The organism is Ferruginibacter lapsinanis (genome assembly GCF_020783315.1).
Lineage (GTDB): Bacteria > Bacteroidota > Bacteroidia > Chitinophagales > Chitinophagaceae > Ferruginibacter > Ferruginibacter lapsinanis.
This window is the reverse complement of record NZ_CP086063.1, coordinates 2,123,871-2,181,541: the sequence shown is the minus strand read 5'-3', so window position 1 is coordinate 2,181,541 and position 57,671 is coordinate 2,123,871. Positions and strand designations below refer to the sequence as shown.

The 57,671-nt window shown below is 38.4% G+C and carries 41 protein-coding genes, 1 tRNA gene and 1 pseudogene (2 of these 43 cut by a window edge); 18 read left to right on the top strand and 25 right to left on the bottom strand.

What is annotated here, in order from left to right:
• The 4 genes in view from nuoL to LK994_RS09315 are tightly spaced (at most 17 nt apart) and all read left to right on the top strand, a layout consistent with a single transcriptional unit that may run on beyond the window.
• Window positions 1-408: the 3' portion of an NADH-quinone oxidoreductase subunit L gene (gene nuoL / locus LK994_RS09330; RefSeq protein ID WP_229759810.1), read on the top strand. It extends 1,527 nt beyond the left edge of the window; only the last 408 of its 1,935 coding nucleotides appear in the window; the start codon falls outside the window, past its left edge; the stop codon is at window positions 406-408.
• Between the two features lie 17 nt (window positions 409-425).
• Window positions 426-1,907, top strand: coding sequence for a complex I subunit 4 family protein (locus LK994_RS09325; protein WP_229759809.1), 1,482 nt, complete (start codon window positions 426-428; stop codon window positions 1,905-1,907).
• Between the two features lie 7 nt (window positions 1,908-1,914).
• Window positions 1,915-3,315 (top strand): NADH-quinone oxidoreductase subunit N, encoded by a 1,401-nt coding sequence (locus LK994_RS09320; RefSeq protein ID WP_229759808.1) that lies wholly within the window; start codon window positions 1,915-1,917, stop codon window positions 3,313-3,315.
• A gap of 2 nt (window positions 3,316-3,317) precedes the next feature.
• Window positions 3,318-3,698, top strand: a complete 381-nt coding sequence (locus LK994_RS09315; protein WP_229759807.1) for a hypothetical protein — start codon at window positions 3,318-3,320, stop codon at window positions 3,696-3,698.
• A gap of 116 nt (window positions 3,699-3,814) precedes the next feature.
• Here LK994_RS09315 and LK994_RS09310 read toward each other — a convergent pair whose 3' ends face one another.
• On the bottom strand, window positions 3,815-5,440 hold the full coding sequence (locus LK994_RS09310; RefSeq protein WP_229759806.1) for an NAD(P)-binding protein: 1,626 nt from the start codon (window positions 5,438-5,440) through the stop codon (window positions 3,815-3,817).
• A 248-nt stretch (window positions 5,441-5,688) separates the two neighbouring features.
• Entirely contained in the window at window positions 5,689-8,481 is a 2,793-nt protein-coding gene (locus tag LK994_RS09305; protein ID WP_229759805.1) for a right-handed parallel beta-helix repeat-containing protein, read from the bottom strand.
• 219 nt (window positions 8,482-8,700) lie between these two features.
• Between LK994_RS09305 and LK994_RS09300 the strand changes: the two genes are divergently transcribed.
• Window positions 8,701-9,000, top strand: coding sequence for a hypothetical protein (locus tag LK994_RS09300; RefSeq protein ID WP_229759804.1), 300 nt, complete (start codon window positions 8,701-8,703; stop codon window positions 8,998-9,000).
• A 59-nt stretch (window positions 9,001-9,059) separates the two neighbouring features.
• Here the strand turns inward: LK994_RS09300 and LK994_RS09295 are convergent, their stop codons facing one another.
• Window positions 9,060-10,259 carry an MFS transporter gene (locus tag LK994_RS09295; protein ID WP_229759803.1) on the bottom strand — a complete coding sequence of 400 codons (1,200 nt, stop codon included), beginning with the start codon at window positions 10,257-10,259 and terminating at the stop codon, window positions 9,060-9,062.
• Window positions 10,260-10,527: 268 nt separating this feature from the next.
• On the opposite strand from LK994_RS09295, the gene LK994_RS09290 reads away from it, so the two are divergent.
• On the top strand, window positions 10,528-13,821 hold the full coding sequence (locus LK994_RS09290; protein WP_229759802.1) for a lamin tail domain-containing protein: 3,294 nt from the start codon (window positions 10,528-10,530) through the stop codon (window positions 13,819-13,821).
• 105 nt (window positions 13,822-13,926) lie between these two features.
• Here LK994_RS09290 and LK994_RS09285 read toward each other — a convergent pair whose 3' ends face one another.
• From LK994_RS09285 to LK994_RS09255, 7 genes are all read right to left on the bottom strand, one after another.
• Window positions 13,927-15,372 carry an MFS transporter gene (locus LK994_RS09285; RefSeq protein ID WP_229759801.1) on the bottom strand — a complete coding sequence of 482 codons (1,446 nt, stop codon included), beginning with the start codon at window positions 15,370-15,372 and terminating at the stop codon, window positions 13,927-13,929.
• Between the two features lie 62 nt (window positions 15,373-15,434).
• Entirely contained in the window at window positions 15,435-17,720 is a 2,286-nt protein-coding gene (gene bglX / locus LK994_RS09280) for a beta-glucosidase BglX (RefSeq protein ID WP_229759800.1), read from the bottom strand.
• A gap of 22 nt (window positions 17,721-17,742) precedes the next feature.
• Entirely contained in the window at window positions 17,743-18,756 is a 1,014-nt protein-coding gene (locus LK994_RS09275) for a family 16 glycosylhydrolase (protein WP_229759799.1), read from the bottom strand.
• Window positions 18,757-18,840: 84 nt separating this feature from the next.
• Window positions 18,841-19,737, bottom strand: coding sequence for a PKD domain-containing protein (locus tag LK994_RS09270; protein WP_229759798.1), 897 nt, complete (start codon window positions 19,735-19,737; stop codon window positions 18,841-18,843).
• Between the two features lie 17 nt (window positions 19,738-19,754).
• Window positions 19,755-21,827, bottom strand: coding sequence for a hypothetical protein (locus LK994_RS09265; RefSeq protein WP_229759797.1), 2,073 nt, complete (start codon window positions 21,825-21,827; stop codon window positions 19,755-19,757).
• Between the two features lie 25 nt (window positions 21,828-21,852).
• Window positions 21,853-23,379 (bottom strand): RagB/SusD family nutrient uptake outer membrane protein, encoded by a 1,527-nt coding sequence (locus LK994_RS09260; protein WP_229759796.1) that lies wholly within the window; start codon window positions 23,377-23,379, stop codon window positions 21,853-21,855.
• Window positions 23,380-23,403: 24 nt separating this feature from the next.
• Window positions 23,404-26,505: a SusC/RagA family TonB-linked outer membrane protein gene (locus LK994_RS09255; RefSeq protein WP_229759795.1), complete on the bottom strand. Its 3,102-nt coding sequence runs from the start codon at window positions 26,503-26,505 to the stop codon at window positions 23,404-23,406.
• A gap of 218 nt (window positions 26,506-26,723) precedes the next feature.
• Between LK994_RS09255 and LK994_RS09250 the strand changes: the two genes are divergently transcribed.
• Window positions 26,724-29,627: a triple tyrosine motif-containing protein gene (locus LK994_RS09250; protein WP_229759794.1), complete on the top strand. Its 2,904-nt coding sequence runs from the start codon at window positions 26,724-26,726 to the stop codon at window positions 29,625-29,627.
• A gap of 72 nt (window positions 29,628-29,699) precedes the next feature.
• Here LK994_RS09250 and LK994_RS09245 read toward each other — a convergent pair whose 3' ends face one another.
• From LK994_RS09245 to LK994_RS09235, 4 genes and pseudogenes are all read right to left on the bottom strand, one after another.
• Window positions 29,700-29,948, bottom strand: a complete 249-nt coding sequence (locus LK994_RS09245) for a hypothetical protein (RefSeq protein ID WP_229759793.1) — start codon at window positions 29,946-29,948, stop codon at window positions 29,700-29,702.
• 977 nt (window positions 29,949-30,925) lie between these two features.
• Window positions 30,926-32,713 (bottom strand): autotransporter outer membrane beta-barrel domain-containing protein, encoded by a 1,788-nt coding sequence (locus LK994_RS09240; protein WP_229759792.1) that lies wholly within the window; start codon window positions 32,711-32,713, stop codon window positions 30,926-30,928.
• Window positions 32,714-32,924: 211 nt separating this feature from the next.
• A pseudogene (locus tag LK994_RS14600) lies at window positions 32,925-33,077 on the bottom strand (hypothetical protein); the annotation flags it as partial.
• A gap of 137 nt (window positions 33,078-33,214) precedes the next feature.
• Window positions 33,215-33,288, bottom strand: a tRNA-Asp gene (locus LK994_RS09235).
• Window positions 33,289-33,481: 193 nt separating this feature from the next.
• Between LK994_RS09235 and LK994_RS09230 the strand changes: the two genes are divergently transcribed.
• From LK994_RS09230 to LK994_RS09210, 5 genes are all read left to right on the top strand, one after another.
• Window positions 33,482-34,462, top strand: a complete 981-nt coding sequence (locus LK994_RS09230; RefSeq protein WP_229759791.1) for an acetyl-CoA carboxylase carboxyltransferase subunit alpha — start codon at window positions 33,482-33,484, stop codon at window positions 34,460-34,462.
• Between the two features lie 171 nt (window positions 34,463-34,633).
• Window positions 34,634-35,626 (top strand): Gfo/Idh/MocA family protein, encoded by a 993-nt coding sequence (locus LK994_RS09225; RefSeq protein ID WP_229759790.1) that lies wholly within the window; start codon window positions 34,634-34,636, stop codon window positions 35,624-35,626.
• 30 nt (window positions 35,627-35,656) lie between these two features.
• Window positions 35,657-37,054 carry a sugar transferase gene (locus LK994_RS09220; protein WP_229759789.1) on the top strand — a complete coding sequence of 466 codons (1,398 nt, stop codon included), beginning with the start codon at window positions 35,657-35,659 and terminating at the stop codon, window positions 37,052-37,054.
• A gap of 80 nt (window positions 37,055-37,134) precedes the next feature.
• Window positions 37,135-39,885, top strand: coding sequence for a M1 family metallopeptidase (locus tag LK994_RS09215; protein WP_229759788.1), 2,751 nt, complete (start codon window positions 37,135-37,137; stop codon window positions 39,883-39,885).
• Window positions 39,886-39,914: 29 nt separating this feature from the next.
• Window positions 39,915-40,826: a hypothetical protein gene (locus LK994_RS09210; protein ID WP_229759787.1), complete on the top strand. Its 912-nt coding sequence runs from the start codon at window positions 39,915-39,917 to the stop codon at window positions 40,824-40,826.
• On the opposite strand, the gene LK994_RS09205 is transcribed toward LK994_RS09210, so the two are convergent.
• From LK994_RS09205 to LK994_RS09175, 7 genes are all read right to left on the bottom strand, one after another.
• Window positions 40,827-41,282, bottom strand: coding sequence for a CBS domain-containing protein (locus LK994_RS09205; protein ID WP_229759786.1), 456 nt, complete (start codon window positions 41,280-41,282; stop codon window positions 40,827-40,829). It lies immediately after the preceding gene.
• 65 nt (window positions 41,283-41,347) lie between these two features.
• Entirely contained in the window at window positions 41,348-42,016 is a 669-nt protein-coding gene (locus LK994_RS09200) for a 2-C-methyl-D-erythritol 4-phosphate cytidylyltransferase (RefSeq protein WP_229759785.1), read from the bottom strand.
• 61 nt (window positions 42,017-42,077) lie between these two features.
• Window positions 42,078-43,076 carry a glycosyltransferase family 9 protein gene (locus LK994_RS09195; RefSeq protein WP_229759784.1) on the bottom strand — a complete coding sequence of 333 codons (999 nt, stop codon included), beginning with the start codon at window positions 43,074-43,076 and terminating at the stop codon, window positions 42,078-42,080.
• Window positions 43,077-43,080: 4 nt separating this feature from the next.
• Window positions 43,081-44,073: an ADP-glyceromanno-heptose 6-epimerase gene (gene rfaD / locus LK994_RS09190; RefSeq protein ID WP_229759783.1), complete on the bottom strand. Its 993-nt coding sequence runs from the start codon at window positions 44,071-44,073 to the stop codon at window positions 43,081-43,083.
• A 26-nt stretch (window positions 44,074-44,099) separates the two neighbouring features.
• Window positions 44,100-44,864, bottom strand: a complete 765-nt coding sequence (locus tag LK994_RS09185; protein WP_229759782.1) for a bifunctional heptose 7-phosphate kinase/heptose 1-phosphate adenyltransferase — start codon at window positions 44,862-44,864, stop codon at window positions 44,100-44,102.
• A gap of 10 nt (window positions 44,865-44,874) precedes the next feature.
• Window positions 44,875-46,305, bottom strand: a complete 1,431-nt coding sequence (locus LK994_RS09180; protein ID WP_229759781.1) for an APC family permease — start codon at window positions 46,303-46,305, stop codon at window positions 44,875-44,877.
• A gap of 78 nt (window positions 46,306-46,383) precedes the next feature.
• A complete protein-coding gene (locus LK994_RS09175) occupies window positions 46,384-46,998 on the bottom strand; it encodes an OmpH family outer membrane protein (RefSeq protein WP_229759780.1) in 615 nt (204 codons plus the stop codon).
• Between the two features lie 222 nt (window positions 46,999-47,220).
• Here LK994_RS09175 and LK994_RS09170 point away from each other — a divergent pair, with 222 nt between their 5' ends.
• Window positions 47,221-47,667, top strand: a complete 447-nt coding sequence (locus LK994_RS09170; RefSeq protein WP_229759779.1) for a DUF805 domain-containing protein — start codon at window positions 47,221-47,223, stop codon at window positions 47,665-47,667.
• Between the two features lie 56 nt (window positions 47,668-47,723).
• Here LK994_RS09170 and yiaA read toward each other — a convergent pair whose 3' ends face one another.
• The 3 genes from yiaA to LK994_RS09155 form a co-directional block, all read right to left on the bottom strand.
• A complete protein-coding gene (yiaA, locus tag LK994_RS09165) occupies window positions 47,724-48,131 on the bottom strand; it encodes an inner membrane protein YiaA (protein WP_229759778.1) in 408 nt (135 codons plus the stop codon).
• A 420-nt stretch (window positions 48,132-48,551) separates the two neighbouring features.
• On the bottom strand, window positions 48,552-50,189 hold the full coding sequence (groL, locus tag LK994_RS09160; protein ID WP_229759777.1) for a chaperonin GroEL: 1,638 nt from the start codon (window positions 50,187-50,189) through the stop codon (window positions 48,552-48,554).
• Window positions 50,190-50,317: 128 nt separating this feature from the next.
• Window positions 50,318-50,599 (bottom strand): co-chaperone GroES, encoded by a 282-nt coding sequence (locus tag LK994_RS09155; RefSeq protein ID WP_229759776.1) that lies wholly within the window; start codon window positions 50,597-50,599, stop codon window positions 50,318-50,320.
• A 367-nt stretch (window positions 50,600-50,966) separates the two neighbouring features.
• On the opposite strand from LK994_RS09155, the gene nusB reads away from it, so the two are divergent.
• The 4 genes from nusB to coaE all read left to right on the top strand — a co-directional run bounded on the left by nusB (window position 50,967) and on the right by coaE (window position 53,490).
• Window positions 50,967-51,899 (top strand): transcription antitermination factor NusB, encoded by a 933-nt coding sequence (nusB, locus tag LK994_RS09150; protein ID WP_229759775.1) that lies wholly within the window; start codon window positions 50,967-50,969, stop codon window positions 51,897-51,899.
• Window positions 51,900-51,947: 48 nt separating this feature from the next.
• Window positions 51,948-52,382, top strand: a complete 435-nt coding sequence (locus LK994_RS09145) for a DUF1573 domain-containing protein (protein ID WP_229759774.1) — start codon at window positions 51,948-51,950, stop codon at window positions 52,380-52,382.
• 33 nt (window positions 52,383-52,415) lie between these two features.
• Window positions 52,416-52,751, top strand: a complete 336-nt coding sequence (yajC, locus tag LK994_RS09140) for a preprotein translocase subunit YajC (RefSeq protein ID WP_229759773.1) — start codon at window positions 52,416-52,418, stop codon at window positions 52,749-52,751.
• A 145-nt stretch (window positions 52,752-52,896) separates the two neighbouring features.
• On the top strand, window positions 52,897-53,490 hold the full coding sequence (gene coaE / locus LK994_RS09135; protein ID WP_229759772.1) for a dephospho-CoA kinase: 594 nt from the start codon (window positions 52,897-52,899) through the stop codon (window positions 53,488-53,490).
• Between the two features lie 87 nt (window positions 53,491-53,577).
• Here the strand turns inward: coaE and LK994_RS09130 are convergent, their stop codons facing one another.
• Window positions 53,578-54,780, bottom strand: coding sequence for a pyridoxal phosphate-dependent aminotransferase (locus LK994_RS09130; protein WP_229759771.1), 1,203 nt, complete (start codon window positions 54,778-54,780; stop codon window positions 53,578-53,580).
• 248 nt (window positions 54,781-55,028) lie between these two features.
• On the opposite strand from LK994_RS09130, the gene secDF reads away from it, so the two are divergent.
• On the top strand, window positions 55,029-57,671 hold the 5' portion of the coding sequence (secDF, locus tag LK994_RS09125; protein WP_229759770.1) for a protein translocase subunit SecDF. 318 nt of this gene lie beyond the right edge of the window; the window shows 2,643 of its 2,961 coding nt (coding positions 1-2,643); its start codon is at window positions 55,029-55,031; its stop codon lies beyond the right edge, outside the window.

Sequence of the window (57,671 nt, the reverse complement as noted above, 5' to 3'; positions counted from 1 at the left end):
GGCAAAACATTGGAAAGTAAATTCCATTTGGAGTTTTCTATTGCTCCCGTTGCAATAGGATTAGCTGGTATTTTAATAGCAATGGTTTTATATAAAAAACAAAATAACAAGCCGGAAAAAATTGCTGCTGCTTTGAGTGGTGTATACAAAGCAGCTTATCATAAATTTTATATAGACGAATTGTATCTGTTCATTACAAAAAAGATCTTGTTCAATTTAATTGGCAGACCCGCTGCATGGATCGATAAAAATATTGTAGACGGCGGAGTGAATAAAATAGCAAATACTACATTAACCATATCAGAAAAAATAAAAGGAATACAATCAGGAAAAGTACAGCAATATGCGATCTACTTTTTAGTAGCCACCATAACAATTGCAGCAGTATTTATTTATTGGTTGAAATAAAAATAATTTAAACCGGGATGAACTTATTATTACTCATATTAATTCCATTGTTCACTGCAGTTGCTGTGTTATTAACACGTAACAACCAACAGGTAAAATGGATATCGCTGACTGGCGCAAGCATACAATTGATTGCTGCAATTGTTTTATTTATTGCTTACAGAGCCGAAGTTGCAGCAGGTAATACAGCGCAGATGTTATTCCAACAACAATACAATTGGTTTCCATCATGGCATATAAGTTTACATTTAGGTGTTGATGGTATCTCTGTGGCAATGATATTGTTAACTGCATTTGTTGTTATCGCAGGTGTATTAGTATCGTGGAATGTAGAGAAGATGACAAAAGAATTTTATTTCCTGCTCATCTTACTAAGCCTCGGTGCTTATGGATTCTTTATTTCACTGGATCTTTTTGTATTATTCTTCTTTTTAGAAATTGCCGTTATACCGAAATATTTATTGATCGGAATTTGGGGAAGTGGCAAGAAAGAATACAGTGCTAATAAATTAGCATTGATGTTAATGGGTGGTTCTGCATTGGTATTAGTTGGATTAATGGCAGTTTATTTTAGCATGCCTGAAAGAACTTTTGATCTGTTACAACTATCTCAATTACATATACCAATTGCAACACAAAAAATATTTTTTCCATTATTGTTTGTAGGATTCGGCGTATTCACTGCACTATTCCCATTTCATACCTGGGTGCCCGATGGTCACTCCTCTGCTCCCACAGCAGGGTCAATGTTCCTTGCAGGTATTTCCATGAAATTGGGTGGTTACGGGTGTTTACGGGTAGCTACTTATATTATGCCTGATGGCGCAAAAGAATATGCCAATATCATTATCATCCTATCAACCATTGCGATCCTGTATGGCGCCTTCGCTACAATGATGCAGAAGGATCTTAAATATATCAACGCTTATTCGTCTGTAAGTCATTGCGGATTTGTGCTGCTTGGTATTGGCATGCTGACAAAAGTATCTATAACAGGTGCGGTAATGCAAATGGTAAGTCATGGTTTGATGACAGCTCTTTTCTTCGCTGTTATTGGCATGATCTACGAACGTACACACACTCGTCAGGTAGATGAAATGGGTGGTTTACTGAAAGTAATGCCGTTCACCATATCTGTATTATTCATAGTAGGATTGTGTTCGCTGGGCTTACCAGGACTGAGTGGCTTTGTAGCAGAAATGACCGTATTCATGGGTTCATGGGAACATACAGATAGCTTTCACCGCATTGCAACAATATTAGCGTGTATGAGTATTGTAGTAACGGCAGTGTATATACTAAGAGCAGTCAGCAAAACCGCCATGGGGCCCATTAAAGCGAGTTATAGCAATTTAACCGATGCTACATGGAATGAAAAAGCAGCGGCCATCATTTTATTGGCAGGCATCATTGCGATTGGTGTTGCTCCTTCATGGTTAACAGATTTAATAAAACCTGCAGCAGAAATAATCATACAAAAAATAGTTGCAGTAAAATAAGATCAGTATGAACGATTATTTAATATTAATGAAATCTGAACTGATAATAACCATTATCATCTTTCTGCTGCTGGGTATAAAACTTAGCAACAAACTGAAGAATGATGCATTATTATTGTTCATTCAAATAATATTGCTGCTGAATTTGATCGCCGGATTTTTTTTCAACAAAGACGGAAGTTTATTTGATGGCATGTTTCATACAACCGCTTTAATAGCACTGCAGAAAAGTATTTTAAATGCCGGTGTATATCTGATCTCATTACTATTTGCAGGTTGGTATAAAAAGACAGAGCATTTATCCGAATTTTTTATTTTAATACTATCCGCTTTATTAGGCATGGATCTCCTGATCTCCAGCGGCAATTTTTTAATGTTCTTCTTATCACTTGAATTGGCAACAATCCCAATAGCAGCATTGACAAATTTTGACCTGGAGAAAAAGATATCTTCGGAAGCGGCCATGAAAATGATCTTGTCATCAGCTTTCTCATCCGGAATATTATTGTTTGGCATTTCCCTGATCTATGGAGCAACCGGCTCCATCAACTTTGAAGCTTTGCCTGCATTACTGAATGGTAGCCCCATACAAATAATGGCATTTGTATTTCTATTTACAGCTTTTGCTTTTAAATTATCTATCGTTCCATTTCATTTATGGACAGCGGATGTATATGAAGGTGCACCCATTGCTGTTACTTCTTTCTTATCGGTGATCTCAAAAGCTGCTATTGCATTTGTTTTCATTTCAACTTTATACAAAGTATTCTTACCTCTTGAACATATCTGGTATATAATGATAATGGGATTATCGGTTGCCACCATGATACTTGGAAATCTGTTTGCATTAAGACAACAAAACATCAAGCGTTTTCTGGCTTTTTCTTCTATCGCCCAGGTAGGTTTTATTTTAGTGGGTATCAGCAGTAATTCAGGTGCAGGGATATCCTCTGTGGTATATTTCACCATAGTGTATATGATCTCTAACCTTGCCGCCTTTGGCGTAGCAGCAGCTATTTCATCACAAACAGGCAAAGAAAAAATTGACGAGTATAAAGGACTGTATAAAACAAATCCTTTACTCAGCTGGATATTAGCACTGGCGCTATTTTCATTAGCCGGCATACCACCTACAGCAGGTTTCTTTGGAAAATTATTTTTACTAACGGCCGGCGCAGCAAAAGGCAACTATGTTTTTATATTGATAGCAGCATTGAACATGATCGTTTCGTTGTACTACTATTTAAGAGTGGTAAGATCAGTATTCATCGAAAAAAATGAACAACCTATCGAAAAAATAGAGCTGCTACCTTCTGTAAAATTTGCTTTGATCTTATGTGCTGCAGGTATAGTGTTAGTGGGATTGTTGAGCTGGATCTATGATTATATTCAAATTTTAAGTCAGTAATTATGGCAATCAATAAAAATCACGAGTTTGAAGAACTGGATGGCATCAAATGCGGCATCGTTGAAAAAAATGTGTCGCCTGACAGAGTACAGTTCTTAAAAAAATTATTAGAATACAATGGTTTTACAGTGATCGTAGTGCCCTCACCGCCGCCAAAAGCAGCTGCACCTGTTGCCAAAGCAGAAGGCGCAACAGATATCGCACCAACCCCTGCTCTGCCAGAAACATTTACAGTAGGTGTTACAGATTACACGTTCAATTCGATCAATGCTATCTTTGGAAGACTATTAAAAACTCCCGACGGACATGTGGTAACCCTTGCTTATTGGCAACAAAAGGAATCGGTTAGTCATGATGAGATCCCTTACTACGAGCACAAGTAACATGCTATTTCCAACCCTTTTATAAATAGCCATTCTGCAAATAAAAAATCTGCACTGTATACCAATGCAGACCTATGGGTTAATCAACGAATATTTTTACGAATAACATTTATTACCTAAGCTGGCTCCGGAATCATTTCAATTGCATGACAAGGGCATTGCTCATAACATACAGCACAACCGGTGCAGGCATCCAGATTAAACTTATAACGGTTACCCTTACCCAGTTTTATGATCGCATCTTCAGGGCAGGCACCAAAACAACCATCACACTCAAAACAATTTCCGCAGCTCAGACATCGTTGTGCTTCAAATCTTGCTTCAGCTTCATGCAACCCGGCAATCACTTCATCAAAATTCTTAACCGCTACATCGGGAGCAAGTTTGTCTTGTATCTGTTGTGGCGCTTCTGTTTTATACCACATATGCAATTTTCTATACCCGGCTGTAGGATGTTTCTCTGGTTTTTGATAAATATCCTTTTGTAAATAAGCATTCATATAACGGGCTGCTTTTTTACCATGCCCGATAGCTATGGTAGAACTTCTGTTCTCGCCTGGCAACATATCGCCTCCGGCAAATACACCATCGTGGCCCGTCATTCTTTGAGCATCAATACTAACAGTACCATCGCTATTGATTTCAATTCCGTTGATAGTATTTAAGAATGCAGAATCAGACTCCTGGCGGTTTGCCAATACCAGTACATTGGCTTCAACAGATTCAAATTCTCCTGTGCCGATCACTTTCCCTTTCTCTACTTTTATTTTTTCCAATACAATGTGCCCTTTCTCTATTTTGCGAATGATCTTTAACAATTGTACATCCACTCCTTCTGCCAATGCATCATCTGTTTCATAATCATAGGCAGGCATCATTTTTTTATCGCCGGGAAAAAATACAGACACTTCTGAATCATATCTCTTAATGATCCGTGAAAGATATAAAGCCAATTTCCCTCCGCCATATACCACTACCTTGTTTTGTAAATAGGCAGATGGATTAAATATGATCTCTTTAAAAAAAGTAAACGCATCAGCGATGTAAACAGAATTATCGTCTTCAAATTCTTCTTGCTTGATCTTTTGTGCACCAATAGCCAGGTACACCGCATCAAAATTACCAGCTGCTTTTTCTTTCAACACATCCGTTACTGTATAATTCACACGGATCTTCACTCCCATTTTTATAAGCCTGTCTATTTCTGCATCCAATAACTCTTTAGGCAGCCGATATTCAGGTATACCGCTCCACAACAATCCTCCGGGGTGGTCACCTGCTTCAAATACTTCTACCATATGTCCCATCCTTGTCAGATGATATGCCATTGACAAGCCGCTTGGGCCTGCACCAACAACCAGTATTTTTTTCCCCGTAGGTACAGCTTTATAACGTACATCCCATTTTTGAGCAATGGCTTCATCACCGATATATCTTTCTACCGCATGAATATTTACTGTAGTATCAATATGATTCCTGTTACAGCCGGTTTCGCAGGGCTTAACGCAAACTCTTCCCATCACTGCAGGAAAAGGATTGTCTTCCATGATGGTTTGAAAAGCTTCGTAATAATCGCCAGCCTGTGCATGTGCCATCCATGCCTGGATATTTTCTCCTGCCGGGCAAGCACTATTACAGGGCGGCATAAAATCTACATAAACAGGTTGTCGGGATCTTTTAGGACCGGTACCTTCCGCATGTGTGGAAAGATCTACAGGTTTGGTGATGTCGGTTATAGACATAGATTTTATTTTGAAAATGAGCTATCGCAATTCGGTATTAAAAAGGCAAGCAATCACAGGCAAATTAGAAGCTATTACCAAAATAAAAAATAACGACTCTCAATAAGGCACATGATTTTAATCATGCCGATCAAAATCTCTTTATCAAATCTAGGTAAATAATTTCAGCGGAGTAATTGTTAGGGTAAAACAAAACCCTTGTTTAACAAGGGTTTTATAATACATATAAATAATTAATTAGAGATAACTTATCTGATAATAACCGACTTCGTATACGTTTGTCCGTTTGCTACAATCACTCTCAAATTATAAATGCCCGGAGAGCAGGAAGCTGGCACCTGTATCGATCTCACTGAATTACCTCCGTTAGCATCAAAGCTGGTACTCAATACATTTTGAAGTGTGCTATTGTAGAGATCAACAACAACTTTTCCTTTAACAATATTATTCAATTGAAGATTGATCTTTTTATTGGCAACCGGGTTAGGTGCAATAACTATTGTGGCATTTTTCGACAGTCTGTTTAATGAAACGATCTTACTCAATAATTCTCTGCCACTTATTTCTTTTGCGATAATTCTGTAAAAACTTTTCCCGGATAATGCAGAATTATCTGTCCATGTATATTCGTTGCTGCCATTTGACTGTACAGTAGCGATCGTAGTAAAATCAACACCGTTCGATGAACGTTGAACATTATATTGATTGATATTAATCTCAATACCCACCTTCCATGATACTGCTGCATCACCATTATTTTCACTGATATTAACACTATAAAAATCAACAGGCACTATACCACCCGGCACATCTAACCCTAAAAGATAATACACCGTATTTTCAATTAACTGAGTAGCGGTTGTTGTTAAATTAGCCATCGAAAATTCACTCACCCCAATCATTACAAATCGCTGTGTTGTGATCGTTCCGTTCATATTGGTACCAACCGGAACTTCTACCACACTATTAGTTGTAGCAGATCCCAATGCATTCCCTATAACAGTAACAGGAGGTGAAGCGATCCATGTTGTGTTAGTTACCCCGGTAACGGCATTGGTAGTAACGGTTGAAAATAATTGCAATTCATTTTCATCAACTCCTGTAAAAGTTAATCCTGTAAAGATCGGGTGTGTTTTATCAAATATCGTTACAGTAGATTGTGGCGTGTTGATGGCAGATGAAACATTTATCCAATTCCATACAGTAGTTCTAAGTACAAACGGTTTCAATAATAATTTAGGCTTATTCACTGCTTCCAATGCAGGAAAGCCGGCTGAAGTGGATGCCGGGGTTGGACTGATCACTATCACATCAAACCCGCTGTAGTCAATTGTTGTAGAAGTAGCATCTACAGGTATCACTAAAAAATCCGGATTGGCACTTAGTTTATTGTAGATCACCAGGTCTGCGGCAGACATCGGAAGTATCGTAAAAAAAGCTACGTTTTTTGTAGAAGAGGATGTAACATAAATACTGCCGTTGATAACGATTGGCATATCTGCTCCACCAATACTCGTAACGGTGTATTCATTATTTCCGATTATAGTTGGAGTCCCTTGTAAGGTCAGTGTTTTATTGATATTGTCGAATGTGGCAGTAACTCCTGCTGGTATATTAGCAGTATCCAATCCTGTTGCTCCGCCACCCCACGAAAATGTTACAGTAACGATCGGATTTCCGAAAAGAACAGTTTGCGTTGTATTCTTACTCGTTACAATCGGAGGAAATTTATCAATCGTTCCTGATTCATAATATCCAAGGTCAGGAAAATTACCGGCATACTCAATACCCACATAAATACCGGCATCGATCATATCACTACCCGAAACCAAATTCATAAAAGGGGTAGCCAAACTTCCATCTGCATTTCTCGGGCTAAGTATCAGCGATGTATCTAAGCTGTTAAAATCACTACTGTTTACCGTTACACTTGGTTTGTTCCAACTGTTATTAACGTTAGTAACTGTTCTGCTGTTAAAAGCGTTGGCATTGGTTGAATTTAAAGAAACGCAGTTCTTAATGATCAGTGTTCCGCCGCTTGAATTTCCAAATCCATAATTATAGCCATTTTGATATGCTGATCCATTCAAAATAGTCATCGTACCATAATTGTTATTCTGATCAAACCCACGCACCCTGTTGCCCACGGCTAAACAACGGATGACTGTAACATTGTGAGCTGTAAAATCTCCACCCAGTTTAAATCCATTACCATTTCCGTAGTTAGTATAGGTAGCCAATGAAGCAAACTGATCGAACCACGCTTTATCTGTGAGGTAGCGGGGATGATTGGTCATATCAAAAGTAACAGGACCATTTTTATAACAGATGCTATTCTTAATGATGCTGCTACCTATTTTTTGAAAAAAGTCCCAGCCATCATCCGAGTTATTCCAGGAACGACAACCATCGTATGTATTTGGATTTACATTGGAGTATTGTTTATCTGCAAACCCATCTGCATTTCCACCAAAATCGGGAGTAGCTATTCCTCCACTCTCATAATCAAAATTGTCGTGAGAGTCACAGTTCAGAATTAAATTATTTCCTCCTGTTTTATGTTGTAACCCTGTATCACAGTTACCATAGAATTCGCAATTCTCAATAATGATATTACTACCGTTATTGATCATCCCATTGTCTCCTGCATAACGTATAACCAATCCTTTAATATGTAAATAGGCAGATGTATTGTTGATCGAAATACCCGGATTAGAACTCCCGTAAGGTTCAGCACTAAAATCCAATATCGGCTTTTCATTTTCGTAGGCCATTACAGCAATTCTGGAAGATGCAGTACCGATCTTATTAATATTGATTTTAGTACTTTGATAATAGATACCACCTCTTAAGTAAAGCGTATCGCCAGCCCCGGTCAGTTTAGTCAATCCGGTAACAAAACTACAGGGAGACGCAAAAGTGCCCGTCCCCACACCACTTGGAGATGCATAATAAACTGTTGCATAAACTGTATGATGAACGAAAGAAGTCAGAATGATCACTAAAAAGGCTAAAACAATACGTTTAAATGAGTATTTCATCGGAGTTGAGGAGGTTATTGATGATAATTTTATGCAAAAGTACTACTCGTTTGGCGTTGTGTCAAAAAAGAATAGATATGATATGAGGCAAGCTACGCTCAGAACTGAAGAGATCACTCAGTTCAGGTAGTTTACCGCATAAGAATGAGTACTTTTTCAATACTATTCAATTGTTTAAAGCGTTATTATTAAGGGTAAGAACATGATTACCCAGTGGAAATGACAAGTAAACTAACAGTGATAGCATTTATAACGATAGCACTGCTTTCCGGCAGTTGCAGTAATAAGTATGTTCCTGTGAGAGTGGCTAAATTGGCTACCACTAAAAAATCAGTAAAAGTAAAAAAGCTAACTCCTCCCGAAATAATAACAGTAAGTGACCGCATCGCTTCCAAAGCTGCTGACGGAAGATATTATTACGATTTTCAAGGGCATCGTTATTGGCGAAATTTTGATGATGGAAAATATTATCTGATCACTGTAGCAACATATTCGAATCCTGCATTTAAGCCGCATTAAATAAATTCATGCCTCTTATTGCCATCTGTAATTTCTATTAACGACGAAAAGACTCACGATCAGTATAACTGTTCATCATACGGCATAGCTGTTTCCATCTTTTTATTATCAACTAAAAAACGATTTCTCCATGCTACCAGAGCTGCACATAAAGTAAACAGGATCAACAGTGATAACCCTGCCGAAAGATTGACCTGTTCAGAGATCAGCCCTATTAAAGAAGGCCCCGTTAAAAAGCCAAGCAACCCTCCTGTCGTAACCATCGCAAAACCTTCTACTTTGCTTACACCTGGTATGTTTGCCGATGCACTGAATAATACCGGCACAATACAAGAGCATCCAAATCCTATACATATATACCCTGCTACTGCAACGGGTAAAACAGTAGCCGTAACCACAAGCACAAACCCCATAGAAGCAAGGATGCTTCCGGCTATTACGATCTTTTTTCCACCTATCTTTTTGATGAGTTGATCGCCATTGAATCGTCCGATGGTCATTGCAACAGCAAATCCCGTATAGCCGATACTCACCAATGCTTTCGGCACATGTAAAGATTCTTTAAAATACAAAGCACTCCAATCTGCTACACAGCCTTCTGCCATAAAAACGACCATGCATATAAACGATATCCCTAAAATGGTTGGCGAAGGAAATTTTAATCCAGAGCCTGAATGAATGATATCTTTATGCAACAACAAATGGTGTCTGTTATTTAAAAGAATAAGAATGATGATAAACGCTACGACAATGATCTGCAATCCTGATTGAATGCCTGCAGAGAAAAAAAGAATAGCAAGACCTGTACTAACGCCACCGCCTAAACTATATAATCCATGACAGGTACTCATCATATTACGATCATATTTTTTCTCAAGGATATTTACAGTTGCATTGGCAGATACACCATTTAAAAAACTGACCAGCCCAAAAAAATATAAAGAACACCAAAGCATTAATCTGTTCATTGCATTGATCTCCATGACCATAATTAGGCAGATCATGCAATAACCAACCAACATCCATTTCCCTACAGCAATTTTTTTAAATACTTTGGTAGATAAAGCCACGCCGGTCAAAGCACCCAATGGAGATAATAACAGAGAAAGTCCCAGGCTGCCATCGCTAAAACCCAACCGTTGTTTAATAGATGGTATAGCAGCTACCCAAATGCCAAATATCAGGCTAGATACACAAAAAAGAAACCCTACCGCTAAAGCGGGTTTCAGTTTAATAAAAGTGGACAGATTTTTAAACATGATTGATTATATGCAAAATAATTAAATAGCTCAACAAAAAACATCTAACCCTTTTCGTAGATAATACATATCTCCGAAAAACAATTTTGTTGCGAACTTATCAACAAATACTGTTTTTTGTTAATAAGCCGCCTATTATCTGCATTTTTTTTATTCAACACTTCATTTTACTAAAAATTATTGTTATCTTGATTTGGTTATTCCTTATCCCAACCTTATAGAGAACGCAGTATCAATTTTATAACTGTTACTTAAACCTATTAAATCTATGAGGAAAATTAACCTATTCCCACTGTACAGTATTTTAATTGCATTCATCTTCTCTCTTCCATTTTCAACCAAAGCACAAATTGTGATCTCCCAATATTATGAGGGTACAGGCACAAATAAATGGATAGAACTAACCAACCTCGGCAATAGTGCTGTGAACACGGCATCACCACAATTAAAGCTAGGCCTGTGGGCTGTATCAGGCTCTACAGGTAATATAACTTTTACCGGAGCTGCAACAAATACTTATAACCTAACGGTAACTATACCCGCAAAAGGATCCGTATTAATTGGTAACACAGGAAATGGTACAGAAGTGACTTATCTTACTGCCGGCAGTGCAAACGAAACCTCCAACTCGGTTATAAATTTTAATGGCAATGATGGGGTTGCATTGCTGGATGCATCAGGCACTATCATTGATAAATTCGGCGAAGGCATCAATGCGGCAGATATCAGTTATGTACGCAGTACTTCTATCACTGCTGCCAATGCAACTTATACACCATCGGAATGGACAAGCACTTCGCTGGCAACTGTACAAGGTGCAGCAACAGGTACGCCGCAAAGATTGGGCTATCAATTAGCACCACTTTGTATTGCCCCAACTGCACAGGCAACCGCATTATCTTTTTCAAGTGTTACAAGCAGTTCAATCAATGGTTCATTTACTGCAGCCTCCGGCGCAGATGGCTATGTAGTAGTAATGAGTACCAGCAGCACATTAAGTGCAAATCCTGTTGATGGCACTACTTATACAACAGGTAATAGTATTGGCGGTGGCACTGTGATAAACGCAGGTACATCTACTTCATTCAGCACATCAGGATTAAGCAGTAACACAATTTATTACTTCTTTGTGTTTGATTACACTAACACAAATTGTACAGGCGGACCAAAATATTTAACCACATCTCCATTAAATGCAAGCCAGGCCACACCATATCCGCCTTGTGTTGCACCAACAGTACAGGCAACTGCTTTAAATTTTTCAGGTGTAACAAGCAGTTCGATCAATGGTTCATTTACCAGCGCAGCTGGTGCAGATGGATATGTGGTAGTGATGAGTACAAGCAGCAGTTTAACTTCAACGCCTGTTGATGGAACAAGTTATAGTTTTGGAAATAGCTTAGGCGGAGGCACTGTTGTACATAATGGCAGTACCCCATCCTTCAGCAAATCCGGATTAAGCAGCAACACTACTTATTATTTCTTTGTATTCGATTTTACCAATACAAATTGCACAGGCGGACCAAAATATTTAACTACTTCTCCATTAACGGGCAATCAAACCACAGCTTATCCTCCATGCGTTGCTCCTACTAATAGTGCTACTGCAATGACATTCTCATCAGTAACAAGTTCAACTATCACCACAGGCTTTACAATTGCCGGTGGTGTTGATGGTTATCTAGTTATCAGAAGCACAGCAAGCTCTTTAAGTGCCAACCCGGTTGATGCTACAACGTATACAACTGGTAATACTATTGGAGGTGGCACGGTGATTAGTGTAGGCACAACCAATTCTATTCCGCAAACAGGTTTGGCTGCAGCCACTACATATTATTATTATGTTTTCTCTTACAACAATGTGAATTGTACATCAGGACCTGTTTATAAAACAACGGCCTTGACTGGCAGTAAAGCAACTGATCCTGCAGTGTTGAGTTATTATTTTGGTAACCTCCATTCGCATAGCAGCTACTCAGATGGTAACAGCGATGATGTTACAAAAACTCCTGCAGATGATTATGCGTATGCAAAGAATGCCATGTGTATGGATTTTCTTGGCATCAGCGAACATAACCATGCAGGTGCAGGCATGCTGCTTGCAGATTGGCAGCCTGGTGCTACACAAGCTGCAGCTGCAACCACCAGTTCGTTCGTTGCATTGCACGGACAGGAATGGGGTGTAATAGGAACACAAGGCACTAACGGTGATCATGCAGGCCACGTAATTGTTTACGGCCTCGATTCTCTGGCAGGATGGGAAACAAATAATTATCAGATCTATGTTCCAAAAAGTACTTACCTCGGAACAGGTGGTTTGTTTGATATCATCAACAGGCATGGCAACAATGCTTTTGCAAGTCTGGCTCATCCTGATAATTATGATTACAACAATATATTGAATACAACTTATGATGTAAATGCAGACAATGCAATTGCTGGTTCTGCCATTGAAAGCGGCCCTGCTTTTTCTGCGGATACAACATATACCAATCCTGCATCAATTGGCTATTACGCTTTTTATAAGAACATGCTGGCAAAAGGATATCATATGGGGCCAACGATAGATCATGATAACCACAATCTCACATTTGGACATACTGCTAAAACAAGATTAGCGATCATGGCATATACTTTATCTGAAACAAATATTCTGGATGCAATGAGAAAAATGCGTTTCTATGCAACAGAAGATTGTGCTGCCAAGATCGGGTTTACTATCAACACTTCTTACCCAATAGGCAGTATCATTACCAAAGCAGGAACTCCAACTATATCAGTTACAACCAACACAACCAACACCGTTAGTTCTATTAAATTAATGTATGGTGTTCCGGGAAGTGGCTCGGCTGCAACAACGTTAACGTCCACAACTGCCAGCTCATTAACCTATACACACACTGCTTTAGCAAATCTTGCAACCGGTTATTATTTCTTAGATATAACAGAAAGCAATGGCGCAAGAGTTATCACTGCCCCAATTTGGTATACAAGAGATGATGGCGCTCAAAGACCAGCATTTGTCACTTCTTTATTTACGATCAATGAAGCAGACAAAGTGATCCTTAAATGGACCGCTACACATGAACCTGCTAATGAAGTATATGAAATTCAACGGTCAATTGACGGAAGAAATTTTATCACTATAGGAACTTTAAATGGCAAAGGCAATACAACTGATCAGCTCAACTATGCAATCGAAGACAGATCGCCTTACAATGGATTAGCTTATTACAGACTAGCTCAGAAAAACGCTACCGGCAACACTACTTATTCTGAATTACAAACTGTGAACAGAACAAGTATCCCTTCTTCTTATTTTGTTGCATACTTTAACCAGGCTAATGATCAGTTGAATGTAAAAGTGATCAGCGCACAAACTGAAAGAACAAGAATAGATCTATTGGATATTACCGGACGAATTGTAAAAACACAATTGATTAACCTGAACAAAGGGGAACAAAACATACAGATCAATCTTTCAGGACTTATAAAAGGTACTTATGTAACGAGAATACAATTAGGACAAAAAGTACAAACACAAATGCTGAATAAGTTTTAAATTATTATTTCTTATTTTATAAAAGAGGCTGCACTTTTAGTGCAGCCTCTTTTATTTAAATTTAATTCATATGCTTTTCGGTGAGTCCATCTTTCAAATTTACGCTTAATGCCCTCCCTCACTTTTCAGTCTATCAAAATCAACACCTTGGTTTTTTAGAATTGATTTGGCTTTAAACGCATAGAAAGCCAGGTATGCAAAACAAATTATTCCAACAAAATAACTGTACTGTATCCCTACTGTATCTGCAACCACCCCCTGTATCCAGCTTACTATCCCTCCTCCCATGATCATCATGATCAATAAGCTGCTGCCCTGGTTTGTATGCTTACCCAAACCGGCAACTGCCACCGTAAATATGCATGGCCATAGCGTACTACAGAATAGCCCCACACTAACAAATGCATAAGCACTCACCATGCCACTGGTAAATATCCCGGTTAGCAAAGACACGATGCCTGCTAAAGAAAAGATCAGTAACATCCGTACAGGATTTCCTTTACTCATGAGATCACAGGCGATCATTACCGCTATCACAACCCCATAGATATAAAACTGGGAAATATCATGTTTGGCTATAGTATTCACCAACAGAAAAATTGCAAAAGCAATATAAGGCATAAAAAAACTTAGTGTTTGTTTCGCTCCTTTACTTACATCAAATGCACCCACTGCCCCCGTCCACCTGCCGATCATTAAACTGGCCCAGTAAAGAGACATATATGGGGCAACCTGTGATGTTTGCACATTTAAATGTTGCTCTAAATAAGCCGGTAAATTACTGGCTGTCGCTACTTCTACACCAACATATACAAATATCGCCACCATCCCCATTAACAATTGAGGATACTGGAAAGCAGATTTTTTATGCAATAATTTATTTACCTCTAAAGATTCTTCTTCGGCCACAGTATCCAGATCAATTTTATTGGGCAGTGATGAAAATTTTATAAACAAGGCTACTAACGCAAACGCCAACCCTAAAATAAGATAAGGAATTTTTACACTCTCGATACTTGCTTCTGTATTGGCAGATGCAACACTTCCAAAAATGGCAAAACTTACGATCAGTGGCCCGATAGTAGTACCAAAATTATTTACACCTCCCGCCATCGTTAATCTTTGTGAACCTGTTGTAGGATCACCCATCACGATCGCTAAAGGGTTTGCTGCTATTTGCTGCAAAGCAAATCCAAGACCAACAATGAATAATCCGGAAATCATTAAACCGAAAGATTGATTGTTGGCCGCTGGATAAAACAACAATGTCCCTAGTGCAGAGATTAACAACCCTGTCACAATACCATTTTTATACCCCAGTTTATTTAACAGATCTATTTTCAGAAGCTTTGAAACACCAAAATAGATCAACGAACCAACGGTATATGCCACATAAAACGCAACGGATACTAATTGACTTTTCCCTTGCGACAAATTAAATGCTTTTTTAAAAACCGGGATCAAAATATCGTTGCTGGCTGCAACAAATCCCCAGAAAAAAAATACAGTGATCAATGTAAGGAACTGATTCCAGTTAGTTTGCTTGGTCATATGGCGAAGTATAAAATTGAAAAAAATAATAGCGATGAAAATGGCTTCAAAACTCAGCAGGCTTATCTTCTTGTGAAAGAGCCCGATACACCTTGTTGAGAATTTGTACCAACCAGTATATCAAAGTCTCCTGGCTCTACAATGAATTGTCCTTCATTATTAAAAAAGCCCAGTTCTGCATCTGTCAAAACAAATGCTACTTGTCTAGATTCCCCGGGCTCAAGTTTTATTTTTTTAAAACCTTTAAGTTCTTTTACAGGCCGAACAACACTTGCAACTTTATCATGAATGTATAATTGCACAACCTCTTCTCCTGAAACCTTTCCAGTATTCTTTACCGTGATGCTTACCTTAATTTTTGATTGATCGGCAGCATCTATATGCAAACCTGAGTAATCAAAGCTTGTATAACTTAACCCAAAGCCAAACGGATATAAAGGTTGATTACTTTCATCTCCATAATGCGACCAGAAAACTTCTTTCTTAGGGCCGGGGCGTCCCGTATTATAATGGTTATAATAAATCGGCACCTGGCCTACACTACGAGGGAATGACATGGTCAACTTACCTCCGGGATTATAATCTCCAAATAACACCTGTGCAATGGCATTACCGGTTTCAGTTCCTAATTGCCATGCCTCTACAATAGCCGGTATATGTTCTGCCGCCCAGGGAATAGCAAGTGGCCGTCCATTCATTAATACTAAAATAATATTCTTATTCACCTTATACACTTCTTCCAATAATTGCTGCTGTACTCCCGGCAGATCAAGCTTTGTTCTGCTTCTTCCCTCTCCTGTTTGAAATCCTTGCTCACCCAATACCATAATTACAACAGAAGATTTCTTTGCCAACTCAATAGCAGCTTTAAAACCACTCTTATCGGTTTCATTCACACTTGCCTCTACAGCAAAAGCTATTGGAGCTGTTATTACATCAGCGCCTTTGCTATATTTAAAATTGTTAGTGTATTTTTTAAAGCCTTCTAAAAAAGACACAGCACTACTATCGTCAGAGCCTATGCGCCATCCGCCTAAAGGGCTATTCTTATCATTGGCTAATGCCCCGATGATCGCTATATTCTTTTGAGTTTTTTTAAGGGGTAATAATTGCTTGTCATTTTTTAACAGCACGATCGATTTTTTTGCCACATCCAAAGCCGCGGCTAAATGATCGGGATGATAGATCAATTCTTTTTCTTTTTTCAGATCGCAATACTTGTAAGGATCATCAAATAGGCCGAGTTCAAATTTCACTCTCAAAATCCTTTTAACGGCATCGTCAACCAATGCAATATCCACTTTTCCCGATTCTACCAATCCTTGTAAATATTTCACATAAGCATAAGACTCCATATCCATGTCACTGCCTGCATTCACAGATAGCTCTGTTACCTGCGACAGGTCTTTTGCAAAACCATGATCGATCATCTCTGCTCCCGAACTCCAATCAGAAACAACAAAACCATCAAACTTCCATTTACCTTTTAAAATGTCTCTTTGAAGAAATTTATTGGCTGTTGACGGAATGCCGTTGAGTACATTGAATGAATTCATTACTGTTCTTACATTCGCATCTACAGCAGCTTTAAACGGAGGCAGAATAATATTATATAGCGTTGATGTACCAACATCAGCTGTATTATAATCACGACCGGCTTCTGCAAAACCATAAGCAGCTAAATGTTTCACCGATGCAATAATAGTATTGGATGCAGCCAGGTCTGTTCCCTGAAAACCTTTTATTCTTGTAGCACCGATGATCGATCCTAGATACGGATCTTCTCCGGCTCCTTCCATCACTCTTCCCCAACGGGCATCTCTGGTGATATCTACCATTGGAGCGAATGTCCAGTTGATCCCTACTGCCGATGCTTCAATTGCAGCCACTCTTGCAGATCTTTCAATAGCTTCAAGATCCCAACTGGCAGATTCGCCTAAAGGAATGGGAAAAAGTGTTTTGTATCCATGTATCACATCAGATCCAAACAAAAGCGGGATCCCTAACCTCGTTTGTTTTACAGCTATCTCCTGCAATTTTCTTACTTCAGTTACACCTCTTACATTTAATATAGCACCAACCAATCCTTTGGTAAGATGCTGATATTTTAATTGTGCATTACCTTCCTTTGGTGCCGGCCCTGTTGCATCCCAAAAACCATTGTACTGATTCATCTGACCAACCTTTTCTTCTAATGTCATCAGTTTCAACACAGAGTCAACCCTGGCTTCTATATTCTTAACCGATGTATATGCATTAGTCGGAGCAGCAGATTGCTGACCGTAACTCAAAAATGTGATCGTACAAAAAAATACACTTAAAAATATCACAGGTTTTTTACTGCTCATAAAAGATTGATTGCGGTGATGATTATTGATACACTCTTACGTAATCTATTTCCATAGTTGCATTGGTGAATGCAGGATCAACAGCGCCTGCAAAATTTCCTCCCATGGCTACATTTAATATCAAAAAGAAATCGTGGTTAAATGGTATAGCGGAAGAATTTGCAACAGTATGATAAAGCAGATCATCTACATATATCTTAATGGCGGTTTCACTCCATTCCAATGTATATTTATGAAATTGTGTGGTGGCATTAGAGATCATGGTAGTGTTACCATTAGCACTTCCTCCTGAGCGTCCCGGATAATGTAGCGTACCAAATATTTTATTCAGCTCACTGCCACGGTGCTCCATTATATCTATTTCTCCACATCCCGGCCAACCGGTAGTATTGATATCATTTCCCAGCATCCATATTGCCGGCCACGTTCCAACACCGGCCGGAAGTTTAGCACTCACCTCTACTTTGCCATATTTAAAAGAAAATTTCCCTTTAGAAAGTAACCTTGCTGAAGTGTAGGCACTCCCACTATAATTTTCTTTCAATGCATTAATTTTCAACACACCTCCCTGCACTACAGAGTTAACTGATCTGTTTGTATAGTATTCCAGTTCATTATTACCCCAGCCACCGGCACCAAGATCATATCCCCACTTTGAAGGATCAGGTGCCCCATCTATATTGAATTCATCTGACCATAACAACGAGGAGGTAATAGTTACAGTAACCGACAATGATTTAGAGACTGTTCCGCCTGAGTTCTTTGCAGTTACATTTACTGTAAACGTACCCGATGCCGGATATTTATATATCACCACTCCTGAAGGAACTATCTGATAAATACCATTACCATAATCATATTCATAAGTGGTAGCATTAGTAGCAGAAGCCGTGAATGATACATTACCGCTATTATCTGCGCTTACTACTGCATTGATAGTAAGATTCGTTGGCGCAGACACTGCAGGTGTGGTAGTTTTATCTTTAGAGCAAGATGAAAACATCATAACGATTGGCAGCAAAAAAAATAATGACATAAGTTTCATGAGTTACTTTATTTTAATTAAAAACCTGTTAGTAAAGCCACAATAAAACGGATGGCTTTACTAACAGATATTACATTATATTTTTGGTTTCAATTTTTGATACCATGCGTTTCCATCAGCGCCAATATTTCTTAAATACATTCCGGTAGAACTGATTGATAATATCTCATACACTTTACCTCCGGTGCCGAAATTAATAATACCATTACCCGGAACCTCGAATTGTATCCTGGTTGAAATATCAGGGGTAGATGCCGATGTTGCAGCCATAAACACTAATTTTTTAACACCGGATGCATTTATCGCTGCACATTTTTCTCCATCCGCCTGGCCATAAAAAGCGGCGGATGCTCCTATGATAAATGACTCTCCTTTGTTATCTACCGACATATCAATACCGGAACCGTTTTTAGTAAACGTGATTTCATCATCATAAGCGCAGGCTTGTCTTGTATTCGGCGCAGCGCCATACCAAATCGGCGAAAATACACTAACGGGTCCAAGGCCAAAATGATCCTGTACATCATTGGCCGTGATCCATACTCTGGAAGTACCACCAGTCATAGCTGCAACTATTTCAGCAGGAATATCAAAAGACACAAACACTTTTATTTTTTTACTGATGGTAGACGTTGCCCCTCCTGTTCCAATGGCATTTACTGTTACAGTATATTCTGCCGTACCCGGATTATTATATTTATAATTGATCACACCCGATTGCACCATCTTAAAGTTGCCATCGCCAAAATCAATTTTGTACGAGATGGCATTGGTGGAAGCAACCGTAATATTCACCATACCACTTCCATCCCCCTCAGGGCTGGTAGTACTGGCTCCTGCAACTACGGTGGTCAAAGCAAGGTCAGTCGGCGTTTTTAAAGCACCAAATGAAAATTCCTCTTTTTTGCAACTGCTGAAACTGATCAGCAGTGAAAGAAAAATAACGGTGATTGATTTTATATTCGTTATCATGATTATTGTTTTTTGAATTAATTAAGTGTAATATCATCTAACAGGAAAGTAAAGTTTGCAGAGCCATCTCCCATTGTGCCAAGATCAAAGATCAACACCACTTTTTGGTAAGATTTACTTACATCAATAGAACTGAAATCAAACGTAAGATCTTCCCATGCATTGGCTACAGTTGTAGTAGCAGTAACTTCTTTATTGATACTGCCATCTGTCATGTTCTCTACTTTCAACAATACACCTGCACCTACACGTGGAGAAAACACTTTCATGTGAATAGTTTTCTTAACAGAGAAATCTATCGGGTTTGACAATGCTATCCAGCTTCCACCCCATGGCTGTCCGGCACTCTTTACCATCTTAGCAACTTTCGCACTTGAATTGATTCCTCCGGAGTTAGGATTACTTATAATACTAACATTACCTCCATCAAAATTTGTGAAAGTATACGGTATCACAGAAGATTCAAAATCTAAAGGCAATACCACATCTGTTGGAGATACATTCGTTGGTAAGAAAGTAACATCATCCCAATAAAACACTTTACCGTTTCCATCATTACCAAAATCAAAGAATACAGAGGCCATGTTATAGGTGTAAGTAAAATTTACTGCCGCCGTACCCGTGGCCTGGTTACTGAAATTAAATGTCAATGTTTCCCAGGCATTTGCTACAGTTGTATTGGCTTCTGTCTCTACAGATTTTGTGTTATCATTTTTATCTTCAAGTTTCAATCTTACATGTATACCTGCAGCAGGAGAATAAACCCTTATTGTCATTTTAGTTGCAGTAGCCGAAAGCGGAATAGCTGATGTAAATGTACCAATGGTAGTACCAGCCCATGATTGTGCTCCCGTTGGCTTGGTGGTTATTTTCACTTTATTACTGTTGTTAGTAGGATCTACCCCATCAGTAGTTTGAGCTCCGCCAAAATCTGTTACAGCATAATTAACTCCCGAAAGATCAAAAGTTACAGGCAATGTCAATGGTGTAGGTGGAATAGAGTAAACCAATCGGATATCATCAAACAGGAATGTAAAGTTAGCAGAGCCATCACCCTGTGTACCATTATCAAATATGAGCACTATATGCTGATAGCTGTTAGAGGTATTTACACCGCTGTAATCAAAAACAAGATCTTCCCATGCATTGGCTACAGTAGTGCTTACTTCTTTTTCATAACTGATCCCTCCATTCGTTGCATTCTCCACTTTCAATAAAACTTTAGCTCCAACTCTCGGAGAAAAAACTTTCATCCTGAAAATCTTATTCACAGAAAAATCAATTGGCTCTCCCAGTCCGATCCAGCTTCCGCCCCATGGCTGTCCTGCATTCTTAACCATTTTAGCAACTTTACCACTTGTATTGATTCCGCCTGAATTAGGATTGCTTACAACACTAACAGCGCCTCCATCAAAATTATTAAATGCATAATTAAGTGTTGGCGATTCAAAATCAATCGGCAATAATAAAGGATCTACAATGGTGATCTGTTTGGTAAATTCTGTAGTAGCAGCACCACCACTTAATGCAACTACTCTAACAGTGTAAGTACCCGTAGCAGCATATACATGGCTTACCGGGTTTCCTTCCAGGAAAGAAACAGGAACTTCATTGGTCACATCGCCAAAGTAAACTTTGAACAAAGTTTCATAAGTTGCTTTTGCTGTAACATTCACTTTAAATTTATTTACTGCATCAATATCTGCAGTTACTTCCAGATTTTCCGGCGCTTTAAATGAAACGGTCAGCTCCTGTGTTGTTTCACTTACCTTCCCTGTAATACCATGACTGACGATCCTTACATTGTAAACACCTTCTGCATATACATGTTGTACACTACCTCCAGCTTTCACATTTGTAAATGTTGCGGTAGCATCTCCAAAATATACATCATAAGATATGCCTCCTTGGCCGTTGGGAGTAATAGTTACCATACCCGTGTTATCCTGGGTGATATCAAAGAGTGCAGATAATTTTTCAGGAGTACTGCCCGAGGCAATAAACGAAACATCATCATACGTTTCTTTTTTACAGCCTGCCAAAGCAGCCAGCAGGAAAGCTATGCTGAAAAAATATTTTAATAGTTTCATACAAATTATTTTAAGTTGTGTGCAATTAATTATAAAAATTATTTTGTGGGATTCCTGAAATATCAACTTCTCTTAGAGGAATAGGGAACACTTCGTGTTTGCCAACAATGAACGAAGCCCCCAAAACAGAAGAAGCTTTACCTGTTCTTACCAGGTCAAAGAAACGATCTCCTTCCATTGCCAATTCCAATCTGCGTTCATCCAAAATCGCATTATACAATGCAGTACCCGTTGCGTTAATCGCATGAAGATCATCACCAAATGCACGGCGACGTACTCTATTCAAATACCCCTGTGCCTTAATATCATTGGGAGTAGTTGCTTTATTATTTGCTTCAGCAGCCATCAACAATACATCGGCATAACGGATGATCCTGAAATTGTTCAGGTAGTTCAACTCCGGCTGACCTTTATCAATAGGTGTAGACTCTCCTTTTCTTGGTAAATATTTTTGATTATACAAACCGGTATTCTTATAAGGAGCTACCAGATAATTAATATTGTAAGAAGGATGCGCTGCTTTATATGCTTCAATATCTAAAATCGTTGCGTCCTTTCTTTGATCGCCGGCAGCATAAGCATCTGCCAGATTTTTAGTAGGCAGATTTGTACTCCATCCATCAGCATAAGGCATTTCAGCAGAGCCTGTTAATTTTCTTACCCCACATTGTTGGATCGCATAATTACCCTGCCCTCTTGTTTGTGCACTCCATTCCCAATAAGGGGATAGATTAGAGTATTGAATTTCGAAAACAGATTCAGGCCCGTTCTCTCCTGAGTGTAAAAAGATACTTGCAAAATCTGTTACTAAAGTAAACGGACCGTTTACTACATTTTCCAGCATCGCTGCTGCATCATCATATTTATTTTGATACAGATACACTTTACCTAACAACGCCTGTGCTGCATATCTGGTTATTCTGCCGGGCTGTGTTTGTGTAGGAGGCAAAGCTGCAATTGCTGCTTTCAGATCAGTTTCAATCACTCCATAAACAACCGCCTTCGCTGATTTTTGTATACTTTTAGAATCCGTAAGACCCAATCTTTTCTCCGTGAACAAAGGCACATCACCAAAGGTTTTTACCAAAGTGAAATAATAATATGCCCGTAAAAAATGTACTTCGCCATACAATGCTTCTTTACCGGCAAAATCCACTAACACACCTGCAGGATTCGTTGCTTTATACTGAAACATATAATTGGCTCTGTTAACTCCTTCATAAGCAGATTGCCATATGTCTGTAAGTGTTCCATTATTAGGTGTATGTGTGTAATCATCGATCTGTTGTAAGTCTAACACATCAGATGCGCCATCTCCACCTGCTACTGAATTATCAGATGCAATATCTCCGATAGGAATAAGCTGATTTAACCATTGCAACGGCGTATATACACTTATTTGCATGGAGCGATAATCACTTTCCGATTTTAAATAATCCTGATCGGTTATTCTATAACTATCATGCGGATTATAATCTACAAACTTTTTGCAGGATGCTAGCGTGGCAGTTAATAGTACCAGGCTTAGTATTTTTATATGAATATGCTTCATCGTAGTATTTTTTAATTTGAAGATTTATAGTTTTATGTCAAGACCAATTGAATATGTTCTTGCCTGAGGATATGCACCACGATCAACCCCGGTATCCAAAATGCCTCCGGAAATTTCGGGGTCGTAACCTGAATACTTAGTGAAAACAAAAGCATTTTTCACCTGAACATATACACGCAGTTTATTAAACACTTTTTTGATAGCAGGCGATTGGAAAGTATAACCCAATTGCAAATTTTTAACCTTCACAAAAGAACCATCCTCTACATATCTATCGGAAGCTCTGATATTACTGTTACCATCAGTGAAAGCATATCTTGGATGTCTTGCATCATTGGTTGATCCTGCACCTGTCCATCTTGCCAATACATCACGAAATTTATTAGAGAAGTTATCATTTCTTTCATATGCCCTGTAAATATCATTGCCTACTGAGGCATATGTAAATGCATTGAAATCAAAATTCTTGTATTCAAGATTCAAACTCCACCCCATCGTAAAGTCTGGGAAAGGATCGCCGATCTTTGTTCTGTCTGAGCCATCAATTACGCCATCATTATTTATATCCACAAAACGAATATCTCCCGGCTGAGCACCGGTTTGAGTTGGCGCTGCGGCGATCTCTGCATCTGTTTGAAACAAGCCGGCAGTTTTATATCCATAAAAATACCCCGGGGTAAATCCTTTTTCGAAAACTGTCACACTTTGTGATTGCCCATTATAAAATCCACCGCCAAATATTTTCGCTGTTCCATCGCTGTTAGTAGCGGTCACTTCATTTTTAGAGGTGGTGAATGTAACAGATGTATTCAATTTTACACTTTTACGGATCGTTTCTCTGTAACTAAGCATCAGGTCAACACCACTACTCTTGGTAGAACCGATATTTGCCAAAGGAATAGGCACTGTACCAAGATATAAAGAGGCAGAAGGTGTAAATAACAAACCATCCACTTTCTTTTGAAAATAATCTGCAGATAAAGAGAATTTATTCTTCAGGAAATTTACATCAAAGCCAATATTACTTTGTAATTGTTTTTCCCATCTCAGTGCATCGTTAGCGGCAGAACCTACAGTAGAACCCGGATAGAAAGCATCGCCAAAGCTGTAGCCATTACCACCCTGATAAGGACCACCGGTAACAATACTTACATATTGAGGGTTTACATTTTCATTTCCAATCGAACCATAACTTCCTCTTATTTTTAAATAATCAATGAATGTGGAGTGAAAGAAATTTTCTTTTGATACTACCCAGCCCAATGAACCGGATAAGAAATTAGCAAATTTATTTTCCGGACCAAAAGCAAATGAACCATCACGTCGTACGGTAAGTGATGCCAGATATTTATCCTGATAGTCGTAGTTTACTCTTCCGAAATAAGACAGATTTTTTCTAAAATATTCATAGTAATTATAATCGATAGCAGCTGTACCTGTACTACTACGGGCAGCACTAAAATCAGCAAATTCCCATGAATTAAATGGAACATCTTTTCTTGAAACTGCTATGCCATTACCAGAAACCTTAGCCAATGAAATACCTAATACTGTTTCAAAATGATGATCTCTTTTTATATTAAAATTGTAATTGGCAAATGTTTCAGCAGTATAATTAAAATTGCTCGTTTTGTTATGCGACACACTATTTAGATTACCTGTAACAGCAGAACCATCTGCATTCATAGTGTTATTTACATTCAATGGACCATAAAATGCCAATGGAGTAAAGCTTTTGCCGATACCATCATATTTTGTGTATCCAAAACGGCTGGTCAATTTTAAATTCTTCAATATATCATACTGAAGTTCAAATTTGCCATATAGTTTACTGCCAATATTCTTATTGAACGTATTCTCTAATTTAGTTAGCGGATTAAATATTTCTGATAACAATAAATTACTGTATCCATATTTACCTACCACAGCTGCATTAGTATTATACACCCCAACAGTTGGATCAAAATTCAACGCACTACCTATAATACTATTAAACGCATTTTCGGCAACACCTTTCGAATCAAATACAACTCCCGATGCGTTCAGAATGAATTTTATTTTTTTAGAAATATCAAAACTCATATTGGCTGTAAAGTTTCCTCTGTTAAATCTTGATTTATCGTATCCACCTACAATACCCCCCTGACTTAAATAACCACCTGATAAAAAGTAGGTCATTTTATCGCCACCACCACGGGCAGTTATATTATGCGATTGCATAGGTGCATGGTGAAAGATTTCTTTCTGCCAATCTGTACCTACTCCCAAAGTAGACAGATCAGAAAAAATAACCGGCCCTCCCGATACGGTACTTCCTTCATTCAACATAGCGCCGTACTCACTTGCATTTAACACTCCAATTGTTTTGATCACTTCCTGCACGCCATAGTTGCTGTTGATAGTGATCTCTGTCTTTTGATTCTTTCTACCGGCTTTGGTGGTTACTACAATAACGCCGTTACCGCCTTTCACACCATATATAGCGGTAGTAGCTGCATCTTTTAATACATTAATAGATTCTATATCAGTAGCATTGATAGAATTCAGGTCATCCAGCGTTTGCGGAATACCATCGATGATCACCACCGGATCTGTACCTGAAAAAGAAGGGATACCTCTTATCAGCACAGTAGGTTTTGTACCCGGACTACCATTTTGTATCACACTTACACCCGATGCCCTGCCCTGTAAAGCTTCTTCAGTCCTAACCGGACCCAATTTTTCTATATCGGCAGCTTTTACAGATGAGATAGCTCCCGACACTTTAGTTACTTTTTGCGTACCATACCCTACTACTATTACATCCGTTAATACGGTAGAGCTACTTTCCTCCAACGCAAAATTGACGGCCCCGGCCTGCGTAACCCTTCTTTCTATAGAGGTCATCCCTACATAAGAAATAACCAGTGTAGCGCCGGTTTGAGGTATTGAAATAGAAAAACTGCCCGCCTGGTCAGTTTTGGTAGAAGAATTTCCTCCTTTTACATTTACAGTAGCACCTATCAGCGCTTCCCCCGTAGTCTTCTTTGTAACCTTTCCGGTTACCTGGATGTTTTGCCCAAAGGCTTGATTAAAAATGCTGCAGAGTAGAAAAGCAGCACTTACCAGTGTAAGTTTTAGCTTCATAAACAATCGTTTTAGTTAAAGAAAGTGAGAGAATAATTTATAGAACTATGGCTTAAATTCTATTTTGTAAAGCTATTTTGTAAATTTACTGATGCCAAGAAAATACCCACATCATTACTACATCAGTATTGCAAAATCCTTATTTTATAGCTATTTTCACTACATCAATACTACATCAGTCATAATTTCTTACTTTCACAATACATCAAAAAAGAAAAATGGTTTATAGAATCTTAGTTTTTTTATTTTTTCCTTTATTGGGGTACGGCCAAAACACCATCGGCCTGCCGGATGTGATCAATTATTCCAAACAAACCTATGCCGGGGGCTTACAAAACTGGGATATAAAGCAAGATAAAAATGGTATCATCTATTTTGCCAATAACGAAGGGTTGCTTTCTTACGACGGCAGCAAATGGACCCTGTACCCTCTTCCCAATAAAACAATTGTACGATCTGTTGAAATAGGATCGGATAATAAGATCTATGTAGGAGGCCAGGATGAGTTGGGGTATTTTTCTCCGGGGGCAAACGGAAGACTACAATATCATTCACTTAACCGGCTCATTGATAATAAAGATAAATCATTTGGCGATGTATGGGATATCGTAGCATTCCATAAGGACATCTTCTTCCGTTCCACCTATAAGATATTTAAATACAGTGCCGAAACAATTGTAGCATACGATGCCCCGGGAGAATGGTCGTACCTGGGGTGCTGCAACGAGCAGCTATATGCCCACGATTACAAATCTGGCTTATTATATTTTGACAGCGATACCTGGAAGCAGTTGCCGCAAAAAAGTGAGCTTCCTACTAACGACCCCGTTACAGGCATCCTATCCATTCAAAAAGACAGCGCTTTAATTACCACCTTAAAGCATGGCGTTTACTTTTTCACAAAAAACGGCATTACCAAACTCCAGTCTCCCAATAATCATTTATTTGAAACGGAAAGGATATATGCAGCCACAAGGATCAATGCAGAGTGGTTTGCATTGGCCTCCAATAACAGCGGCGTATATATTACCGACCTGGGCGGAAATATCATCCAGCGATTTTCCAAAACCGAAGGATTGCAAAACAAAAATGTGTTGAGCATCTTTCTCGATAAGCAAAGTAATTTATGGCTCGGCCTCGATAACGGCATCGACCTCATCGTATACAACAGTTCCATTAAACAGATCAATCCATCAGTGCAGGACGGCTCGGGTTATTCGGCCATCATTTACAACAGGAAATTATTCCTCGGAACATCTAACGGATTATATAGCACAGCACTGGAAGAAAAAACCGACCTGAGTTTCAGCAGAGGGAATTTTTTACCCGTCAACAACGCAATGGGACAGGTTTGGCGCCTGTCAGAAATAAACAATCAACTCTTACTCGGAAACCATGAAGGCGCTTTTGTAATAAAAGATAATACCGCTCAGCAGATATCTGCCAAACCCGGCTTCTGGAATTTTGTTCCCATGTCAAACACTTCGCCTTCGGAAAAAGTGCTGGCAGGCAATTACAACGGGCTCAGCTTTTTCAATTTCAGTAACGGGCAATTCACTCCATCAAACGAGATAGAAGGGTTCAGAGAATCTTCCAGGTTTATAACCATTGATAAACATGAAAACATCTGGGTCTCCCATCCTTACCATGGTGTGTTTAAAATATATAAAAAGAATGACGGCACGTATACCTACCTCACATACACCAATAAGAACGGGTTGCCCTCCACCCTCAACAATCATGTATACAAAATAAAGAACGAGGTAGTGGTTGGTACAGAGAACGGCGTGTATACCTACAACGAAGAAAAAAACAGTTTTGAGCCTGCACCATTCTACACCAAATTACTCGGCACCCAAAGCATCCGGTATTTAAAAGAAGATACCGATGGCAATATCTGGTTCATTCACGAAAAAACACTGGGCATCATTGATATGACGGGCAAAGACCCCACCGTATTTTATCTGCCCGAATTAAACAATAAAATGCTGAGTGGCTTCGAGTTCATCTATCCTGTAAATAAGAACAATATTTTCTTTGGTGGCGAAAAAGGCATCTTTCATATCAATTATGAAAAGTACAAGAACCTGTCTTCACCGCTCGAAGTACAGATCAGGTCTGTAAGGATCGGCAGCGAAACCGACAGCCTTTTATTCGGAGGATATTTTAAAGATATCAACGACAAACAAATTCAGGACCCCAACAGCATTCCCAAAATAAGTAAAGACTGGAATACCATACGCTTTGAATTCTCTACAGCCGTATTTGGTTTCCAGTCCAGCCTGGAGTACTGCTACCGGCTACAAGGCCTCAACAACAACTGGAGCACCTGGACAAACCGCAGCGAAAAAGAGTACACCAATTTACCACCGGGCAAATATTCTTTTGAAGTAAAGGTGAGAAACAATTTAGGCAAAGAGTCTGCCATTGCCGTATACACGTTTAAAATATTACCTCCATGGTATCAAACAATATGGGCAAATATTTTATACCTCATTTTATTTGGCGCAAGCCTGTTTGCCATATTCAAATGGCAACAAAAAAAGTTCGACGCTCAGCAACAAAAGCTGCAGGAAGAGCAACAACGTAAATCGTATATTTTAGAATTAGAACTGGCCAAAACAAAAAGCACCATCGTAGACCTTCGAAACGAAAAGCTGGAAGATGAGATTAATTTTAAAAATTCCGAACTGGCATCTTCCGCCATGCACCTGGTAAAGAAGAATGAACTGCATACAAAAATAAAGACCGAGCTCAGTCGCATTATGAAAGTTACCGACAACCCTCAGTTGATTGCCGAGCTCAAGAAGATGATCAAAACATTAAGTGAAGATGACAACATGGACAAGGAGTGGGAAAGTTTCACCAAGCACTTCGATAAAGTGCACAGCGATTTTTTAGTTGAACTGAAAGAAAAGCACCCAACCATTACAGGCAGCGAAATGAAACTCTGTGCCTATTTACGCATGAACTTATCTACCAAAGAAATTGCACAGCTGATGAACATATCTGTAAGAGGCGTAGAGATCAGCCGGTACCGGTTAAGAAAAAAATTGCAGATACCTACCGAAATGAGTTTGTTTGATTATTTGATAAATGATAAGAATACCAAGAGTGAGTAGCTACAAACAACCGAAGTCTTTAAGATTTCAGTTGTTTACAAAATATCATGATAAAGATAAATATGTCCAGGTCTATTTTTTATAAAACGTAGTGTGCATTTGTTGCCCAAAGAAATATCCGCCTACCCCTCCTATTACAATACCAATTATCTGCGACAGCACATTAGGCCCCGTAATGAACAGGCTGATAAACAACCCTATCACCGCAAAAAAGATGATAGCCACCTTTACTACTTTATTAAATTTTTTATCTGCAGGATTATTTCCACCGCTATGATGTTGTTGCGGATGAGGGTGAGGTCTTTTCTTGGATTGTGGCATAGCAATTTTTTTATGAATGTACGCTTTTTTAAGTAGTCCTTTATATAATCAACAATTGCCAACTACGTTGCCATCGCTTTATTCCCTGTGCCACTTATCAGCATGGATGGTCATGGAATGCTGTAGCAGGATTTAATAAACTTACCCTTGATGAAAATAATACTAAAGATGGCGGAGCTGATTTTAAAGGAGATATAGCCAGTTTTAGCCTGGGAACAGCTCTAGGATATCACTATAAAACTTTCTCTATTTTTCTTGCCAGTGGTTTTGATATGCCTTTGGGCCCAAAAGCCAGAAACTGGTCATTAAAAGGTAAACCATGGATCGGATTTGGTGCTGGCTTTGAGATATTTTAATTTACATGAGTTGGTGTTTGACTCGAACTACGCATGTATAAAAGAATTCGGACCGTGTACGGCGGATCTGCAGGGGCATCTGGTCATTCTGTGGGAGACTTGTGCCAAAGGAGGCTGCTTACTTTTTGTCTGAATCAGGATTATGGGCTGTGGGGATTGGTAGGATGAGTTAGCATCTACTTTGTACTTGTATAACTCGTAGGAAACGAAACGGGAAATTATTATTACGTCGTATGCCAAGGAGGTTAATCACATAAAAAAAGCTCACTATTTCTAGTGAGCTTTTTCTTTCTGCGGGAGTAAGGGTACAACTTTCGAAATATTTCACTAAAGATTTAATTGCTATAAATGAGTTTGTAGATATATTTAACCACTTTTAGTTTAATCAGTATCCGGAATAAAAAATACAACAATCACTCTCCCCAATATTTTGTGATTATATCTTTGCCATCTGTCACAGAAATTTAATCTTGTTGTAGATGCTACTATAGAAGATTGACTAATGATAAAGGGCTTTGAATGTATAGCTACTTCAATAATGTAGCCACAACAAAAGTAAACAGCAGCAACAGAATAGCGTCCTGCGTCAGTTACTAAAGTTGGTGTAAATTATTATTCCACCTATTGATTTATGATCAGCACATTAAAAGTATCACCTACTTTAAATAATGTGCTTTTACCAATCGGGAAATTAGGATTTCCATTCCATTGCTTAATCACCATCGGATATTGGGTAATATACCAATAACCACTTGCACTTAAGTAATAAGCATAAAGGTTACCCCCATAGCTTGAAAGATTAATATCTGCTGGTGAATTTGTAGCAACCTGGGTAATAAAGATCAGGGCATTGGGATTATTATTACACAATGGACTATTGATTCTTACACCGTTTGGATCATTAAAACTGGGAGTAATATTATTAATCACATCCCACAAATTAGAATTATCTGCTGTTAACCGAAAAGCCGCTTTAGTTGAACCCGTAGTTTTAATACCTCCCGATATCTCCAGCGCTGTGCCTGTTCCACCCTCTACATGCAATTTCGATTGAGGATTATTATCACCTATTCCCACATTACCAGAATTGACATTGTAATTAAAACCCCAACCTGCACCACCGTATCCGTAAACTCCCCAGTTATTATCATCAAGCATTCCAAAAAAAGATCGTGTACTGCTACCCGCCGCATTGGTAAATTCGATACCGGAAGGATAATGATTGGCTACATCGTACTCTCCATTAAAATGAATTCTTCCGTTATTGATATTTAATACGCCATTATTGCCCATTCTGTATTTTTCGGTGAATGCTCCACTCCTGCCATAGCCAAAAGCAATGTCTGCACTTGCCCCATTAGTAAATAATTGCATCAAAGAACCTTGTATACCCAATCCATAATGATTGGTGGTTGCACTTGTATTACCGCCCCATAAAGAAATCTTATCCCCTACCGCATCAGCAAATGTCAACGGGTATTGTGCATTGTTTGTTTGAATACCTATTTTTCCATTGGTGAAATAATACCTCGATGCTTTTAGTTCCATCATATCGTCTGCACCTGCTTCACCAATATGAACATAATCTGCATCCCCAAATTTAATCAGCCTGTCTCCTTCAATACCCCAGGTTTGATTATTACCCAGTTTTATATTTCCATTCACCTGAAAAGATTCTAGTGGTAAAGGCACGCCAATACCCATCCGCCCATTCTTGATGTCAAAATAATCCTGCCAGTATCCTGCACCAAAAACACCAAACGTACTGTCATCATACATTCCCAAAAAAGCTCCCACTGCATTGGTGGTTTTATTGTACCAGATCCCCGCAGTATTTCCATCGTTGCGTATCCTCGCCCTTCCGGCTACATCCAGTTGAAACGCAGGATTGGAAATACCCAGCCCTACATTACCACTACCCGTTACCAGCGCATAACCATTACCAATAGCATTAAAATAACCCGCCGTCCCTATATTTGTTTCACCATAAATGCCATAACCAGAGTTAGAATATCCGTAAACGCCATAACCCGAGCCCAAGCTTTGAGCAGCCAATCCGTTACCGGTATTGTTAGTCAGGTAAAAAGCATTGCCTGCGGTTGAGGTACTACCCACATATGGTAAACTAAAGCCATTACTGTTGTCTGTTATCTTTTGCCATGCATTGCTTTTACGGATGTATAAAAAATTATCCGTAGTATTAAAAATAATCATGCCATTAGTGGCAGAACTCAATGCCACCATACTCGTATTCGTCAATCGGGGTAATAACAGTCCCTTATTATTTGAAATACTCGTCAAATCCAGTACTGCATTTACATCGGGTGTAGCTGTCCCAATTCCTACTTGTGCAAAAAGAAGACTATTGCATACAAAAAAGGCGAAGCACGTAATGATAATTTTTTTCATTGCTTGTTAGATTATGGTAGTAGTATAGAACGCTTATTCCCCCAAAAATAAGCTTATTAATAATAAACAATACGTTCTTCAACTGTTAATAAAGGAGTAGGGTTGGCATTATTGGGGTTTCACGAATATTGCCTTAGCTGTCAGACAACTTTTGCAGTTGATTCTTATTGCTAAATGATAGTTGTTGTATTTGCTGATAACTATATTTTTTTTAAGCCTTCCCTCTTTTTAATGCAGCAGTTTTATTGTCAAATATTTCCAAATGAAATAATTTCCAGGGAGCCATATTAGCAGTGTATTGCAATTCCTTGTTAGTATGCTGCAATAACCTTGTTAATGGTTGTAAAGAAAAACCTTTGTAAAAAGAGCCATCTTTTTCACTTTAAATGATATACACAAAGAAAGACATTAAATAAAATGGTCTTTCAGGTTATGAAAAGGTTGGGAGGTAAGAATTTATAAAAACAAAAAAGCCCTTTCAAATGAATGAAAGGGCTTTTGCGGACCGGACGGGACTCGAACCCGCGACCTCTGCCGTGACAGGGCAGCATTCTAACCAACTGAACTACCGATCCTTCAACCCTATCCAAGCCGTCAAAATCAATGTTTTAACTACTTAGCTTTTTTCGGGAGTGCAAAGATATGTTTTACTCTTTTTCCCTCCAAAACTTTTATTAAAAATATCTATTCACTAATTTTACGCCCTATATTACATAAACTCCTATTGCTTGGTGTAATAACATAAACTATTAACTTAATAATAATTTCATGCCTGAATTAAAAAATAGACAGTTCATTGAGTTCGAAAAACCTATCAAAGAATTGTACGATCAGATTGAACAGCTGAAAATTTCGGCCGAAAAAACCAAAACAGACATGTCCGCTACCATTGCCTCTTTAGAAGAAAAGGTAATGGAAACAAAAAAACAACTCACCGATAATTTAACCCCATGGCAGCGGGTACAGTTAAGCCGTCACCCCGATAGGCCATACACATTAAAATACATCGAAAAAATGTGCACCAACTTTATTGAGCTGCACGGAGATAGAAATGTAAAAGATGATAAAGCAATGGTGGGTGGATTTGCCGACCTCGATGGCGAAACCGTAATGATCATCGGGCAGCAAAAAGGCATCAACACCAAAATGCGCCAGATAAGAAACTTCGGTATGGCCAATCCCGAAGGATACAGAAAAGCATTACGCCTGATGAAACTGGCAGAAAAATTCAACAAACCTGTCATTACATTAATTGATACACCCGGTGCTTACCCCGGATTAGAAGCCGAAGAAAGAGGACAGGGTGAAGCCATCGCCAGGAACATATTTGAAATGATCCGCCTCAAAGTACCGGTTATCTGTGTCATCATTGGCGAAGGTGCCAGCGGTGGTGCATTAGGTATTGGTGTGGGCGACAGAGTGTTTATGATGGAAAATACCTGGTACACCGTGATCTCTCCGGAAAGTTGCAGCAGCATCTTATGGCGCAATTGGGATAACAAAGAAACCGCTGCAGAACAACTGCGACTAACGGGTACCGATATGCTTAAATTCGGTTTGGTAGATGGCGTTATTCCCGAACCATTGGGCGGCAGCCATTGGGACTACGATCAGGCTGCTCAAATACTCAAAGAGTACCTCATCCCTGTTATTAAAGAATTAAAACAAATACCCGCCGATGTTCGTTGCGAACAGCGGATAGAGAAATTTGGAAAGATGGGCTTTTGGGAAGAGAAAGCGGAGCAATAGGCAATGGACAATAAGCAATGGACAATAAGCAATAGACAATAAGCAATGGGCAATGGGCAATAGGCAATGAACTATGAACCATGAACCATGAACTATAAACCATCAACCATAGTAGAATAATAAACAGGTGTTAGTAACAAAAATATATTTACGCCTTACCTAAAATTATCTTTGATCAAAGAAAGAATCATTATGCTTAAAATAGGTGTTTTTGGGGTAGGTCACTTAGGTAAATTTCATCTGAATAACTGGCAGGCTATCGAAGGAGTGGAAATAGTTGGTTTTTTCGACCCCAATGATGACAACGCAATTCCCGTTGCAGAAAAATACAATATAAAAAGATTCAATTCCGCAGTAGAGCTCATCACTAAATGTGATGCAATTGATATAGTAGCGCCTACCACCTACCATTTTGATCTTTGCAAAGAAGCCATCACCAATGGCAAACATGTATTTGTTGAAAAGCCGCTGGCACACACATTAGATGAAGCCCGTGAGCTGGTAAAGCTGGCCAAAGAAGCCAATATCAAATTCCAGGTAGGCCATGTAGAAAGATTCAACCCCGCTTTTTTAGCACTGAAAGAACATAACTTAAAACCCATGTTCATCGAAGTGCATCGGTTGGCACAATTCAATCCCCGGGGTACAGATGTAAGTGTGATACTGGATCTGATGATACATGATATTGATATCATTTTAAGCCTGGTTAAGAGTAATGTAAAATTTATTTCGGCTAATGGTGTGGCGGTAATGAGCGACACCCCCGATATTGCCAACGTTAGAATTGAGTTCGACAACGGCTGTGTTGCCAACCTTACCAGCAGCAGAATATCAATGAAAAAAATGCGCAAGATGCGCCTCTTTCAAAAAGACGCTTATATCGGCATCGATTTCCTCGAAAAGAAAACAGAGATCATCAAATTGAATTCTCCCGAAGATAAAAATGTTTTTACGTTTGATATCGAAACCAACAACGGTAAAAAAACAATCGCTATCGCCAACCCAATCATAGAAGATGGCAATGCCATCAAAATGGAACTGGAAGAATTTAAAAAAGCAATTGAGGATAATACTGACCCCATCGTAAGTGTGGTAGATGGCTACAGGGCAATGGAAGTAGCTCACCTCATTTTAGAAAAAATTAATAATGGCGGTTTGGTGTAGTTGCCTTATTTTACATGTCATTTTAATCAATTGAACCAAAACAGAATACATATCCGTTGGTATATTATTGCTGATATATGTGCTGCCATTATTACCTGGTTCAGCTTTTATTATCTGCGTACAGTAATTTACAGTTATCACTTTCATATTCCTGCCGGCTTTTATCTTGGGTTGATACTATATGTATTAGGCTGGGTCAGTCTGCATTTCTTCAGTGGCGCATACGAATCGGTCTATCAAAAATCCAGGGTGGCCGAATTGTTTAAAACATTTATCGTCTGCATCATCGGTTGCTTTGCATTGTTATTCTTTTTCATCTTAAAAAACCCCCAGGAAAACAACAGAAATTATTATTTCGAATTCTATAGTTTATCCATCCCTATATTCCTGGTCACCTTTTTTTTCAGGATGATCATTTTATCAAAAGCCAAACAGCAGTTGCAGAACAACAGTGTTATTTTTAATGTACTGATAATCGGCTCCGGTAAAAACGCTACCAACTTCTTCCAGCAATTCACCAACTCTAAAGAGAAGACAGGCTTTCGCATAAAAAGTTTTTTAAACATCAATGGAAACAACGGCATCAATTTGCCCGACACTATTAATAAATACAATACATTGTCAAACCTGGATGAGATCATTAAAAATGATAACATCGAAGAAGTGATCATTACTGTAGAGAAACAAGACAGAGAATTGCTGGCAAAGATCTTACAGCAACTCAGCGATAAGGATGTTGAAATAAAGATCACTCCCGATGCCGTGGATATTATTACAGGAGCGGTGCAAACCAGCAACGTAATGGGTGTTCCGCTCATCGATATCCATTCGGGGCAGCTCCCCTCCTGGCAAAAGAACATTAAGCGGTTGGTTGATATTACTGTATCAATGCTGGGTATCATCTTTATGTCGCCATTGTTTTTATATGCGGCCATTCGTACAAAGTTTTCATCAAAGGGAGATATCCTTTTCCGCCAGGAAAGAATTGGCTATAAAGGCAGACCATTCTATATCCACAAATTCAGAAGTATGATTGAAGATGCCGAAAAGGACGGACCTCTTTTAAGCTCTGATGATGATCCGAGAATAACCAAATGGGGTAAAACCATGCGTAAATGGAGACTGGATGAATTGCCGCAATTATGGAATATCATTAAAGGAGAAATGAGTTTGGTAGGCCCAAGGCCCGAAAGAAAATTTTACATCGACCAGATCATCGAACATCATCCGGAATACCGCTATCTCTTTAAAGTAAAGCCCGGCCTTACAAGCTGGGGCATGGTAAAATTCGGCTATGCTTCTTCAATCGATGAAATGATACAGCGTATGCCATACGATCTGATCTATATCGAGAACGTATCTATCGGCCTCGATTTTAAAATATTGATCCACACCATAAGGATCATATTTGCCGGCAAAGGCAAGTAAATGCCAATTAATCTCATTTGCCTCACCGATTATGATTAAAATGAGTATGTTTTAATTATTTTTGGATAAACATATCGGGTTTGAAAAAATTATCACTTCTTATAGTCTCTTTTTGTTTTGCAACCATTGCAGTCTGTCAATCTTCGGGCACAGACAATTACTGGCAACAACAGGTTAATTATACGATCGACGTTGACCTCAATGATATAGACCATACATTGGATGGCTATATCAAAATGGAATACATCAACAACTCTCCGGACTCCCTGCATTTTATCTGGATACACCTTTGGCCCAATGCATATAAAAACGACAGAACCGCTTTCAGCGATCAATTACTTGAAAACGGCCGCACCGATTTTTATTTCAGTGATAATGATAAACGTGGCTATATCAACCGGCTCGATTTTAAAGTAAATGGCAGCCGGGTAAAAATGGAAGATCATCCGCAACACCAGGATATCATTAAAATAATGTTGCCGCAGCCGTTAGCACCCTACAGCTCCTGCAAAATTGAAACACCTTTTCATGAAAAAATCCCTGCCAATTTCTCAAGAGGCGGGCATACCGGAAAAGCGTATCAGCTTACACAATGGTATCCTAAACCTGCAGTGTACGACAGAAAAGGCTGGCACCCAATTCCCTACTTAGACCAGGGAGAATTTTACAGCGAGTTTGGTAATTATAAAGTTGCCATCACTTTGCCCAATGCCTACGAAGTGGCCGCCACCGGAAAACTGGTTGACAGCAGCCATAGTACTGCTTCAGTAAAAACATTATCGTTTGAACAAAAAAATGTACATGATTTTGCATTGTTTGCAGATCCCAAATTCATAGTGGCGCATGATACATTGCAATTAGCCTCTTCAAGGATCATCGATGTGTATGCTTATTATTTACCTTCCGCTACAACCAGCAGCTGGCAACAGGCGGTTCGTTTTATAAAGAATGCTGTTGTAACAAGAAGCAAATGGCTGGGCGAATATCCTTACGATATCGTTAGCGCTGTTGAAGCGCCGATGGGCTTTGAAGGCGGGATGGAATACCCCTGCATCACTTCCATTTCTCCGGGTGAAAATGCTTACGACCTGGAAGGTACGATCGAACATGAAATTGGTCACAACTGGAACTATGGCATATTGGCTACCAACGAAAGAGAACACCCCTGGATGGACGAAGGCCTGAACAGTTACTTTGATGAAAGATATACCGCATCGCAAATGCTGAGCAAACCTGTATCTAAGAAAGAAACATTCGTCAGCAAAAGACTGCCTTTGGAAAGACGCAATTTTCAATTACGCAATACGATCGCCGTACAAAAAGATCAGCCAATAGAAACTACTTCTGATAAATTTTCCGAAATAAATTATTATCGCATCGCTTACGACAAAACTGCTCAATGGCTCAGCTACCTGGAAAAGAGTTTAGGCACTTCCTTGTTTGATAGCTGTATGCATGAATATTATAACCGCTGGAAATTTAAACACCCCTATCCCGAAGACATTAAAAAAGTATTTGAAGATGTAAGTGGTAAAAACCTCGATGCTGAATTTTCTTTGCTGAACGCCAAAGGAAATATCCCCGGCACCAGCACAAAAAGACCTACAAAGTTTGCTTCTTTTTTCAGCTTTAAAGAAACCAATAAATACAAATACATTTTTGCTGCACCTGCTATAGGTAATAACTTTTATGATAAGCTGATGATCGGCGCTATCATACACAACTATACATTACCGGCAGAGAAGTTCCAGTTCCTGGTAGCACCGCTTTATGGTACGCATAGCAAGCAAATGAATGGCATTGGCAGATTGAGTTACACCTGGTATCCAAAACACAACGGACAAAAATTTGAACTTGCTTTATCCGGCATGAGCTTTTCTGATAATTCATTTACCGATTCTACCGGCCATAACACTTACCAACGATTCAGTAAGATCGTTCCTTCGTTGAAATATGTTTTTGGTAATAAAAACCCCAGAAGCCAGCTCACTAAATTCCTGCAATGGAAAACATTCTTTATTGGCCAGCAAGGATTATTATTTACAAGAGATACTGTTAATGATGCTGATATCATTACTTATCCTACCACCAATACATACATCAATCAATTAAGATTCGTTATTCAAAATGCAAGAGCGTTGTATCCTTATAATGGAGAACTCACCATCGAACAGGGAAAAGATTTTGTAAGAACTGCCTTAACGGCTAATTATTATTTTAACTATGCTAAAGGCGGCGGAATGAATGTGCGGTTCTTTGCCGGCAAGTTCTTTTACTTAGGCGACAATACTTATTTAAAACAATTCGAAACAGATCCTTACCATCTTAATATGAGCGGCCCTAAAGGATACGAAGATTACACCTACAGTAATTATTTTTATGGGAGAAATGAATTTGAAGGCGCTGCTTCTCAACAAATAATGGAGAGAGATGGATTTTTTAAAGTGCGTACCGATCTGCTCAGTGATAAGATCGGCAAAACCGACAATTGGCTGATCGCTGCCAACTTTACTACTGATGTTCCCAAAAATATCAATCCGCTGCAAATGTTACCAATAAAGATCCCGTTGAAAGCCTTTGTAGATATCGGCACTTATGCAGATGCATGGCAAAAGAATGCTGCTACAGGAAAATTCATTTATGATGCAGGCTTGCAGCTATCGCTGCTAAAGAACGTGGTGAACATTTATGTGCCGTTGTTTTACAGCAAAGTGTACAGCGATTATTTTAAATCAACCATCGTTGAAAAAAGATTCTGGAAAAACATTTCTTTCAGTATAGACATACAAAAAATATCACTGAAGAAAATTGTACCGCAGTTGTCGTTATAAGTTTCAGCAAATAAACTATACACCAATTAATGCCCATTCAATACATAGTACAAGATGACATTGATAAACAAAAATGGGACAACTGTATTTCCACAGTAGAGAATGGCAATATATATGCGTATGCGCATTACCTTGATGCAATGTCGAAGCATTGGGATGCACTGGTATTGAATGATTACGAAGCCGTAATGCCTTTACCCTGGAATAAAAAATACACCATTCATTATTTATACCAGCCTTTTTTTTGTGCGGCATTGGGTGTTTTTGGCAATAACCTTTCTGCTGCATTGGTCAACGATTTCTTACATGCCATACCGAAGAAATTCAAATTCTGGGATATCTATCTGAATCATGGCAACTATTTTTCTTTACCTGATTTTAATTTATACCAGAGAAAGAATCTTGTACTGCCCTTACACAACACTTACGAAAACATCTTTGCAGCATTTCGTGATAACATCAAACGAAACATAAGAAAATCTGAGAGTGTAAGATGTGAGGTGCAAAAGAATATACACATCGATGAGGTGATAGCGTTAGCCAAAATGCAGGCGAAAAACTTTTCTCCTGTTACGAATGATGCATTTGATAGATTTAAAAAACTATATACTTATTTGGCCGCTCAGGGCAAAGCAATAACCTATGGCGCCTACCTGGGCAATCATGAGTTGGTAGCTTCCTGTGCTTTCTTCTTTTCACACAACAGGGCGTATTATATTCTGGTGGGCAATCATCCAAATGGTAAAACTATCGGCGCTTCACATGCAGTGATCAATGCATTCATAAAAGACAATGCAGGCAAAAACATCCTGCTCGACTTCGAAGGAAGCGATATAGAGAAAGTGGCTTTTTTCTACAGCGGCTTTGGTGCTGCGGAAGAAAAATACGCCGGATTAAAATTGAACAGACTTCCCTTTTGGGCTAAATGGCTGAAGAAATAATTAAAAGATCAGATCATTTTCGTTAGAGTCCAACAGGTCTTCGGTTATCTTACGATCAAACACTTCATCTCTATTCATCAGTAACTGACGCAACAGATCATTGATCGTGATCACTCCGGCAAAATGCTGACCATCAAATGCCAACAAATATCTTGCTTTGTGTGAGCTCAATATCTGCATACAATGTTCTACAGAATCCGTGTAATCAACAACAGGTACATTAGTGGCCATTACTTCGCCAACTTTAGTGGTAGTACTGGACCCTCCTTTTAAGATAACATTTCTTGCATATTCCTTTTCACTGAAAATACCCCTGTATTCCTCATTCTTCATTACCACCACATAACTTAAATTCACCGATTGCATCAATGTTAGTGCTTCAATGACCAACGCATCGGCATCTATAAAATTGAATGTTTTTTGTTTCGACTCAATGATATTTCTAACAGTTTGCATGTTGGTTTATTTTAGATTAGGTATTATAACGAAGTTAAGTTTTTTACAGTTTAGTATGGATTGTTTTATTCGGGAGACATTATTTTCTCTGCGATCAACAGATCCATTGGTTGAGTGATCTTGATGTTGTTCACCTCCCCTTCCACCAGATGGACTTTTAATCCGAAAGCTTCTACCACTGTGGCTTCATCTGTAAATTTCTCTTTATGATCTATTGTAAATGCCGGCAGTAATATTTTGCTATGAAAGGTCTGAGGAGTTTGTACCAACTTAACAATGTTTCTGTCTATGGCCTCATTGTCATCCTCTTTCAATATCCTTACACTATCTCTCGAATCAATTACAGGAATAGCCGATCCAAATTCCACCGCAGCCTCATAGCATCTATGGATCAGATCGGTGCTTAATAAACAACGTACCCCATCATGCACAAAAACAACCGATTCTTCTTCAACCAATTTCAATCCATTCTGCACAGAATGAAATCTTGTGCCACCCCCAGCTGTGATCTGAATGCGGCCATAATCGAAATAAGCATCAATGATCTCCTGCCCGGCACCGATATACTCTTCGGGCAAAACAAGGATTATGTTCATGTCATCATATGCTTTTAAAAAAGTATTGATGGTATAATACAAAACAGGCTTACCTTCTAACAAAAGAAATTGTTTAGGTAAACTGGTATTCATTCTAACTCCGGCTCCGCCAGCTACTATTACTGCTACTTTTTTCATATCACAAATGTATACTTATCGCTGCATTTTTTTTTAAAGTGAAAAGGAGAAATTTTAATACCTATCGGCTAAGGTATTGTTTGGTCAGGGTAAGTATCTCATCGATGCTGATCTTTTCCATGCATTTAAAATGTCCGCGAGGGCATTTATCATATCCTATTTTACTGCATGGTCTGCACCATAATTTATGTACTTCTACTACAGCATATTGTTGAGAAGACTTTGCGCCATAATAAGGATACATGCCAAAAGCCGGAACCGTGTTACCCCAAACAGAAATAATAGGTTTTTGAAATGCGGCTGCTATATGCATCAGGCCTGTATCATGCGATATGATCAGCTTGGCATTGCGAACCAGGTCTGCCGATTCATTCAGATTGAATTTTCCGCAGGCATTATAAATTTTCATTTCATCAACAGCTGCTATCAGGTCTCCGGCTGCCCTGTCTTCTTTACCTCCTAATAAAATAACCGGATGATCGATCCGCTCACACAGTTCTTTTAATTTATGTACAGGCAGTTGCTTGGTGGCCAGTGCCGCTCCGATAACAATGCCTATATAGCCAGCAGAGTGCGCCGCAGGAATATCATTTTTTGGTACGATATCTTTTTCAGGTACAAAATAATCCAACCCAAAACCATCATTGATGATGTTGAGTGATCGCAACGTTTCAAAATTCCGGTCAACAATATGTTTCTTGGGAAGTGTATTTATTTTAAAATTGGTGTAGATGAATTTTTCTACATTCAATTTATTGAAAGAAAAAGATTTTACTTTCTTTAAAAAATTCTTCACCCTTAATGTCCGCAGGTTATGATGCAGATCGATGATATAATCAAACTCCTCTGCTTTTAGCTCTGCCAGCATTGCTTCAAAATCATCACCTAATGTATGCACTTTATTGATATGCGGATTATTAGCAACGATATCCTTAAATGATTCTTTGGTAAGAAAATGTATGGCAGCATCAGGCAGTTGCTTATGCAAACACCTGACAATAGGTGTGGTCAGTACTATATCTCCGATAGAAGAAAAACGAATAATTAAAAATTTTGCCATAATATCAATAGAAAGCCTGTTTACTGAGATAATTTCTTACATAATCCTCCACTCCTTCTTCCAATGAATAAAATTTATTAGTATATCCTGCAGCCTGTAGTTTATTCATATTGGCTTCAGTAAAGTACTGATACTTATCACGGATATCTTCGGGCATATCGATATACTCGATCTTTGTTTCCAGGTCGAGCCCGGAAAAAGTAGCTGCAACAAGGTCTTTGAATGAACGGGCTTTTCCGGTGCCGAGATTATATAAAGCAGATGCAGGTTGGTGTTGCATCAGCCAATAACAAACCGCAATCACATCTTTTACATAAATGAAATCTCTCAATTGCTCTCCGTCTTTAAAGCCTTCTTTATGCGAACGAAATAATTTTACCTGGCCATTCTGTTTGATCTGATTGAATGAATGAAATATCACACTGGCCATTCTTGCTTTGTGATACTCATTGGGGCCATACACATTAAAAAATTTAAGTCCGGCCCAAAACGGAGGACAATTTTTGCCATCCTGAGCCTGGCGCAGGGCCCATTTGTCAAATTCATTTTTTGAAACACCGTAAGGATTAAGGGGTTGCAATTGATCAACTACAGTATGATCATCATTATATCCCAACGCTCCATCGCCATAGGTTGCAGCGGAAGAAGCATATACTAATGGAATATTTTTACTGCAGCACAGGTTCCATATTTTTTGAGAATACTCAACATTCAAATGTTGATGTATTGCATAATCAAATTCTGTTGTATCAGTACGGGCTCCTAAATGAAAAATAAAATGAGCGTTGATCTTTTCTTTATCATACCATTCAAAAAAAACTTCTCTTTCTACCCTGCATGTAAACTTTTTCCCTCTCAGGTTCAGCATTTTTTCTTCTTCTTCAAACTCATCCACCAATATCAGGTTCTCATACCCCTGATGATTTAAATAGCTTACCATGCAACTGCCGATAAATCCTGCAGCTCCGGTAACTACTATTATATCTTCTTTGTTCATGTATACTTTTCTGATTTATATATTCATCAATCTTTTATAATAGAGGCCACATCTTCTTCAGTTAACACATAAGTACCGATATGCTGCACCACAATGGCCGCAGCTTTATTTGCATAAGGTATCGCTTTTTCAATACTTCCCAGCAACAGATAAAAATAAGTCAGTGCTGCAAGAAAGGTATCTCCTGCACCCACTACATCAAATACTGTCACTTTATCAGTAGGATATATTTTACCCTGGTACATAGCACCTTTATCACCCAATGTAGCTATTGTGTTAACCGGAGGATTATCCAGTGAATTGTATTCAGATTCATTGATCTTGATGTAGCAGTTTGGCTTATCAGGAATAACTCTTTTTTTAGTATCGATAAACACCGGGCAATGCGCCTGGTCTACGATCTCAAATAATTTACTTTCTGAAATAAACCCTTTGTTGTAATCTGAAATAACAATTGCATCAAAACTTGTATCAAACACTGCCTGTGTAAGTGGAGTTAAAACCTCATGCCTGTCTACACGTAATATCTGATGATTGTATTTATCATCTACAAATCTTGTTTTGATGATTTTTTCCTTATTGGTGATAAACTCTACGTCTACTTTAAAAGTTTTCAGATTTTCAAAAACGTTGGCAGCCATTCCCGGCTTTGTTTCTGTTCTGGTATAATCCAACACAGGCACTGGTGCCTCCGGATTCAGGCGTGAGCAAATACCGTATACATACTCATCGATGCAATTATCACCAATCAATAGTATTTTAAACGGCTTTTTATTTTCCGACCCTATCATAAATTTTATCTCATTTTTTTTTACTAACCGCAATATAATAGATCGGAATACCGATCAGCACAATAATTAATCCCGGCCAGGTGTATTGTGGTTTAAACACTACCAATAGTGAACAAAACGCAATCCCCATCAGAATGTACAACAATGGCAATACCGGATAACCAAATGCTTTGTATGGTCTTTCAGCATCAGGCATTTTTCTACGTAAAATAAAAATACCTGCGATGGTCAGTACATAAAAAATTACCACCACAAAAGAGATCATATCCAGCAGATCACCATATTTACCACTCAGGCATAAAATACAAGCAACCAAACACTGTGCCCATAAAGCCCATTGAGGAACATTGTTTTTATTCAGTACTGCAGCATTTTTAAAGAACAGTCCATCCTGTGCCATTGTATAATATACTCTTGCACCGGCTAATATCAATCCATTGTTACAACCAAATGTAGAGACCATGATCAGCAATGCGATCAAAGTTGTTCCAAACGCAGGAAAGATCTTATTGGCCGCTGCTACTGCCACTCTATCATCTGTTGGAAATGCCAGTTCATGTAATGGCATTACATTTAAATACATCAGGTTAGCAGCCACATAAATACCAGTTACGATCAACGTTCCCAAAAACAAACTTAGTCCGATGTTTCTTTTTGGATTTTTGATCTCTCCGGCAATGAACGTAACATTGTTCCATGCATCACTGCTAAAAATAGTGCCTACCATCGCCGCTGCTATCGCCCCCATCAAAGCACTTCCCGAGATACCGATCCAGGCAGAAGGCTGTAAAGTACCCGTTGCGTCTTTCACCCCGAAATCCTGCATGGCTGTAAAGCCGGTCTTCCAGTTCTCTGCCCAAAAACTATCTTTCACCAGTGTAAAGCCAAAGACTATTAAACCGAGCAAAGCTAACAATTTAGCCGACGTAAAAATGGTTTGGATGAACTTCCCCTCTTTGATCCCTCTTGAATTTACATAGGTCAGTAAAACAATGATGACTATAGCCACCAACTGACCCGAATATACTTTTGTAATACCTGCATCAAACAGAAAATAATTATTGCCGAGCTCGGGCACCATATAGGCCAGGAATTTTGAGAAAGCAACACCTACAGCAGCGATCGTGCCTGTTTGGATAACAGCAAAAAAGCTCCAGCCATATAAAAAACCAATCAGGGGATTGTAGGCTTCTTTTAAATAAACATATTGACCTCCTGCCCTGGGAAACATGGCACTGAGCTCTCCATAACTGAGTGCTGCAATCAGCGTCATTACTCCAGTGATCAACCAAACTGCGATCAACCATCCGGCACTACCAACATTCCTGGTAATATCCGCACTAACTATAAAAATACCGGACCCAATCATGGAGCCGGCAACTATCATTGTGGCATCAAATAAACTTAGCGATGGTTTAAATGAATTGGTTTGTTCAGTCATAAGCAGTTTATTTATGGTTTTACCCCTACAGCATATTTGCTGAAAGAGCAATGAAGATAAATAATTTGCCCGTAATAATTACTTGCCTGACTTATTCATTTTTTCGTTGAGGCCTTTTACAATTTCAGGGGTAATATTCAGCGTAGAATCTTTGTAGAAAATATAATCCAACCCTGTACCTGTAGCTAAAATATACGTATAGCCTTTTTCTTTATTGTATTCGTTTAAAAAGTCTTTCAATTTTGCCTGCATATCTTCCATGATCTTTGCGCCTCTTTCTGCCAAACGTTGTCCCTTAGCTTGTTTAGCCGCTTCTATATCCTGTTGTTTTTGCATTAATTTTTCCTGAAACGCCTGAGCTTCTTGTTGTGTAATGGCATTCCCTCTTTTCAGGAAATTATTTTTTTCAGCCTCTAAATTCTGATAAGCTCCTTCATACTCAGCTACAATGCTTTTCTGTTCAGCTTCCAGTTCGGCTTTGCGTTGCTTTATAAAATTCACATTTGCATTCAAGGAATCCAACTCAACATATGCAACAACAGGTATCTTTCTGGCACCTGTATCTTTTATATTTACTGCGCCGGCAACAACCTTACCTGAAGCATTTTTTTTGCCCGAAGCAAAATACAGGTAATATAATACAGCTACTGCCACCAACAGAATCACATTAAGAAAAGTAGAAAATTTTTGCATTTTGTTTTATTTGGCGGCAAGATAGCCACAAACTTATATTTGCCAAATTTATTGGCATCTTTTTGGGAAAGGGTTAACATTGCCCGGTTATACAATTATTCCTGAAAATTTTCCGCAGATTGCCTTGCCTTATTATTTATCCCCGTTATATATACCTACAAAAAGGAATAAAAAAATAAATAAAATTTATTATCATTGTTACTCAAACCAAAAACTAACAACATGGAAAAACATGAATCTGACTACAACATGCTGGACTGGTGGAAAAAAGTTGTCCTGAAAAATTACGCCAATTTCAGCGGCAGGGCCAGAAGAGCAGAATACTGGTATTTTGCTTTATGTAATTTTTTGATCATTATTCCTTTTTACATAATGGGAATTGCAGGCGCCGCCAGCGAAAGCACCGGCTTATCAATATTAGGCCTTTCTGTTTATGGATTAGTTGCATTGGCAACACTGGTTCCAGGCCTGGCAGTTACCGTAAGACGTTTACACGATCTGAATAAAAGTGGATGGTATTATTTTATAGGACTTATTCCATTGGTAGGGCCCATTATTTTATTGGTATGGTTATTTACCGATGGAGATAGATTTTCCAACAATTATGGCGATGACCCTAAAAATTTTGATGCTACGCCTGAATTTGATTTTGAGACAAAGACACATTAATTATATTACAATGATTACATAAAACCCCGTTACTAGAAAGTAACGGGGTTTTATTTTTACAACTCTCTTACATTTTCAACTACATCACGACTATCTCTTGTATTTTTCTGCACCGTGATTGCGCCAAACATACTGAGTAAAAATGCAAAAGCATAAAAGCCTTTTTCACTGGGCAAAAATGTTGCATTCCATAAACCTACTACTAACAGAATGATAGAGAGTATGGTAGCGAACCAGCTTAACCCATAATAAATATCTGTTACAAACATACCTTCCAATCTGTCTCTTACACATTTTTGTAAAGAAACAGCAGCAAATAGACCAAACATTAAAATGGTGAAATAATACCCTTTTTCATTGAGTGCCATTTCAGCCCTCCAAAGACCAATGACAAATCCTAACATACCCACGCCTAAAGCGATCCATGATGCGCCGACGAATGCAGCTGATGGCTTTTGATACATAATTTTTAGTTTTATTAAGAAACTAAAAGTATTGTGTTGGTTGCTGGGGTAATAATTTTTTGTGTTAAATGTTTTGTGTGTTGGAGATTTTTATGTTTTTATTTAGATGATGTTAGCTGTTTTTTAACTTTTGTATTTACTTTTTGTTTCAAGGCAAAAAAGTATCGAAATAAAAATCCCCGATATACGAAGCATAACGGGGATTTAAATACGGCAGCCATAATTAATGGATTACAAATGGATTATTATCCCAGTAATCATTTTTGTGCAAGCCTGCAATTTTTTTCAGGTAACAATACCAATGTTGTAATCTTTTTTTCATAAGTCATACATTTTAATTGTTAGAGAAAAGCGTTATCTAAAAGTCCCTCAAGCTTTCGCAGAAGGGACTTTTATTATCAATTATAAATTATCAATTAATTAGTAGCCCATGCCACCCATATCAGGAGCACCGCCACCCATGTGAGGAGCTTCATCTTTAGGTTTGTCGGCAATTACACATTCGGTAGTTAACAACATACCTGCAATGCTTGCTGCATTTTCTAAAGCAACACGGCTTACTTTAGTTGGATCGATAACACCTGCTTTGAACAGGTTTTCGTACACTTCAGTTCTTGCATTGAAACCAAAATCTCCTTTGCCTTCTCTGATCTTTTGTACAACGATCGAACCATCGATACCAGCGTTAGAAGTAAGTGTCCGGATCGGTGCTTCTAAAGCACGGCGAACGATTGCCATACCTGTTTGCTCATCTGCAATTTGGCCTTTTACTTTTGGTTCAAGGCTTTCAACTGCACGGATGTAAGCTACACCACCGCCTGGTACGATACCTTCTTCAACAGCAGCTCTTGTTGCATGTAATGCATCATCTACTCTGTCTTTCTTTTCTTTCATTTCAACTTCTGTAGCAGCACCTACGTAAAGCACCGCAACCCCACCTGCTAATTTAGCAAGGCGTTCTTGTAATTTTTCTTTATCGTAATCTGAAGTTGTATTTTCTACTTGTGCTTTGATTTGATTAACACGAGCAAGGATATCTTTTTTAGCACCTTTACCACCAACGATGGTTGTGTTATCTTTATCAATTGTTACTGAAGCAGCTTGTCCAAGAGAAGTCAGATCAGCTCCTTCTAATTTATGTCCTAATTCTTCGCTGATAACAGTACCTGCAGTCAGAATAGCGATATCCGTTAGCATTTCTTTTCTTCTGTCGCCAAAACCAGGAGCTTTTACAGCAGCTACTTTAATAGTACCACGTAATTTGTTCACCACTAATGTAGCCAATGCTTCTCCTTCCAGATCTTCCGCAATAATTAATAACGGACGACCGCTTTGTGCAACTTTCTCCAGGATATGAAGAATGTCTTTCATTGCAGAAATCTTTTTATCATAAATTAAGATATAAGGATTTTGCAATTCAGTTTGCATTTTTTCACTGTTGGTTACAAAGTATGGAGATACATATCCACGATCGAATTGCATACCTTCTACGATATCAACAGTTGTGTCAGTACCTTTTGCTTCTTCAACAGTGATCACGCCTTCTTTACCAACTTTTGCAAAAGCTTCAGCAATCAATTTACCGATGGTTTCGTCGTTGTTAGCAGAGATAGTTGCAACCTGCTGTATTTTTTTACTGTCGTTACCAACAGTTTGAGATTGATTTTTTAAATTTTCTACTACTAAAGAAACTGCTTTATCAATACCACGTTTCAGATCCATTGGATTTGCTCCTGCAGCAACCATTTTCAACCCTTCGCCGATAATAGCTTGTGCTAATACAGTTGCAGTTGTTGTACCATCACCTGCGATATCTGCAGTTTTTGATGCAACTTCTTTTACCATTTGAGCACCCATGTTTTCAATAGGATCTTCCAGTTCAATTTCTTTTGCAACGGTAACACCATCTTTAGTTACTGATGGAGAACCGAATTTTTTTTCTATTACTACATTACGACCTTTTGGTCCAAGTGTTACTTTAACTGCGTTTGCTAAAGTATCAACGCCCTTTTTCATTTTGTTACGGGCTTCAATATCGAAGTATATTAATTTTGCCATTGTATTTAATTTGATGATTTGGAAATTTGGTGATTTGGTGATTTGGAAATTTCGGAGCTTGCTAATTTAAAGACCTGATTACTATTAAAACATTATCAAATCTTCAAATCTTCAAATCTCCAAATTGATTAAACGATTGCAAGAATATCACTCTCTCTCATGATCAGGTACTCAATACCTTCGATAGTGATCTCTGTACCTGCATATTTACCATACAAAACAGTATCACCTGCTTTTACAGTAACCGGTTCGTCTTTTTTACCAGGACCTGCAGCTACTACAGTACCACGTTGAGGTTTTTCTTTTGCTGTGTCAGGGATAATGATACCGCCGGCAGACTTTTCTTCTGCAGCAGCAGCTTTTACAATTACCCTGTCGTGTAATGGGGTAATGCTTAACTTCTTCGCCATAGTTGTATTAGTTTTTGATTGATTTATATTATTTCCGTTATAACGGGCAGCGAAGGTACTCCAATTTCGTACCAATCGAGTTAAAAAGTATTGTTGGCAGTTTTATCAGCAAAATTTGTCATTTTTTACATTTTTCTTAATGCCAAAACTGCATTAATGACTGTTTCTGAATGAATTCTGTATTTATTATATGCATCGTAAACTGCAGAGAGCAAAATTGTCTTACCTAAAAAGAGCAGAATATTTCTACTTGAAAAACGATTGAGAAGAATAGTTTAAACTATTGGTTATCAATCTAAGTAAGATAAAAATATCGATTAAACAGTATTTCCATTAGCTTTGCAGCCTCAAATAAAGTTCTTAGTAAATGATCAGCAGAAGAAATATCAGGGTAAAAGTGATGCAAAGCCTGTATACATTAGACAGTATCAGCAACGATGTTCAGGTTAAAGATGCATTGACCCTCTTAAGAAAACAAGTAGAACAGAGCAGACAGCTATTTGTATACCTGGTGTATTTTTTAACGGAAGTAGCCCGTTATTCTGAAAAAGATGCCCGTCAGAAAGCATCAAAACATTTGCCCAGCGCCGGTGATCTGAATGTAAATACCAAAATTGCCGGCAATGAATTGCTTTGGAAAATCATAGAAGAACCTTCCTTTAAAAATGCCGCAGATGAAATAAAACCTCATCATTTTTTAGACGCCGAATTATTAAAAAAGACATATCAGGCACTCGCTGAATCTGAAGAATATAAAGAATATGTAAGTGTTCAGGCAAGAGACAAAAAAGGTGAAAGAGAAATACTTCAATTTATTTTCTCTAACCTGATGCTCCCTAATGAAGACTTTATCAATCATGTAGAAGAACAATTCATTAACTGGGATGATGATGCAGAGATGATGAATGTATTGATGTTGAATTTTTTGCAAAAACCACAGTCATATGATTTTGGCATTTTTGTAAGTAAAGACAAAATGGATTTTGCCAGAGACCTTTTACAAACCACGATTGAGAAAAAGGAAGTAAGCATGGAATTGCTTAAACCCAAATTAAAGAACTGGGATGCAGAGCGTATAGCCGCACTGGATCTGATCATTATTCAAATGGGCATTTGCGAATTCCTGTTCTTTGAAACCATTCCGACAAAAGTTACAATCAACGAATATATAGATCTGGCGAAGGAATACAGCACTCCTCAGAGTGGTCAGTTTATCAATGGTATTCTTGATAATATACATAAAGAGTTAACAACCGAAGGCAAGATCAATAAGATCAGTTTTAAAAACAGTAAGTTATAATACCATTCAATTTTAAATTTAAAAATACCTTTGCAAAAATTCCATACGATGAACAGAAGTATCTTTGTTATCGCTTTGCTATCAGTAATAGTATCTTGTGATGTAAAAAGAAATGATAAAATTTCTGACGACGCAGCCATGCAGGAGAAAGCCGCACTGAAAGACACTACATCAGTACAACTAATAGATAGTGTATTTAATTTTGGTACAGTAACGGAAGGTGAAAAAGTAGAATTCAATTTCAGGTTTAAGAACACAGGCACCAAACCAATGGTGATCACCAGTACATCTGCAAGTTGTGGTTGCACTGTAGCAGAAAAACCAGAAAAGCCGATCTTACCCGGCGAAATAAGTTTTATTAAAGCGGTATTCAATAGCCAGGGAAAAACCGGACACAATGAAAAAACCATTACCGTTACAGCTAATACCAACCCGGATTTTCCTACACTGCTTTTAAAAGGTGAAGTGATAGTAAAAAAATAATTTTCTTATTCAACACAATTAATAAATAACAAAATGCAATTACTTAGTATTTTTTTGATGGCTGATCCTCAAGGGAAAAGCAGCAGTAGTTTTTCTTTGATCTTCATGGGGCTGATGATTTTAGTATTCTGGCTTTTTATGATCCGTCCGCAAGCTAAAAAAGCAAAACAACAAAAGACTTTCATCAATGATTTGAAGAAAGGTGATAAAGTGGTAACTATTGCAGGAATACATGGTACAGTTAACAAGGTGAATGAAGATGGTACGCTGCAATTAGAAATAAGCCCTGGCAGTTATATCAAAATTGAAAAAAGCACTATTAGTTTAGAGTGGTCTGCTGCAATCAATAAAGTAGTGGAAACAAAATAGTTTATTTACGATTTGGGATTTACGATTTACGATTTCATTATAGATGAAAAGTTTTTATATTACAATGGCATTTATTCAATCAACCGCCAACAGTAAATAGGAAATCGTAAATCCCAAATCCCAAATCCCAAATCGTAAATTTTTTATGTTAAAAATTGGCATCACAGGCGGTATCGGCAGTGGCAAAAGCGTTGTTGCCAAAGTATTTGAAGCATTGGGTGTGCCTGTATATTATGCTGATGATGCCTCTAAACGATTAATGAATGAAGATCCATATCTGAAACAACAGATCAGGGAAAAATTTGGCGAAGCATCTTATATCAATGGTCAATTAAACCGCCCCTACCTCTCCTCTATTGTTTTTAAGGACCCGGAGAAATTAGCTATCCTCAATTCGCTTGTTCATCCGGCTACGATAAAAGATGCTGAAAGTTGGATGCATCAGCAAACTACTCCTTACGCAATAAAAGAAGCAGCGATCATTTTTGAAAGTGGCTCACAGGAATACCTCGATAAAATAATTGGGGTCTATGCTCCTACTCCCCTTCGTATACAAAGAACCATGCAACGGGATAACATAACCCGTGAGGAAGTTCTATCAAGAATGAACAAACAAATTGACGAAGAAATTAAGATGCGTTTATGCGATTACGTTATTACCAATGATGAGCAACAGTTATTGATCCCTCAGATTTTAAAAATTCACGAAGAATTATTGTCAGAACACAGATCGAACTGATAGTTCCTGATCATATATCTAACATATCCCCAAAAAACAAAGACCGCAGCGTTTTGCACTGCGGTCTTTGTTTTTATACACGTTTTATTACTTCAATGTTGCCAAAGCTGTTTTCATTCTCTCAATTGCTTCTACCAATTTTTCATCAGCAGCAGCAGTACTGATACGAATACAGTTTGGTGCACCAAATGCGTTACCTGTTACCAATGCTATATGAGCTGTTTCTAATAACCACAAGCACAATTCATCAGCATTTTTAATGGTTACTTTACCGTCTGTTTTGCCAAAATAAGAACTAACATCAGGGAAAGCATAGAACGCTCCGTCTGGTACACGTACTTTAAAACCAGGCACTTCTTTTAATTTAGTAATTACCAGGTCTCTTCTACGTCTGTACGCTTCCAACATCATTTTTGGAGCATCCATATTAGTAAAAGCAATGGCAGCTGCTTTTTGAGCTATGCTATTAGTACCACTGGTAACCTGTCCTTGTAATTTATCTACTGCATCAGCGATCCATTTTGCAGCAGCAATGAAACCAACTCTCCAACCGGTCATTGCAAAACCTTTACTGAAACCATTAACAGTAATTACCCTGTCTTTAATTTCAGGAACACTTCCAATACTAAAATGTCCTTCCGGAGTGAAATTGATGTATTCATAAATTTCATCAGCCAATACAAAAATATTCGGATGCTTAGCAACGATCGCTGCAATGGCCCTCAGTTCTTTTTCGCTATACACCGACCCCGTTGGGTTATTCGGTGACGCATACATAATGATCTTTGTTTTTGGAGTAATGGCGGCTTCTATCTGCTCAGGTGTTACTTTGAAATCATTTTCAAAGCTACCATCCAGGATCACGCTTTTACCTTCCGCCAATTTCACCATTTCAGCATAGCTTACCCAGTAAGGCCCTAAAATGATCACTTCTTCTCCTTTTTTCACCAATACTTCTATCACATTTGCCAACGAATGTTTTGCACCTGTTGACACTACTATATTTTCAGCCTTCCATTCAAGTCCATTCTCTCTTTTTAATTTTTCAGCGATTGCTGAACGCAATTCAGGAATACCGGATACGGGGGTGTATGCATGAAACCCGTCATCGATCGCCTTCTTGGCTGCTTCGCAGATGTGAGGAGGCGTCTTAAAATCAGGCTCTCCTACACTAAGGTTAATTACATCATGGCCCTGAGCAGCTATTTCACGGCTTTTTTTACTCATGGCTAGGGTTGCACTTTCTTCCAGCGCATTGATTCTGTCGGCTAATAAATGGTTGTTAGACACTTTTTTAAGTTTTAAATGTGTGATTTTTCGGAGTGCAAAGGTAGGGAAAAGGTTTAAACGTTTAAAAGGTTTAAGGAGTAAAATCGTTTACGAGTTAAATCCTTGATCCTCTTGGACTTTCCTGCTATTTGCCAATCACTAAATGCCTATTGCTAATTGCCTATTACCAATTAGCTTATTCATATATATTTTCCCCTATCTTTGCAAACTTCTAAAAATTAACAAAATAGCTCTAAAAGACACTGATTATGAAACTAAAAGGCTTAGTTTGGTTTTTTGCGATTGCTTTGACACTGATCTCCATATGGGAGTTGTCTTATACATGGGTAGTACGCAGTTACGAAAATAAAGTAAAAACGCAGGCAGAAAGAATTGTAAAATCACAATTCCCTGATGCCAAAGGCGAAGAAAAAGATCTGCTTGTAAAAGGAAGAATGCAACACATTCTTGACAGCACAAGAGATAAAAAGATCTATCCGATCGTTGGATCATCTTACCAAAAATGTAAAGAGAACGAGTTGAACCTCGGTTTGGATCTGCAAGGTGGTATGAGTGTAACCCTAGAGGTTAGTTTGGAAGGCTTGTTGAAATCTTTAAGCAACAATCCAAAAGATCCAGCTTTATTGAAAGCGATACAAACTGCAAACGCTGAAAAAGTAAACAGCGATGTTGATTACATTTCTTTGTTTACAAAAGTGTATAAGCAACAAAACCCTGCATCTAATCTAGCTTCATTGTTTGCAGGTGCTGGTAAGCAAATAAAAATCACTGATAACGATGATAAAGTAGCTGATCAGATACGTACTACTGCAAAGGGTGCTATCAATCAAACTTACAAGATCTTATTAAAACGTATCGATAAATTCGGGGTAGCACAACCTAATATCAACTTAGATGAAAATAAAGGTATCATCAACGTAGAATTGGCCGGTGTTACCGATAAAGAAAGAGTACGTAAATATTTACAATCATCTGCTAACCTACAATTCTGGGAAGTTTACAATATCGGCGAATTATCAAGTTCACTGGAAAATGTAGATAAAGCAGTAACTGATTATTTAAGTGGCGTCTCTGTTGATACCGCTGTAAAATCTGTTGTTGATTCTGCAAAGATCAATGCCAATAAAAATGCGTTTCTGAAGATCATCAATCCGATCAGTCCACAACAGGATAAAACAGGTAAACAAATTTTTGCTTCTGCCATTGGTAATATAGCACTGAAAGATACAGGCACTTTTAATAGTTACATGGCTTTAGATGTAGTAAAAAATAACTTGCCAGGCGATTGTAAATTTTTATTAGGTGTTGAAGAAAAAGTAGAAAAAACCGGTCAGCGCTTTTATCCTTTATATGCTATCAAAACTGTTATGGGGTCTGATAAGGCACAGTTAGAAGGAGATGGTGTTGAAGAGGCTGGTCAAGGTTTTGATGATAGAGGCAGACCTTCTATCAAAATGCAAATGACCAATCTGGGATCAAAAACATGGGCTCGTTTAACTACCAACAATGTTAACAGACCAATTGCTATTGCATTGGACGATATCGTTTATTCTGCTCCAAATGTAAATGGTCCTATTGAAGGTGGTAGTAGTGAAATTTCAGGAAACTTTACCATTGAAGAAGCGCAAGATCTTGCGAATATTTTGAAGGCGGGTAAATTAGATGCCCCTGCTAAGATCGTTGCAGAACAGGTTGTAGGTCCTACACTTGGTAAAGAAGCCGTAAACGGTGGTGCCAAATCATTCCTGATCGCTTTTGCGGTAATATTTGCTTTGATGCTTATTTACTACAACACCGGCGGATGGGTTGCAAACATTGCATTAATATTGAACGTATTGTTTACTGTTGGTGTATTAACCGCAATGGGCTTTACTTTAACTTCTGCAGGTATTGCAGGTTTAGTATTAACGATCGGTATGGCGGTAGATACTAACGTAATTATCTTTGAAAGAATAAAAGAAGAACTTACGAAAGGTAAATCTTATCCGCAGGCTGTTAATGATGGTTACAAACGCTCTTTAGCTCCGGTTATTGATGCTCACGTTACCAGTTTCTTAACGGCTGCCATATTGTTTATTTTTGGTTTAGGTCCTGTACTTGGTTTCGCTACAACGCAAATGTTAGGTATCACCTTATCATTATTCTGCGGAATTTTAGTTTCAAGATTGATCACTGATTTCTGGACAAACAAACAACGTCACTTTAATTACTTCACTGGTATTTCTAAAAAAGTATTTACACATACCAGTATCAACTTTATTAAATACAGAAAGATAGCTTACGGCATTTCTATCGTTGTATTATTGTTGGGTATTGGTTCTTACTTTAATGGTTTCCATGAAGGCGTGGAATTTAAAGGTGGAAGAAGCTATACTGTTCAATTTGCACAACCTGTAAAAAATGATGATGTAAGAGATGATCTGAAAAACGCTTTCGGTGGCGATTTCCCTGTTATAAAAACTGTAGGAGATAACAAACATCTTAATATTACTACTTCATACCTGAAAGGACAGGACAATGCTGATGCAGCAGTTCAAACCAAACTATATGAAGGATTGAAAAAAGTATTACCGGGTGTGAGCTATGAAGATTTCATAAAAACAAACATACAAAGTTCGCAAACTGTACAACCTACGATCTCTGAAGATCTGAAAAGAGGGGCTATCAAAGCGACCATTTTTTCTATCGTGATCATCTTCATATATATATTGCTTCGGTTCCGTGACTGGAGATATTCTTTCGGTACGATCGTAGCATTATTACATGATGTTCTTGTAACGTTAGCTGTATTCTCTTTCTTGAAGAATGTTGTACCATTCCCATTAGAGATCGATCAGCACTTTATTGCTGCGGTACTTACTGTGATCGGGTTTAGTATGAATGATACGGTG

Bases quoted from the DNA above. Each gene is read 5' to 3' on its own strand.
- LK994_RS09245 (WP_229759793.1), bottom strand. From the start codon at position 29,948: ATGCCACAATCCAAGAAAAGACCTCACCCTCATCCGCAACAACATCAT.
- LK994_RS09305 (WP_229759805.1), bottom strand. From the start codon at position 8,481: ATGAAATACTCATTTAAACGTATTGTTTTAGCCTTTTTAGTGATCATT.
- LK994_RS09230 (WP_229759791.1), top strand. From the start codon at position 33,482: ATGCCTGAATTAAAAAATAGACAGTTCATTGAGTTCGAAAAACCTATC.
- LK994_RS09180 (WP_229759781.1), bottom strand. From the start codon at position 46,305: ATGACTGAACAAACCAATTCATTTAAACCATCGCTAAGTTTATTTGAT.
- LK994_RS09185 (WP_229759782.1), bottom strand. From the start codon at position 44,864: ATGATAGGGTCGGAAAATAAAAAGCCGTTTAAAATACTATTGATTGGT.
- LK994_RS09205 (WP_229759786.1), bottom strand. From the start codon at position 41,282: ATGCAAACTGTTAGAAATATCATTGAGTCGAAACAAAAAACATTCAAT.
- LK994_RS09290 (WP_229759802.1), top strand. From the start codon at position 10,528: ATGAGGAAAATTAACCTATTCCCACTGTACAGTATTTTAATTGCATTC.
- LK994_RS09155 (WP_229759776.1), bottom strand. From the start codon at position 50,599: ATGGCGAAGAAGTTAAGCATTACCCCATTACACGACAGGGTAATTGTA.
- LK994_RS09300 (WP_229759804.1), top strand. From the start codon at position 8,701: ATGACAAGTAAACTAACAGTGATAGCATTTATAACGATAGCACTGCTT.
- LK994_RS09200 (WP_229759785.1), bottom strand. From the start codon at position 42,016: ATGAAAAAAGTAGCAGTAATAGTAGCTGGCGGAGCCGGAGTTAGAATG.
- LK994_RS09265 (WP_229759797.1), bottom strand. From the start codon at position 21,827: ATGAAACTATTAAAATATTTTTTCAGCATAGCTTTCCTGCTGGCTGCT.
- yiaA (WP_229759778.1), bottom strand. From the start codon at position 48,131: ATGTATCAAAAGCCATCAGCTGCATTCGTCGGCGCATCATGGATCGCT.
- yajC (WP_229759773.1), top strand. From the start codon at position 52,416: ATGCAATTACTTAGTATTTTTTTGATGGCTGATCCTCAAGGGAAAAGC.
- LK994_RS09315 (WP_229759807.1), top strand. From the start codon at position 3,318: ATGGCAATCAATAAAAATCACGAGTTTGAAGAACTGGATGGCATCAAA.
- nusB (WP_229759775.1), top strand. From the start codon at position 50,967: ATGATCAGCAGAAGAAATATCAGGGTAAAAGTGATGCAAAGCCTGTAT.
- coaE (WP_229759772.1), top strand. From the start codon at position 52,897: ATGTTAAAAATTGGCATCACAGGCGGTATCGGCAGTGGCAAAAGCGTT.
- LK994_RS09295 (WP_229759803.1), bottom strand. From the start codon at position 10,259: ATGTTTAAAAATCTGTCCACTTTTATTAAACTGAAACCCGCTTTAGCG.
- LK994_RS09320 (WP_229759808.1), top strand. From the start codon at position 1,915: ATGAACGATTATTTAATATTAATGAAATCTGAACTGATAATAACCATT.
- LK994_RS09145 (WP_229759774.1), top strand. From the start codon at position 51,948: ATGAACAGAAGTATCTTTGTTATCGCTTTGCTATCAGTAATAGTATCT.
- LK994_RS09210 (WP_229759787.1), top strand. From the start codon at position 39,915: ATGCCCATTCAATACATAGTACAAGATGACATTGATAAACAAAAATGG.
- LK994_RS09175 (WP_229759780.1), bottom strand. From the start codon at position 46,998: ATGCAAAAATTTTCTACTTTTCTTAATGTGATTCTGTTGGTGGCAGTA.
- LK994_RS09250 (WP_229759794.1), top strand. From the start codon at position 26,724: ATGGTTTATAGAATCTTAGTTTTTTTATTTTTTCCTTTATTGGGGTAC.
- LK994_RS09170 (WP_229759779.1), top strand. From the start codon at position 47,221: ATGGAAAAACATGAATCTGACTACAACATGCTGGACTGGTGGAAAAAA.
- LK994_RS09195 (WP_229759784.1), bottom strand. From the start codon at position 43,076: ATGGCAAAATTTTTAATTATTCGTTTTTCTTCTATCGGAGATATAGTA.
- rfaD (WP_229759783.1), bottom strand. From the start codon at position 44,073: ATGAACAAAGAAGATATAATAGTAGTTACCGGAGCTGCAGGATTTATC.
- LK994_RS09275 (WP_229759799.1), bottom strand. From the start codon at position 18,756: ATGTCATTATTTTTTTTGCTGCCAATCGTTATGATGTTTTCATCTTGC.
- LK994_RS09240 (WP_229759792.1), bottom strand. From the start codon at position 32,713: ATGAAAAAAATTATCATTACGTGCTTCGCCTTTTTTGTATGCAATAGT.
- groL (WP_229759777.1), bottom strand. From the start codon at position 50,189: ATGGCAAAATTAATATACTTCGATATTGAAGCCCGTAACAAAATGAAA.
- LK994_RS09310 (WP_229759806.1), bottom strand. From the start codon at position 5,440: ATGTCTATAACCGACATCACCAAACCTGTAGATCTTTCCACACATGCG.
- bglX (WP_229759800.1), bottom strand. From the start codon at position 17,720: ATGAGCAGTAAAAAACCTGTGATATTTTTAAGTGTATTTTTTTGTACG.
- LK994_RS09270 (WP_229759798.1), bottom strand. From the start codon at position 19,737: ATGATAACGAATATAAAATCAATCACCGTTATTTTTCTTTCACTGCTG.
- LK994_RS09325 (WP_229759809.1), top strand. From the start codon at position 426: ATGAACTTATTATTACTCATATTAATTCCATTGTTCACTGCAGTTGCT.
- LK994_RS09255 (WP_229759795.1), bottom strand. From the start codon at position 26,505: ATGAAGCTAAAACTTACACTGGTAAGTGCTGCTTTTCTACTCTGCAGC.
- LK994_RS09285 (WP_229759801.1), bottom strand. From the start codon at position 15,372: ATGACCAAGCAAACTAACTGGAATCAGTTCCTTACATTGATCACTGTA.
- LK994_RS09260 (WP_229759796.1), bottom strand. From the start codon at position 23,379: ATGAAGCATATTCATATAAAAATACTAAGCCTGGTACTATTAACTGCC.